Origin of the sequence: Anaerobacterium chartisolvens (genome assembly GCF_003337415.1) — a bacterium.
GTDB classification, from domain to species: Bacteria; Bacillota; Clostridia; order Acetivibrionales; family DSM-27016; genus Anaerobacterium; species Anaerobacterium chartisolvens.
In genome coordinates this window covers 1-41459 of record NZ_QPJT01000033.1, presented here as the reverse complement: position 1 = coordinate 41459, position 41459 = coordinate 1, and the positions used below count along the sequence as shown (strand labels likewise).

At 43.2% G+C, this 41459-nt stretch carries 35 protein-coding genes and 1 rRNA gene; 17 read left to right on the top strand and 19 right to left on the bottom strand.

All coding sequences use genetic code 11. The features are described from left to right. The 5 genes from DFR58_RS19260 to addB form a co-directional block, all read right to left on the bottom strand. Positions 1–370, bottom strand: a 16S ribosomal RNA gene (locus DFR58_RS19260); the annotation flags it as partial. 402 nt (positions 371–772) lie between these two features. Next, the gene (locus DFR58_RS19255) at positions 773–4420 is read right to left on the bottom strand and encodes an AAA family ATPase (RefSeq protein ID WP_114299726.1); all 3648 of its coding nucleotides are present in this window, start codon (positions 4418–4420) and stop codon (positions 773–775) included. Further along, on the bottom strand, positions 4362–5624 hold the full coding sequence (locus tag DFR58_RS19250; protein WP_114299724.1) for an exonuclease SbcCD subunit D: 1263 nt from the start codon (positions 5622–5624) through the stop codon (positions 4362–4364). The genes DFR58_RS19255 and DFR58_RS19250 overlap by 59 nt, the downstream gene beginning before the upstream one ends. Positions 5625–5655: 31 nt before the next feature. After that, entirely contained in the window at positions 5656–9528 is a 3873-nt protein-coding gene (gene addA, locus DFR58_RS19245; protein ID WP_242987734.1) for a helicase-exonuclease AddAB subunit AddA, read from the bottom strand. Continuing rightward, positions 9500–12961: a helicase-exonuclease AddAB subunit AddB gene (addB, locus tag DFR58_RS19240; protein WP_114299720.1), complete on the bottom strand. Its 3462-nt coding sequence runs from the start codon at positions 12959–12961 to the stop codon at positions 9500–9502. The genes addA and addB overlap by 29 nt, the downstream gene beginning before the upstream one ends. Before the next feature lie 219 nt (positions 12962–13180). Between addB and DFR58_RS19235 the strand changes: the two genes are divergently transcribed. Next, the gene (locus tag DFR58_RS19235; RefSeq protein ID WP_114299718.1) at positions 13181–13393 is read left to right on the top strand and encodes a hypothetical protein; all 213 of its coding nucleotides are present in this window, start codon (positions 13181–13183) and stop codon (positions 13391–13393) included. A gap of 16 nt (positions 13394–13409) precedes the next feature. Here DFR58_RS19235 and rfbC read toward each other — a convergent pair whose 3' ends face one another. The 6 genes from rfbC to DFR58_RS19200 form a co-directional block, all read right to left on the bottom strand. After that, a complete protein-coding gene (gene rfbC / locus DFR58_RS19230) occupies positions 13410–13949 on the bottom strand; it encodes a dTDP-4-dehydrorhamnose 3,5-epimerase (protein ID WP_114299716.1) in 540 nt (179 codons plus the stop codon). 325 nt (positions 13950–14274) lie between these two features. Next, entirely contained in the window at positions 14275–14601 is a 327-nt protein-coding gene (locus tag DFR58_RS19225) for a transposase (protein WP_114299714.1), read from the bottom strand. A gap of 25 nt (positions 14602–14626) precedes the next feature. Further along, positions 14627–14959: a transposase gene (locus DFR58_RS22260; protein ID WP_114299713.1), complete on the bottom strand. Its 333-nt coding sequence runs from the start codon at positions 14957–14959 to the stop codon at positions 14627–14629. Positions 14960–15311: 352 nt separating this feature from the next. After that, a complete protein-coding gene (locus DFR58_RS22255; protein WP_114299711.1) occupies positions 15312–15638 on the bottom strand; it encodes a transposase in 327 nt (108 codons plus the stop codon). A 25-nt stretch (positions 15639–15663) separates the two neighbouring features. Beyond that, positions 15664–16251 carry a transposase gene (locus DFR58_RS19205; protein ID WP_114299710.1) on the bottom strand — a complete coding sequence of 196 codons (588 nt, stop codon included), beginning with the start codon at positions 16249–16251 and terminating at the stop codon, positions 15664–15666. A gap of 35 nt (positions 16252–16286) precedes the next feature. Then, positions 16287–17327, bottom strand: coding sequence for a fibronectin type III domain-containing protein (locus tag DFR58_RS19200; RefSeq protein WP_114299709.1), 1041 nt, complete (start codon positions 17325–17327; stop codon positions 16287–16289). A gap of 248 nt (positions 17328–17575) precedes the next feature. Between DFR58_RS19200 and DFR58_RS19195 the strand changes: the two genes are divergently transcribed. Continuing rightward, a complete protein-coding gene (locus tag DFR58_RS19195; protein WP_114299708.1) occupies positions 17576–18994 on the top strand; it encodes an FkbM family methyltransferase in 1419 nt (472 codons plus the stop codon). An 82-nt stretch (positions 18995–19076) separates the two neighbouring features. On the opposite strand, the gene DFR58_RS19190 is transcribed toward DFR58_RS19195, so the two are convergent. Beyond that, entirely contained in the window at positions 19077–19661 is a 585-nt protein-coding gene (locus DFR58_RS19190) for a transposase (protein ID WP_114299707.1), read from the bottom strand. Between the two features lie 35 nt (positions 19662–19696). Continuing rightward, positions 19697–20743: a fibronectin type III domain-containing protein gene (locus DFR58_RS19185; RefSeq protein ID WP_114299706.1), complete on the bottom strand. Its 1047-nt coding sequence runs from the start codon at positions 20741–20743 to the stop codon at positions 19697–19699. Between the two features lie 246 nt (positions 20744–20989). On the opposite strand from DFR58_RS19185, the gene rfbF reads away from it, so the two are divergent. The 14 genes from rfbF to DFR58_RS19115 all read left to right on the top strand — a co-directional run bounded on the left by rfbF (position 20990) and on the right by DFR58_RS19115 (position 35404). Next, positions 20990–21772 carry a glucose-1-phosphate cytidylyltransferase gene (rfbF, locus tag DFR58_RS19180; protein WP_114299705.1) on the top strand — a complete coding sequence of 261 codons (783 nt, stop codon included), beginning with the start codon at positions 20990–20992 and terminating at the stop codon, positions 21770–21772. Positions 21773–21833: 61 nt separating this feature from the next. Next, on the top strand, positions 21834–22787 hold the full coding sequence (locus tag DFR58_RS19175) for a glycosyltransferase family 2 protein (RefSeq protein ID WP_242987733.1): 954 nt from the start codon (positions 21834–21836) through the stop codon (positions 22785–22787). Beyond that, positions 22780–23400 (top strand): acyltransferase, encoded by a 621-nt coding sequence (locus tag DFR58_RS19170; protein WP_114299704.1) that lies wholly within the window; start codon positions 22780–22782, stop codon positions 23398–23400. The genes DFR58_RS19175 and DFR58_RS19170 overlap by 8 nt, the downstream gene beginning before the upstream one ends. Then, entirely contained in the window at positions 23384–24508 is a 1125-nt protein-coding gene (locus DFR58_RS19165) for a Coenzyme F420 hydrogenase/dehydrogenase, beta subunit C-terminal domain (RefSeq protein ID WP_114299703.1), read from the top strand. Before DFR58_RS19170 ends, DFR58_RS19165 begins: the two co-directional genes overlap by 17 nt. A 2-nt stretch (positions 24509–24510) precedes the next feature. Then, positions 24511–24813: a hypothetical protein gene (locus DFR58_RS19160; protein WP_114299702.1), complete on the top strand. Its 303-nt coding sequence runs from the start codon at positions 24511–24513 to the stop codon at positions 24811–24813. Further along, the gene (locus DFR58_RS19155; RefSeq protein WP_114299701.1) at positions 24786–25586 is read left to right on the top strand and encodes a GTP 3',8-cyclase MoaA family protein; all 801 of its coding nucleotides are present in this window, start codon (positions 24786–24788) and stop codon (positions 25584–25586) included. Before DFR58_RS19160 ends, DFR58_RS19155 begins: the two co-directional genes overlap by 28 nt. Positions 25587–25602: 16 nt before the next feature. Then, complete coding sequence (locus tag DFR58_RS19150) at positions 25603–27165, top strand: glycosyltransferase family 2 protein (RefSeq protein ID WP_114299700.1); 1563 nt, start codon at positions 25603–25605, stop codon at positions 27163–27165. After that, the gene (locus tag DFR58_RS19145; RefSeq protein WP_114299699.1) at positions 27158–28285 is read left to right on the top strand and encodes a polysaccharide pyruvyl transferase family protein; all 1128 of its coding nucleotides are present in this window, start codon (positions 27158–27160) and stop codon (positions 28283–28285) included. The genes DFR58_RS19150 and DFR58_RS19145 overlap by 8 nt, the downstream gene beginning before the upstream one ends. A gap of 327 nt (positions 28286–28612) precedes the next feature. Next, a complete protein-coding gene (locus DFR58_RS19140; protein ID WP_114299698.1) occupies positions 28613–29545 on the top strand; it encodes a DMT family transporter in 933 nt (310 codons plus the stop codon). Between the two features lie 40 nt (positions 29546–29585). Then, positions 29586–31319, top strand: coding sequence for an ABC transporter ATP-binding protein (locus tag DFR58_RS19135; RefSeq protein ID WP_114299697.1), 1734 nt, complete (start codon positions 29586–29588; stop codon positions 31317–31319). Between the two features lie 15 nt (positions 31320–31334). Continuing rightward, complete coding sequence (locus tag DFR58_RS19130; protein ID WP_114299696.1) at positions 31335–33119, top strand: ABC transporter ATP-binding protein; 1785 nt, start codon at positions 31335–31337, stop codon at positions 33117–33119. A gap of 219 nt (positions 33120–33338) precedes the next feature. After that, complete coding sequence (locus tag DFR58_RS19125; RefSeq protein ID WP_242987732.1) at positions 33339–34124, top strand: CsxC family protein; 786 nt, start codon at positions 33339–33341, stop codon at positions 34122–34124. A gap of 176 nt (positions 34125–34300) precedes the next feature. Next, the gene (locus DFR58_RS19120) at positions 34301–34624 is read left to right on the top strand and encodes a hypothetical protein (protein ID WP_114299695.1); all 324 of its coding nucleotides are present in this window, start codon (positions 34301–34303) and stop codon (positions 34622–34624) included. Positions 34625–34960: 336 nt separating this feature from the next. Continuing rightward, positions 34961–35404 (top strand): GreA/GreB family elongation factor, encoded by a 444-nt coding sequence (locus tag DFR58_RS19115; RefSeq protein ID WP_114299694.1) that lies wholly within the window; start codon positions 34961–34963, stop codon positions 35402–35404. Positions 35405–35500: 96 nt separating this feature from the next. On the opposite strand, the gene DFR58_RS19110 is transcribed toward DFR58_RS19115, so the two are convergent. Together DFR58_RS19110 and DFR58_RS19105 are read right to left on the bottom strand one after the other, a co-directional pair. Then, the gene (locus DFR58_RS19110; RefSeq protein WP_114299693.1) at positions 35501–36460 is read right to left on the bottom strand and encodes a sugar phosphate isomerase/epimerase family protein; all 960 of its coding nucleotides are present in this window, start codon (positions 36458–36460) and stop codon (positions 35501–35503) included. 126 nt (positions 36461–36586) lie between these two features. Then, a complete protein-coding gene (locus tag DFR58_RS19105) occupies positions 36587–37018 on the bottom strand; it encodes a C-glycoside deglycosidase beta subunit domain-containing protein (protein WP_114299692.1) in 432 nt (143 codons plus the stop codon). A 350-nt stretch (positions 37019–37368) separates the two neighbouring features. Here DFR58_RS19105 and DFR58_RS19100 point away from each other — a divergent pair, with 350 nt between their 5' ends. After that, positions 37369–38214 (top strand): AraC family transcriptional regulator, encoded by an 846-nt coding sequence (locus DFR58_RS19100; protein WP_207659286.1) that lies wholly within the window; start codon positions 37369–37371, stop codon positions 38212–38214. Between the two features lie 127 nt (positions 38215–38341). Here the strand turns inward: DFR58_RS19100 and DFR58_RS19095 are convergent, their stop codons facing one another. The 4 genes from DFR58_RS19095 to DFR58_RS19080 form a co-directional block, all read right to left on the bottom strand. Then, positions 38342–39376 carry an aldo/keto reductase gene (locus DFR58_RS19095; RefSeq protein WP_114299690.1) on the bottom strand — a complete coding sequence of 345 codons (1035 nt, stop codon included), beginning with the start codon at positions 39374–39376 and terminating at the stop codon, positions 38342–38344. A 30-nt stretch (positions 39377–39406) separates the two neighbouring features. Further along, the gene (locus DFR58_RS19090) at positions 39407–39913 is read right to left on the bottom strand and encodes a VOC family protein (protein ID WP_114299689.1); all 507 of its coding nucleotides are present in this window, start codon (positions 39911–39913) and stop codon (positions 39407–39409) included. 426 nt (positions 39914–40339) lie between these two features. Continuing rightward, a complete protein-coding gene (locus tag DFR58_RS19085) occupies positions 40340–40987 on the bottom strand; it encodes an Mpv17/PMP22 family protein (RefSeq protein ID WP_114299688.1) in 648 nt (215 codons plus the stop codon). Between the two features lie 34 nt (positions 40988–41021). Beyond that, positions 41022–41459 (bottom strand): beta-keto acid cleavage family enzyme (locus DFR58_RS19080; RefSeq protein ID WP_147273216.1); only part of this gene is annotated, 438 nt, incomplete at its 5' end.

The following is a 41459-nucleotide window of genomic DNA, read 5'->3' as shown; positions in this document are numbered from 1 at the left end:
CACTGCTGCCTCCCGTAGGAGTCTGGGCCGTGTCTCAGTCCCAATGTGGCCGTTCGACCTCTCAGTCCGGCTACCGATCGTCGCCTTGGTGGTCCATTACACCTCCAACTAGCTAATCGGACGCGGGTCCATCTTATACCGGATTTGACTCCTTTGATTACTCTGCCATGTGACAAAATAATATTATGCGGTATTAGCACAAGTTTCCCTGTGTTATCCCCCTGTATAAGGCAGGTTACCCACGCGTTACTCACCCGTCCGCCACTAAAATACACCTTCCGATAAATCTTCCGGCATATCTCCGTTCGACTTGCATGTGTTAGGCACGCCGCCAGCGTTCGTCCTGAGCCAGGATCAAACTCTCAATTTAAAAGAAAACTTTTATTTGAAAGCCTTTTGGCTCAAATTACTTTTTTTAAAAAGTATCAAACTATCACTAGCTTGCTAAGTTCGTTTATTAAGCGAACTTAGGTACTCAAATTATTTTAACGAGTTCCATGATTATCTTGCTTTTACACTGTTTAATTTTCAAAGTCCATTAGCAATCTCTTATCTTAAAGAAATTACTCGGGAAATATTTTCGTACTCCCCGCTTGCTTCTTGCCTGCCGTGTTAACGGCGCTTAAACAATATAACATCATTTCCCGGACAAGACAACACAATAATACCTCGTTTATCGGACAATATGTCAATTTATATGTTATTTCCTCGCTTTAGCTCTTGTATACGCTAGTTATTAACTAAGTTTCAAAAACAGTTTATATCATATATACTATGCTTTTTCTATCTTAACCTTACTTCCGTTTCCCTCCATATTGGGCGGCTCTATAATCAATCTCCTTGTTATCCTGTTTTTTAGCTCGGGTACATGGCTTATAAGTCCGATTACCCTGTCTTTATTGCTTAGCCTCTCAAGGGAATCTATCACTGTGTCCAGTAAGCTCCCGTCAAGCGTGCCAAAGCCCTCGTCAAGAAAGAAGAATTCCAGAGGGCTTTTCCCTTTAAGCTGTACCTGCTTTGACAGTGCAAGTGCAAGTGAAAGGGCAGTAAGGAATATCTCTCCCCCCGACAATGAGGATACGGGCCTGTAAAACCCTCCATTAAAATTATCCCTTATTACAAAGCCGCTTTCGCTGTCAAGCTCTATGGCATACCTGTATCTTGTCAGAAGCCCAAGCGTCTCCGTCGCTTCCGCTGCTATATACTTTAGTCTCTCTTCTGCTATAAAATCTATAAAGCTGTTGCCTTTAAGCAGCTTTTGAATATGCTCCAGCAGCTCATATCTCTTATTGAATTCCTTAAGCTCTTTATCCAGAGTTACCCATTTTGTAAAGTTTTCTTTTACTACATTGTATATATTTTTCGCCCTTTCATATAAAGAAATGCTTTTTTCCTTTTCCTCAATGCACAAACCGTAAAGTGAATTAATCTCTTCCCACTCCTCACGGCTTATGCTTCTTCCCTTAAGCTTCTCCGTCAATATCGCTTTTTGTGCCCGTACATTTCTTTCTGTCTTTTCGTAATCATCCAGCTCCGCTCTCAATGCTTGCTGTTTTTCCTTTGGAAGCAAAGCCTTTTCAGCCTCCCCGGAACTTGCAAAACCCTTTTGCTCAAGCATATTTTCAAGCCTTGCAGCCTCTTCTGTCACTGCCTGCGAGTAAATTTCCTTCTGGTTAGACAGCATGTTTTTATGGGTCTTTATATCATTGAATTTCTGTTCAATATCTTTAAGGCTTTTGAATATGCTGCTTTCCTTATTCTCTATGTCCTTTATGCTTTCCTCTGCTTCACGGATCAGCTCATTTATATTCCTGTCTCCCGTAATCAGTCTTATTTTTGACTCTCTTTCATCCCTCTGGTGCTTTAACGCATCGCCCTGAATTCTTGTTTCTTCAAGATCCTTAACAAGCTCTCTTTCTTCTCTGTCCATGTCCTCCATCTGCTGTGCCAGCTCTTTTTTATCTTGCTGTATGCCCCGCTCCATTTTTTGAAGCCTTTCGGATCTGCGCTCGTTCTCTTCAATGCGCTTAAGCTCAGATGCTATACCTGAAATTTTGCACTCCTTTATAAAATTCTCAAGCTCCTTCAGCCTGTCATTATAAGCTTGCGCCCATTCCTCAAATGTTTTTTTTGCCTGCTGCTCATCCTCCTGATATATGCTTAATTCAGCCTTCTTAGCCTTTTCCTCAGCTTTCTTCTCTGACAACATCTCACTTATTTTTATGCCCTCACCTTTTAATATCTCCAACCGTTCTTCCCATTTCCCAATTTTTTCAAGTTTATCCTTACTGATTTCGTTTATTTCCTCCAGCCTCTCTCTTATTTGATAAGGATTCAAATTCTCAAGCTCAGGGGGCAAGGATTTTGCAACGCTTAAGAATTCACTTTCCTTGCCACGCAGCTCAATTGCTATCTCAGCAGCCTGTGCCTCCATGCTGCTAAGTGCCTCGGAAAGCCTGATGCACCTGCCCTCTGCCTCCCTGTGCCGCCTGTCTGCACCAAGCTGCTTCTCCTGCATTTCCTTAAGCCTTGACTCCGCTTCCCTGATTCCCTCATCACTCCCGTTAATTGCGGGCTGAGGGTGAACAAGTGATCCGCATACAGGGCATGGTTCATTATCATTCAGCCCTTTTGCCAGCATATGCGCCGTATTCATTTCATAGAGTCTTTTGAAGTGCTCCAGCTCCCTGTTAAGCTCGTCCAGCTCCCTCTCCTTTTCCTCCTTCTCCTTTAGAGCCTTGGCGCAGTCTTTTTTCTTTGCGGCAATATCTGCGTTTATTTTCTCAAGCTTGACTTTAACCCCATTTATATATTCATGACTGCTTTTAAGCCTTTCGTATATATTTTTAATTTCATGGTAAACGCTTATTTCCTTCATTACAGAGTCCCTGTCATATGGCTTTCGGGCTTCATGCCCGGCTTTCTCTTTCTCCAGCTCTTCAAATAAGGCCTGCAGCTTCTGTCTTTGCTCAGTGAGCTCTCCGCTTTTTTCATGATTTTCCTGAAGCTTTGCTGTCAAGGACTGATACTTCAGCCGTGCGGCCTCCGCGTTATGCTTAACAGCCCTCACCTCATTTTCAAGGCTTATTCCTGATTGTACACGCGCCTTATGATCTATATCTACTTTCAATTCTTCAATTTCAGTTCTGTACTCATTTGCTTTTTTGTCCATGGCCTCCATTTGCAGCCGCACAGCTTCCATTGCCTTACTCTTTACGGATATACTGCTTTTTATTACGGTGTACCTGTCTCTTAAGCCCTTTAGCTGCTCTTCTGTCTCAGCTATTCCCTTAAGCTCCTCCATTGCATGATTCAGCTTTGCTTTGCGCTCTATAAGCACAGGTTTTTCGAGCCGGGCCTTTTTTATGATCTCTTCATAAAGCCTTTGAGCCTCGCTTTGCTGCTTTTCCACAGCATCAAAGCTTTTATCGGCATCCTCAAGTCTTCGGCACGTTTCTTCAAATATTTCGCAGGCACTTCTATATTTTTTTATAGTGTATGCAAGGCCATCAGCATTTATTGAGGCTTCATATATTTGCCTTTTTAAAGCTGTTTCTTCTTTACAAATAAGAAGCTCTTCCTCTCTTTTTATGTACTGGTTGAGCTCTTCTGTAATAATCCACAATTCCTTTGCCTCATTAAGCTTAAGCTCTGTAAGCTTCAATTTATTATCCGCCTTCTCTTTATCAAGCCTTGCAGCCTCCAAACGGCTCTCAGCCTCAATCAGCGTCTTGTCTGAGGCATCGCCCAAAGATGATATAGCTCCTTGAATATTGGACAGCCTGTACCTGATCTCTGATATTTTTCTCGAAACCTTTTCGGTTAGCTGCCTTCCATACTCTTCAAGATAGAATATCCTCTCAAGCATTTCTCTTTTTTTTGCCTTCTCCAGCATCAAAAATTCCTGAAATTTGTTTTGCGGAAGAACTGCGGAACGTGTAAAATCCTCCGGCCTTAAGCCTATGAGTTCCTCTATTTTTTCATTGACCTCGCCCTGCTTATCCGCTATGGGGATATCTCCCGATAGTGTAATTTCAATAAGCCTTACAATTTTAGCCTCACATGAGTTTTGCGTCCCCTTTTTCCTTTTATAAACCCTCTCAATTTTGTATGTCCTTCGGATATTGTTTTTAAGCAGGTCAAATATAAACGAAACCCTGAGGTTGGGGCAGTCTGTGTTAATAATACCCTGAGTCCCTCTTGCCGCTCTGTTTACCTCTCCGAACAGTGCAAGGGTTATGGCATCGAGAACAGTAGATTTCCCGCTTCCAGTCGGTCCGAAGATGCCGAACAGGCCCGTTTCACTCAGGCAGTCAAAATCAATTTTCTGAGTTTGTCTAAAGCTCTGCAGCCCTTCTATCTCAAGATATTTTGGTCTCAAGCCTCTCACCTCCCCCGCCCTCATCATCCTGCTCGTCATTTATAACCTCCAGAAAGGCTGCCGCAAGCTCCTCCGATATTTCCATCCCGGTTTTAAACCTGCAATAATCCGCAAAGAGCTCGTCTATCTTTTTACCCTCTCTGTTTTCAAGGCTCTGTACCTCTAATTCCTTGGTTTTTATTACCGGCCTGATATTTATAATTCCGGGGTTCAGCTCCCTTAACCTCTTTTGCTCTTCTGTGGCCAGCACCCTGTCGGTGTATATGTCCACATCAATCCATGCGTTGGCATCTCTGCCTTCCTCACACCAGGCCAGAGCCTGTTCTATTCCATTCCTCGCTTCCCACTTTTTCAAGGGCTTGCCGCAGGAAAGAAGCACCTCCTTTATATCAGCCTGCCTCCCGGGTACCGCGTCCACAACATAGACAACCTTGCTGTAGCCCGCTTCTGAAAAGCTATAGGCTAAAGGCGAGCCCGAATAGAACGCAGGACACGGCGCATCCTTTATTCTCTGCGGCCTGTGCAGGTGTCCCATCGCGGCAAAGTGAGCCTTTGGAGGGAGCACCGCGGGATCTACAGTAAGGGCTCCTCCTATCTGAAGCGTTCTTTCAGATTCCGACTCTTTTCCTCCCCTTAAAAACATATGCCCCATAACCACATTTACCGTATCCTCCCTGAAATTTTTACTCAGAAGTGAAATCAACCCTCCTATCCTGTCGGAGTACGCCTTTTGAAGCCTCGATTCATTGGCTTCATCCGACAGCACCTGATCCAGCCTTGATTCAGAGGGGTAGGCAAGGGCGATAATAACGGCATCTTCATCGCAGCCGTCTATGGAAACCTGAAGCCACCCAGGGCCTGATCGCACTACCCTTATGCCTCCCCCATCCCATTTATATATTCCTGCGTCACTTGCGGGATATCCCAGCAGTATAATTCCGTTTTTATATGCCATAGGAGCCGCGGCACACAATCTTTCGGGGTTGTCATGATTTCCCGCTATGACAACCACCGCCCTCCTGCCCCCCGCACTGAGCCTGTCCACAGTGCGGTAGAAAAGCTCCTCGGCTGCCGCCGAAGGGTTGTATGTGTCGTAAATGTCCCCTGCCACAAGCACAAGATCTATGCTCTCCTTTTCCGCAATGTCGCAGAGGCAGTCTGAAAACTCTCTCTGTTCCTGTATGCGGCTGATGTTATCCAACATCTTTCCCAAATGCCAGTCGGATGTATGAAGTATGCGCATGGTCCACCTCCTGTTAAATTAATGCAAAGTTCTAATACTCTATTACCTCTCCCGTACTGAACAGATAAATATATTTCTCCTTCACTTCCCTCCCCGTCAGCTTTTCCAATGCTGCGGTATAATAATTAATTTGCGTTCTGTACCTCTCCTTAATCAGTTCTATGCCTCCCTCGGGTACATAATCGGTTTTATAATCGAGCAGCACCATTCCTTCGTCCTCCTCAAACCAGCAGTCTATTACCCCCTGAAGGAGTATTGTTTCATCTCCGCACAATTGCTCCGAAAGCTCCTTATATACCTGCCTGCAGCTTATCTCTATATTAAACGGCACCTCTCTGTTAATCTGCGCGCTTTTCCTCATTCTCATTCCCAGAGGAGAATTCAGGAAGCTGTATATCTTTGTCACATTTACCGTCTTTGCCTGCTCAGGCGTAAGCAAATCGCGCTCCTCCATTTGCCTTATCTGTGCCTTTATATCCTCCGCGCCTGATATCCTCAGAAGGTCTATATGCTGCATTACAAAATGGAGCACCGTCCCCTTTTCGGCAGACGTAAGCCCCTTGCGCTCCTCCAGAAATCTTGGCGTCTTTACAAGCGGGGGAGTATAACTCCACAAGGCTCCGTACTCCTCCGACAGCTCGGTGTCAAAGCGCCTTTTAAGCTCTGTTACCGATACCTTTGTAGGCAGCCTTGACGCCTGATTATATGCGTATTGCCATTCCAGCCGCCTCGCTATTTCCTCCGAAAACTCGCTGCCAAAGCCGTTGTCGCCCTGCCATTCGGAGAATAGCTCCATGCCCCTCTTGGGCTGCTCTTCGCTGCTGCTCCCCATAGCAGCGTCTGTCTTGCTCCATACCCTGATCTTCCATCTTGAGCTGTCCTCAATAGCATAAGCCGTACCGTCGTTCTCCGCACCCGCCAAAGCTCTTAAGTATACACAGCCTTTATGCCGCATAAGTGAGAACCCTATCCAGTCCATATAATTTTTAGCCTTCAGGATATCATAGCGGGGAAGCTTTATATGCTCCTCCTTCAGAGCCGCACTCCATTTTGATACGGATTTTTTTATGTCCGGCACCGTCCCGGTAATTATGAGCTTCTCTCTCGCCCTTGTAAATGCGACATACAGTATCCTCATTTCCTCGGATAGGCTTTCAAGCCTAGTTTTATATTTCAATGCCTGCTTTGCCATGGTAGGATAGCATATCCTCCTGACACAGTCTATAAGGTCGGGGCCAAAGCCCAGATCCTGATGAAGCAGAAGCTTCCTGTTCAAATCCATCATATTGAAGCCCTTCCCGCAGCCCGCCACAATTACTACGGGAAATTCCAGTCCCTTGCTTTTATGTATACTCATGATTCTTACTACATTCTCATTCTCGCTCAGTGTTTTGGCGCTTCCCATATCTCCGCTGCTGCTCTTGAGCTTGTTTATAAAGCTTATGAAATTGAAAAGGCCCTTATAGCTGGTTTGTTCATACTGTCTGGCTCTCTCGAACAGTACCCTTAAATTTGCCTGACGCTGGGCTCCTCCCGGCATTGCGCCGGCAAAGCTGTAATAGCCTGTATCGGTATAGAGATACCATATAAGCTCATCAGTGGGCATATACTGGGCTCTGTCCCTCCACCTGTCGAGATTCTCTATAAAGCTTACGGCCTTTTGGGCCGTCTTGCCGGTTTCATTCTCAACCAGCTTTTTCATTGCGTCATACAGAGGCATTTCTCTGTCGGCCAAGCGTATGTCTATAAGCTCCTCGGAGGCAAACCCCGCTATGGGAGAACGCAGAACCGAAAGCAGCGGTATATCCTGCAAAGGATTGTCTATTATTTGCAGGAGCGAAATTACCACCTGTACCTCCACAGTCTTAAAATACCCCATCCCCGAATCTGTATACGCCGGTATTCCCTGTGCCGTCAGCTCCTCCGCAAATATGTCCGCCCAATTTCTCGTCGCGCGAAGCAGTATAACAATGTCTCTGTATTCCAGCTTCCTGTACCCGCCCGTCTTGCTGTCCATAACCTTGAATACTCTCTCTCCATGTGCAGGGCTCATCAATTCCTTAATCCTCGCCGCTATAATTCTTGCCTCACACTGTATATTATCGGGCTGCTCCTCCTCGGGAACGTTTTGATTTGTTCCTTCCTCTTCCTCCTCAGGGGTTTCATCCCCCAAAGCCCCTGTGTCCTGCCTGTCCTCCCAGCCTCCGCCGGTATCTATAATATGCAGCTCCGCTTCTCCTCCCGTTGCCGCAAGCTCATCTTGGTTCTCCGGAAAGCTTGCCCCGGGGTTTAACGCCTCGGCGTCATTATAATCCAGCTCGCCTATGTCCTTAGACATTATCTGCTTGAATATATAATTTACTCCGTCAACTACCTCCCTCCTGCTCCTGAAGTTTTTATACAGCATTATCTTTCTTTTTGCCGCCCCTTCGGAAGCAGAATAGGAGTCGTACTTTTCAAGAAACAGCTCGGGCTTTGCCTGCCTGAACCTGTATATGCTCTGCTTTACATCCCCTACCATAAATACGTTTGGAGTGTCACTGCCAGACCTTGACACCATGCCTATTATGACCTCCTGAACCATGTTGCTGTCCTGATATTCGTCCACCAGTATTTCCTCAAAGCGCTCCCTGTAAATCTCGGCAATGCCTGACGGCTTTATCGGGAAGCCCATAAAGTCGGTTTGCCCATTCTCCGGCTCACCCGCCTCGAGCGGCTGGGTCAATATCTCAAGGCAGAAATGCTCCAGATCGTTAAAATCAAGAAGCGCCTTCTCTCTCTTTTTTTCAGAGTACCTTCGTCCGAATTCAAGTACAAGGGCCGAAAGCCTTTTAAGCAGAGGATACATGTGGTTTAAATCCTTAATTATATCCTGCGAGCTTTCTGCAAATATGTCCCCGGCCAGCTTCTTAAGCCTCTTTTTAACCTCATCCCTTATCTGCCTTACCTTCTCCTGCATTGCAGCATCCGCATCTTTTCCGCACCTTGGCAGCCTTCCAAACTCAACAGAGGCAAAGGCCTCCGGCAGCCCGTCCCACGGCACAGAGACATCCCCGCTTCCCGCCGCGGACAATTTTTTAATCAGGCAGTCAAGCTGTGATGCTTCTTCCGCAAAATTTTTAAGGTAAGGAGACAACCCCTGCGAGTCCTGTATTATATCCACGGCGTCCCTCATACCCGCATAAAGTCCCCTTAGCTCTATCTCGGCGCTTTTAACCAGAATTTCCGCCCACACTGTTGCCCCGAAATCACAGCCGCTGCTTATATTAAATGCCTCCACATTCTTTTCAAGCCATATTCGGGGCCATGGGCAGCTTCCTGTGAATTCGTGCAGCATCATGACCATGTTCTGAAGCTGCACGTCGTCCCTTCCTCCCCCGTAGCATTCAACAAGCTCAAGAAACTCCTCGTCCGGGGCTTCGGAGGAATACATGTCCTCAAAAAGCTCCTCCATGACCTCAAGCTTCATAAGCACCGCTTCCGTCTCATCGGATATTCTGAAATCTGGGTCTAGCTTTATGTACTGAAAATTGTTTTTTATTACCTCCATGCAAAACGAGTGTATGGTAGTAATACTGGCTCTGCTAAGAAGGGCAAGCTGCCTTTGAAGCTGTCTTTGCCCATCCTCGCCTCCGTCGCCCCTCTCTATAGCCCCGGAAATTGCGGCGGCTATCCTCTCCCTCATCTCCGTTGCCGCCGCGTTTGTAAAGGTAACAATCAACAGCCTGTCTATATCCACAGGCTTTACGGAGTCAGTAATCTTTCTTATTATCCTTTCCACAAGGACTGCCGTTTTACCGGCCCCCGCCGCCGCCGCCACAAGAAGGCTGCAATCCTTTTGGGTTATGGCGGCAAGCTGCTCCGCCGTCCACCTGCTATCCATTGCCGTCACCCGCTTCCGCATTTGAGCCGACCTCTTTAAGCAGGTGCCATACCTCATCATCATTTATGTCCCGCAGCATTCTATAATTGTTATCCTTAAGTCCGGGGTCAAACTGGCATACCGGCCCATATCCGCAATACGCACACGACGTCATCCTTCTTTTCCTGTACGGCTTAATGGACACCTCTCCTCTCAGCATTTCCTCTCCTATTTTTGCCAGGAGCCTTTTAATAAAGCCCCTGAGAACTTCAAACTGCTCGCCGGTAGCCGCCGACGACCTTCCTAAAACATCGCCTTTGTTTATTCTCGCGGGTATTATAAGGGAATCTCCGTCTATTTGCCTGTCCATTTCCCTTACAAGCCTCACATCCGCCAGCAGAAGGCCCTTCATCTTAAGCTGCTTCATAATGGCCGCCTCTATCTCATCTTCACTTAAGCCCTTTCCGTTTGCCACAACGGGGTCATCTATCTTAAAATACAGCATCCCCCCCGGCAGCACCGGCTCGGACGACGACTTAAAGCCTGTTTCCCATACCGCATCCATATACGCAAGAAGCTGTATCTGCAATCCGTAATATATGTCCGAAAGCTTAAACGCTTTGCTCCCCGACTTATAATCTATTATTCTGAAGTACGTGCCCTCCTCCGACTCCATGGCGTCTATACGGTCTATCCTTCCCGTAAGCATTATTGCCTCGCCCGATGGAAGCTCAATTTTGATGGACGGGAAATCCTTTCCGTCGCCAAACTCCATTTCATATCCCACGGGCTCAAAGCCGCTTCTTTTAAAATGCTCGGCTATGAGCCATATCGCCCGTACAAGCACGCGCTTAAGCCTCTCCGTAAGGTGCATGTGCCTGCGGGAGCTGCTCATTACAGAGCCCGGCATACTCTTTAGCAGCTCATCAACCGTTTGTGAAACCATGCTCTCGCACGCCTCCCTGCCCAACTCTCTCCATGCCATTCCTTCCTTGTCCATGCGCTTTGAAAAGCTGTCTAAAACAGAGTGCATAAAGCTTCCTATATCCGGCGCGCCCATTTTAAATATTTTTCTTTCCTTTGCCCGCAGCCCGTACTGCAAATAGTATGCAAAGGGACACGAAACAAAGCTTTCCATTCTGGATACGCTTGAGTACACAGGGCTGCCGTATAATTTCCTCACCTTATCCCCGCTTATGGGACTCTCCTGATTTGTATACAAAAGCCCCTCCATAGCCCTCTCAATCCTGTCCCTCCAATTGTCATGGGAGGTATACCACCTGTAAACGTCCCCCCAGACAGCGTCAACCCTCTCACCCTCAAAATGCCTGCGCATAGCTTCTATGAGATGGTTGAAGGAAGGCTGCTTTGACGCCACAAGGGCAATTCCTTCCTCGCCCGAGGCTGTAATATTGCTATATTCGGCTATCCCCGGAAATACCCTCTTCAGCCGGGAAATTATTCCCGAGGGCCTCATTGTCCTGCCTTCGTGGTCGGCAACAGGGCAGCTCAGCCTTAAATACTTCCCGGCCCTTGTCAATGCCGTGTAAATGATATAATTCTCCTCAAACGCTCTGCTCCTGGTATCGGGAGCAAGCTCCAGCCCTTTGGCTCTCAAGCTCTCCCTGTCGCTGTCGGACAAAATACCCTCCTGATCGGGTGATGACGGGAATATGCCGTCGTTCACCCCAAGTATATACAGCGCCTTTATTTCATGGCTCTTAGACCTCTCAATGCTTCCAACCAGAACCTGATCAAGCGCCGGAGGTATCAAGCCCATTTTATACTCGCCAAAGCCTATTTCCAGAACCCTATAAAAGCTTTCAATTCCCGTCGGCTCATTTCCCATTACCTCTACAATCTGGTCAAATACCTCCATGACCATATTCCATACCTGACTGTACTGGCCTGCAAGGTAAAAGTCTCCCGAAGCCTTCAGCATATCCACCTTTTTTTCTATCTGCTCAGGCACGCCTATGCCACACAAAAAATCAAACATTGCACCGCAGATTTCCCAAGCCTTTTTTCTCCCTCCCGTTCTTGTCCTGAAACGGACAAGCGGCTTTACTATCATATCCCTTATCTCATTAACCCTTTTTAAAATACCCAGCTGGTATTCGGACGGCTGCTGCCCCGGCTGGCTTAAGCCCGGTATATATTCCCACGGCTTGTCCTCGGCCCACCTGCCGCCCTTTATTCCGCAAGCCAGCACATAATTTTCGAGCATGTCCACATCTTCCTTGCATATACCGGCAAAGCCTGTTTTAAGATACTGAAAAACCGATTGGTAGGACCAGCTTTTTATAAATATTTCAAACACGGCATTTATAAGCCGGATAAGGGGCTGGCTTCCTATATCCCTCTTTGTGTCTATGAAGCAGGGTATTCCATGATGGGCAAATATTGCCGCGACCAGCTTTTCATAGCCTGAGAGGTTTCCCGTCACAACGGCAATATCTCTGTAGCGAAGGCCCCCATCCCTGCACAGCATTATAATATCCCTTGCGGTGTCCTCCACCTCCGAATACAGGTTTGCCGACAAAAATATTTTTATGTCATTAGTCGGTCCATTATAGACTTTACGGGGAAGAGAAAAAAAATTCCCCTCCAAATGCATAAGCTCCTCACTTCCGCTGAACCTGTAAAACGGCCTTTGCGAAAGCTGTGACGGGGCTTCTATTTCAACACCGTTTTCCCGGGCAATTCTTTCAAGCTTCTTTACTGTATTCTTTACAGGCCAGAACACATCGGTCTCATCTGCTCCGTCGTCAGTCATACAATCGGTACACAGGCATATATTAACCCTTACGGCCTTTTTTAAAAGCCGCCCTATAACGCCGTACTCCTGCGGCGTAAAGCCGGAAAATTCGTCTATCCATATCTCTGCGTTATCAAACCACTTAGAGTCCTCCAGCTTGGCGGCAAGTATCGTAAGGTCATCATCCGAGTCCATATATTTTTCATGAAGCACCTTTTCAAACTCCGCATACACCAGACCGATTTCCTTAAGCTTGTCCTTGAGCGGCCCTTCGCGTTCAATACCCTTTGCCGCAAGCTCCAGCATCTGAGGAGTAATATTGTACCTCTTAAACTCGGATATTGAGCTACATACGGTATTTACAAACCCCTTACGGTCAACCACACCCGAAAACATATCCAGCCTGTCCTTCATGCTGTTAATAATGCGGTATACCAGCATACACCTCCCCGCAGGGCTTATATGCCTGCGCGTTATGCCCCCCACCTCATTAAACACCTTATAGGCCATACGCCTGAAGCTCAAAACCTCCGCCCTCATAATACCGCCTATTCCGGCGGCAGCTATGAGGTTTCTCTCGGCCTGAAGCGAAAACTGCTCCGGCACCAGAAGCACCAGGTTTCTGCCCTCACTGCTATTTAATTTTGTCCTCAAGTCGTTGAGGCAAAAATGGCTCTTGCCGCTGCCCGCACGCCCGTATATAAATTTCAAGCCCATATAAAGCCACCGTCCCGGATATATACCCTTTAAATTCTATTATATATAATACCATATATGGAACGGTATTTATAAGCTTATTCCCCACGGGGACAGTTTTTTTATATACTATATAATGCAGCGATAAAGATTTTAAGATTATGAGTATTGTTTGAATATGTTTTCACAAAAGCACATACCCTAATACTAAAAGCCGGTTACGGCGAAGGAAGGGTATATATGCTTATAAGCGTCCCAGACAGCTTCCATTACAGCAGCCTGACTGAAGGAGATCTCATTGCGCTTAAAAGAAACGACAGCTTTATAGGGTATGCCGTCGTCTACAGCAAAATCAGCGGCGATATTATTTTAGATGTGGATAAGAAGATATGGAGGGCCTTTAATGAGCTTCTGGGTGAAAGCATACCCTTCACCTTTGACATTGAGGTTTAAAGGGGTTGTGTCCTTTTTAAAATACATTCACAAAATCCTTGAAGTCTGGCAGGCTCAAATCCTTTTCACTTATGATCGGATTATCGAGCGGCCATGCAATACCCAGAGAATTGTAAAGTATCCCCCCTTCATTTTCAGGAGAATAAACGGAGGACATCTTATAAAAAACTGTCGTATCCTCTTCAAGCACCTGATACCCATGAGCAAGCCCGGCAGGTATATAGGCAATATTATGCTTTATGCAGTCAATATGAAAATATACAAAGCTTCCATATGTGGGCGAATTCTTTCTTATATCCACCGCAACATCAAAAATGCTTCCCCTAACACACCATATCAGCTTAGCCTGTGCATACGGCGGCCTCTGGAAATGGAGGCCTCTTAGAACGCCCTTGCGGGAGGTCACCATTAAATCCTCCGCAAAACCATGCCCAACCCCCATTGATTTTAGGATATCTACATTATAGGGCTTTATTGAAACGCCCCTGTTATCCGTGAAAATCCCGGGAGTAAATTCAAAGCAGCCCTCAATGGGCGTTTTATTTATGCTATACACCTGCTACCACATCCTGTTTAATCTATCTTTTCTAATATATTAAAATTGCCCGATGGAATATTCATGATTTGTTACAGATGATATGTTCGTGGTAATTACACTGTCATATCCGTTTGTCGAATGGGGGCAATATGTTTTGTTTTACCATTTTTATGTATTCGTTTGTCGTCATTGTTTTGAACCATTGTATGATTTGTTGTAGGGGCAGACCTGCGTGTCTGCCCTGGGTTTCTGCGGGTTCCGCGTGTTCTGCGTTTCCGGGCAATTCAGGGCAGACACATAGGTCTGCCCCTACAGCGATCGCCCCTGCGGCGTTGTCTGTCCCTTACCTGCGATTATACCTATCATTTTCCCATAACATTGGATTGTTTTTAATGTATTCGGCAATTCTATAATATTCATCTTCGTTACGGATAATATGTTCATGGTAATTGCGCTGCCATATCCGTTTGTCGAATGGAGGCAATATGTTTTGTTTTGCCATTTTTATATATTCGTTTGTCGTCATTGTTTTGAACCATTGTATGATTTGTTGTAGGGGCAGACCTGCGTGTCTGCCCTCGGGTTCCGCGGGTTCCGTGTGTTCTGCGGGTTCGGGCAATTCAGGGCAGACACATAGGTCTGCCCCTACAGCGATGTCTGCCCCTGCCATGTCTGCCCTACCACGATGTCTGCCCCTACCCGCGATTATACCGATCATTTTCCCATAACGTTGGATTATTTTGAATATATTCGGCAATTCTATAATATTCATCTTCGTTACGGATGATATGTTCATGATAATTGCGCTGCCATACCCGTTTGTCGAATGCGGGCAACATGTTTTGTTTTACCATTTTTATGTATATGTTTGTCGTCATTGTTTTAAACCATTGTATGATCTGTTGTAGGGGCAGACCTGCGTGTCTGCCCTGGGGTTCGGCGTGTTCCGCGTGTTCTGCGTTTTTGGACAGTTCAGGGCAGACACATAGGTCTGCCCCTACAGCGATTGCCCCTACAGCAATCGCCATCCCCGCGGTGATGTCTGCCCCTACCCGCAATTATACCGATCATTTTCCCATAACGTTGGATTATTTTGAATGTATTCGGCAATTCTATAATATTCATCTTCGTTACGGATGATATGTTCATGGTAATTGCGCTGCCATATCCGTTTGTCGAATGGGGGCAACATGTTTTGTTTTACCATTTTTATGTATTCGTTTGTCGTCATTGTTTTGAACCATTGTATGATTTGTTGTAGGGGCAGACCTGCGTGTCTGCCCTGGTTTCCTGCGGGTTCCGCGTGTTCTGCGTTTTTGGGCAATTCAGGGCAGACACATAGGTCTGCCCCTACAGCGATTGCCCCTACAGCGATTGCCCCTACCCGCGATTATACCGATCATTTTCCCATAATGTTGGATTATTTTGAATGTATTCGGCAATTCTATAATATTCATCTTCGTTACGGATAATATGTTCGTGGTAATTACGCTGCCATATCCGTTTGTCGAATGGGGGTAATATGTTTTGTTTTACCATTTTTATGTATTCGTTTGTCGTCATTGTTTTGAACCATTGTATGATTTGTTGTAGGGGCAGACCTGCGTGTCTGCCCTCGGGTTCCGCGGTTTCCGTGTGTTCTGCGGGTTCGGGCAATTCAGGGCAGACACATAGGTCTGCCCCTACAGCGATGTCTGCCCCTGCCATGTCTGCCCTACCACGATGTCTGCCCCTACCCGCGATTATACCGATCATTTTCCCATAACGTTGGATTATTTTGAATGTATTCGGCAATTCTATAATATTCATCTTCGTTACGGATAATATGTTCGTGGTAATTACGCTGCCATATCCGTTTGTCGAATGGGGGTAATATGTTTTGTTTTACCATTTTTATATATTCGTTTGTCGTCATTGTTTTGAACCATTGTATGATTTGTTGTAGGGGCAGACCTGCGTGTCTGCCCTCGGGTTCCGCGGTTTCCGTGTGTTCTGCGGGTTCGGGCAATTCAGGGCAGACACATAGGTCTGCCCCTACAGCGATGTCTGCCCCTGCGATTTCTATAATACAATGAAAATGATTTGGCATGATGATATTAACACCACATCGTAAATTTGAATATTTATTTTTCAATTCTAAATACCATCGTCCCACCATTTTCCCTGCTGTATTTAAAATCATTTTGTCATTCACAATTTCTCCAAATAAATTTTCTCTGTTTTCTGTACAAATTGTTATAAAATATATTCCTTCCTTGGAATAATCATATCCTTTTAATCGAATTGACCGCCGGTGATGTGTGTTGGGGTCATATCTCACTTGGGTTACCCTCCATGTCGTTTATATTGCTCATGCTATTTTTCGTATTCCTTCACCTCAAAGCTCACTATCTTATCAAAAGCAAGGTATTCCTTCCTGCTTAAGAACGGGACTATATTGTTCTTCTTGGTAAATATGTAGTATGCCTTGTCCGCGCCTGATGAGCTGCCATCATACCAGCTTAAGAAATCCTGCAGCTCTGCGGCCGTTACATCATACTCCTTTATCGCGCCGGTAGTCACAGTTATTTCAAGTATGGCACTATTTCCGATTGCCGGGGGAGCTTCCGGCGTGGCTGAGGCTTCATTGGAATTTGCGCTTTGCCCTGAGGCTGTTACGGCAGACACAACATAGTAGTAGGTGATGCCGTTTGTTACCGTTGCATCGGTATAGGCTGTATCGGTCACGCCGGTCGCTATGGTTGCGTATGGGCCGCCTGCGGTGGCGGAGCGTTTTATGTTGTAGCTTACTGCGTCCTCAACAGCATCCCATGAAAGGGCTACAGCGGCATTGCCGGGTGTGGCTGTTAGGTTGGCTGGCTGGTTATAGTCCATCATATATCCAGTATCGTCAATATCTATAGCATCTAAAGAAAAATAACTTCCATTACTGCTATCCTCGTTAAAAATAATTTCTACTCTGTGGGCTGATAATGGTAAATCTAACTTTTCATATACAATGTATTGACGTTTAATTATAGAAGTTTGCTCATATATATTATAAAATTCTGGCTCACCATCTATTCTAATTGTACACCCATTTTTGAGCCTATTAGAATAAATTGTATCTATAATCCTTAATTTTGTACCATAAAATTTAAATTTAATAAATTTCCCGGTTGTAGGAGATGTGCTGTAATGATGACCTCTATTGTATAAAACATCATTTGTATCAAGTTTAAAGCCATCACTATATATTATACTGCTATCTTTATCGTCAATCCTCTTCCATCCCTCTTCTGGGCTTGTCAATTGCTCACCCACCGTTGCCGCAAACGCATTAACACATAATACAGACATTACCATAATCATAGCCAGCAGCCCTACAAAAATTTTAGCTGTGCCTCTTTTCCTCATATCTTTCTACCTCCTAAATTATATTTTATAGAACAATTGTATATTATGGTCATATTATGTAAAAGACTGATAATTTTATTTTTTAAGGTGTATAATTAGTAGTTTATGGAACTATTAACCCGCCAGGTATATTTCCCATACCCCTTCAATATATTCCCATGCCTCAAATTTAAGCAATTCTATAAATCTTTTATTAAAAAATTACGATATAGATCATACAAAATATACTTAGGGGATGAACCGTGCTAATGGATAAACATATCGACATTGAAAAGCTTTTTATTTTTGAAAATTTGTATAAAATTATTAATACCAGCACTTTGGATGAGCTGCTTATGCTCTCACTTTCTTATAAAGTCCAAATAAATAAATTACAAAATGTAAGGATAAATGTGGATGCAGCAAGGGTTCATGTACATTCCACTTATGTTAATCTGTTTAAAAATAAGCTTGCAGGGTCTGCCGTACTTTTTGACACTATCTTGGACTTGAAGGAAAACATAGAGCAATATAAATGGCTGTACAATATATTAGAGGATAAAAACTCGAAGACAACATTAACATGTATTATGCTGTACAGAATGTTTGGTGATTTAAATTTTATTGGGGCATGTTATGACAAAAGGAAACATTATTTTGACGTTGACATTTTGCCTAAGGTTGAAAATGAAGTTTTTATTGATGCCGGAAGCTGTGATGGGAAGGATAGTATTTCATTTATAGATATATATGGAGACGACTATAAAAAAATATATACATATGAGCCATCCTTGGATAATTACAAAAACATAGTCCATAATCTGGCTAAATATCCCAGAATCGAACATTGCATGAGAGGAATATCAGACAAAAAAGGGGAGATGTTCTTTACCTCATATATGCCTGCATCGGCAAACAGGCTGCACTCGGAATGGGGTGATATAAAGGTTGATATTTCAACGATTGATTTTGATATTATTGAGCCGGTCACTTTTATTAAAATGGACATTGAGGGTGCCGAACAGGCTGCTTTATATGGCTCGAAAAGACATATCAGTGAGGATACGCCTAAGATGGCAATTTGCCTGTATCACACAGTAGATGACATATGGAAAATACCAAGAATAATTTATTCCTTCAATCCCAACTATAAGTTCTATATGAGACAGCATGAGCTTAACACTCCGTGGGAGCTGGTTTTGTACACCGCGCCAAAATTTCTTTTTCACAGTGCCGATCTGCCTGCCTGTAAAATGGAGGTCACTTCGTCAAATGAAGCCATTCGTAGCAGCAAAAGCTCACAAAATAATCAGGCTGAGAGTTCGGAAAACGAGAAATATTATGAAATAATAAATTATATATTTCCATTGTTAAGTACAATGCAGGAAGCGATATTATACATTGCAGGTAAGCTGCCGGAAACAGAATGTACGGAATCAGTTACTGTCCTTGGGGATGTATTGGGAGCAATATCCGGCATAGAAAATGCCATGAGCAGCGTCCCCCTTAGAGCTGAAGACAATAGCAGAGAAGTATTATCAGGTACATTAAAAGAAAATATAGGCAGATTAATAATCAGTTATGAACAAAACAAGGATATTGACCTGAGGCCCGAATTATCAGAAGAAATTTTTACCGCTTTTATGGGCTGGATGAATGAGATACAAAAAGAACTGAAATCCGAATAGGGTAAGGGCAGACACATAGGTCTGCCCTTACAGAGATGTCTGCTCCTGCCCACGATGTCTGTCCCTGCGGTGATGTCTGCCCCTACCCGCGATTATACCGATCATTTTCCCATAACGTTGGATTATTTTGAATGTATTCGGCAATTCTATAATATTCATCTTCGTTACGGATAATATGTTCGTGGTAATTGCGCTGCCATATCCGTTTGTCGAATGGGGGCAATATGTTTTGTTTTGCCATTTTTATGTATTCGTTTGTCGTCATTGTTTTGAACCATTGTATGATTTGTTGTAGGGGCAGACCTGCGTGTCTGCCCTGGGTTTCTGCGGGTTCCGCGTGTTCTGCTTTTCCGGGCAATTCAGGGCAGACACATAGGTCTGCCCCTACAGCGATCGCCCCTGCGATTTCTATAATACAATGAAAATGATTTGGCATGATGATACTGACATCACATCGTAAATCTGAATATTTATTTTTTAATTCTAAATACCATCGTCCCACCATTTTCCCTGCGGTATTTAAAATCATTTTGTTATTCACAATTTCTCCGAATAAATTTTCTCTGTTTTCAGTACAAATTGTTATAAAATACATTCCTTCCTTGGAATAATCATATCCTTTTAATCGAATTGACCGCCGGTGATGTGTGTTGGGGTCATATCTCACTTGGTTTAACCTCCATGTTGTTCCTATTGCCCTTGCTAATCCTCGTATTCCTTCACCTCAAAGCTCACTATCTTATCAAAGGCAAGGTATTCCTTCCTGCTTAAGAACGGGGCTATATTGTTCTTCTTGGTAAATATGTAGTATGCCTTGTCCGCGCCTGATGAGCTTCCGTCATACCAGCTTAAGAAATCCTGCAGCTCTGCGGCCGTTACATCATACTCCTTTATCACGCCGGTAGTCACGGTTATTTCAAGTATGGCACTGTTTCCGATTGCCGGAGGAGCTTCGGGCGTGGCCGAGGCTTCGTTGGAATTTGCGCTTTGCCCCGAGGCTGTTACAGCAGACACAACATAGTAGTAGGTGGTGCCGTTTGTTACCGTTGCATCGGTATAGGCTGTACCGGTCACGCCGGTCGCTATGGTTGCATATGGGCCATCTGGGGTGGTAGAGCGTTTTATGTTGTAGCTTACTGCGTCCTCAACAGCATCCCACGAAAGGGCTACAGCGGCATTACCGGGTGCGGCTGTCAGGTTTGATACCTCATAGTACAGAAGCAATTCCCCCGTATCATCTATGTCTATGGCATCTAAACCATAGCGAATTCCGTCTATTGAATATATCTCCACTGTATGAACGTCAAAAGGCAAGTCAGTTATTTCAAATAAAATCACCTGATCTGTTCCTGTAGTTGATGTAGAATAGCTGCTATAACTATATACAGAAGATTTATCTATTTTAATCCCCACTTCTTTACTTCGCGTATTAATTTCCCCATCAAGTATTCTTAATTTGCTTCCTTTAAATCTAAACTTAATACTACTTGCTCTAACCTCATCAGAGGATGCTGATGCCGGAATATATATGCTAGCTCCTTGATATTTATCTGATTCTAAAACTTCCCGCCAGCTATTCCCTAAATATAATATTTTGTTCTCTCTATGATCATATCTCTGCCATCCCTCTTCCGGGCTTGTCAATTGCTCCCCTACCGTTGCTGCAAATGCATTAACACATAATACAGACAGTACCATAATCATAGCCAGTAACCCTACAAAAATTTTAGCTGTGCCTCTTTTTCTCATATCTTTCTACCTCCTAAATTATATTTCATAGGATAATTGTATATTATGGTCATATTATGTAAAAGACTGATAATTTTATTTTTTAAGGTGTATAATTAGTAGTTTATGGAACTATTAACCCGCCGGGTATATTTTCCATGACCCTTCAATATATTTTCATGCCTCAAAATTTAAGCAATTCTATAAACCTTTTATTAAAAAGTTACGATATATAGTTTATACAAAAGATACTTAGGGGATGAACAGATGAAGGTAGTTATTCTGGCGGGAGGCCTGGGGACGCGCATTAGTGAGGAAAGCCACTTAAAGCCCAAGCCTATGATAGAGATAGGCAATTCTCCCATACTGTGGCACATCATGAAGTCATATTCCTATTACGGCTATAATGAGTTCATTATATGCTGCGGCTACAAGGGATACCTTATAAAGGAGTATTTTGCGGATTATTACCTGCACCGCTCCGACATCACCTTTGATTTTTCCAACAATAATGATATTATTATACATAATAATATTGCAGAGCCCTGGAAGGTCACTGTAATAGACACTGGCCTCAATACCCAGACGGGAGGGCGCGTAAAGCGCATACAAAGGTTTATAGGCAATGAGCCCTTTATGCTGACCTATGGCGACGGGGTATCGGATATTGATATTAAAAAGCTGGCGGAGTTTCACAGGTCAAGCGGCAAAACCGCCACAATAACGGCGATACAGCCCGGCGGCAGGTTTGGGGTGCTTGAAATAGATGATTCTCAGTCCGTTACCGATTTTGCCGAGAAGAGCAAGGAGGATGGCGGCTGGATTAACGCGGGCTTTATGGTGTTTGAGCCTGAAATCTTCGACTATCTGGAGGACGATATGACGATTCTGGAGCGGGCACCGCTGGAAACTCTGGCGAAAAGAGGTCGGCTCACGGCATACAAGCATGACGGCTTCTGGCAGTGCATGGACACCATGAGGGACAAGGTAAGGCTGGACAAGCTCATTGAATCAGGGGAGGCTCCATGGATAAGGTGGCAGGAGGATTGACACCTTTTTTATATAATATTTATTCAGGCAATGTGTACAAAAGGGATTGGAGGGGGTTCTTTTGCAAATTAAAATAAGCGTGATTATGCTCACCTACAATCGGGAAAGTCTTGTTGCGTCTGCAATTAAGTCAATTCTTTCCCAGACCTTCCGGGACTTTGAGTTTATTATAGTGGACAACGGCTCAACGGATAAAAGCGGCGTAATAGCGGAAGAATTTGCGAAGCAGGACAGCAGAATAAAGGTTGTACATATACAAAAAAGCAATATAGGCACCGGTAGAAATACCGGCCTTGATGTGGCAGAGGGTGAATATATTACCTTCATAGATGACGACGACATAGCAGAGCCTGATATGCTGGAATTCCTGTACCGACTTGCGGAGGACAATAGCGCCGATATTTCCATATGCGGATCAAGCAAGGAGGTGGGGGGCAAGATCCTTCCCAATTATGTTTTTGATGATTACATGGTAATGACTGCTTCACAGGCCGTTGTTGAGATGTTAAAGCGTAAAAAGTATAATGTAGCAATGCCAACAAAGCTATTAAGAAAATCCATGTTCAATAAAATAAGGTTTTTTAGCATAGGAAACTATGATGATATTACCGTAGGATATAGATTCCTTGCAAACGCAAGCAAGGTTGTTGCATACGGCTTACCTAAATACTGTTTTTGCAGGCATTTGGGAAACAACTCCTCCTTCACTACAAACGATAATTTGCTGAATCCGGTACAGCTTGACGAATACTTTGAGGCCTTCCGGGAAAGAACGGAATATCTGTCGGAGGTTTTGCCGGATATCGGAGACTATGCAAGGTATAGCGAGTGGTCCTATATGATTTCAATGTGCAACAAGATTTCCAAAAACAATCTCATAAGCTGTCAAAGGCAGCTTGAGTTTGTTAGGAAGGAGCTGGAGGGGCATTATGAGGAGTTTTATAACTGCCCCTATATTGAGGAGTTTGAGAGGGAGTTTATGAGAAAATATATAAGGAAGCCCCAGTATGTTTGAGAGGGATATAATAAGAGAATTGTACTACAACCGTTTATGCAAAAGCATATGCCGCCGGAACGGGAATCTGGTTATTTATAGAAACGCAGTAATTGATATGCATAAAACTGCAAAAATTAGTCTTAACGGTAACTTTCATATTAACTCAGATCGGTTTAAGGGTTCTAGGGCCGAGGGCTATTTAAAAATGCGTGAAAGTTCAACGCTGAATATAGAAGGGGATTTTAAGCTTTTTTACGGTGCAACAATCCAGTTGTTTAAAAATGCAAGTCTTACATTAGGAAAGGGGTATATAAACTCAAATTCGGTTATAGCCTGCAGCAGCAGTATAACAATAGGAGCCGGTGCCGCAATTGCAAGGGGTGTTTACATTTATGACGGCGATCACCATTCAATTTTGGATGACAACGGCGAAGTTTTAAATAAGCCTATGCCTGTGAATATAGGTAGACATGTTTGGATTGGTGTAAATGCAACAGTTTTAAAAGGGGTTACTATTGGTGACGGTTCAATTATAGCAGCAGGTGCAGTGGTTACTCATGATGTGCCCGCACGGTGTATAGCCGGTGGTATTCCCGCAAGGGTAATAAAAAAAGATGTTGATTGGAAATGAGTCCATGATAAACTTAAGCAAGGAGAAATGTACAGGCTGCGGGGCATGTAATAATGTTTGTCCCAATGACAGCATAAAAATGGTTGCCGATAAGGAAGGCTTCCTATATCCTTTAGTTAATGCAGAAAGCTGCTCCCTGTGCGGCCTCTGCCAAACGTCTTGTCCTGTACTCAACAGGGAGGGCTATAAAAGAGATGTGGCTCCAAAGGCATATGCCTCATGGTCTTTAAATGATGAAGTAAGGCTTTCCAGTACCTCGGGAGGGATATTTACCGAGCTTGCCAGATCGGTTATATTGCAGGGGGGCTATGTTGCAGGTGCCCGGTATAATAAGGCACATCTGGCAGAGCACTATATTATTGGTAGCGAAGATGATATTGCACTTTTAAGGCAATCCAAATATGTTCAAAGTGCAATTGGCGTTGTTTTTAAAGATATAAAAAAGCTTCTTGATAAAGGCGCTCCTGTAATGTTTGTTGGTTCGCCGTGTGAATGCGGAGGATTGTTAAGCTTTTTGGGCAGACCCTATGACAGCCTGTTATTATGTGATTTTATATGCAGGGGAGCGAACTCCCCAAAGGCTTATCTGAAATATCTGGAAAGCCTGAAGCTTCAATATGGATCGGATATAAAAAGGGTGTGGTTCAAAAATAAAATAAACGGATGGAATAAATTCTGCACAAAAATTGAGTTTGAAAACGGCAGTGAATATTATGCCGACAGGTATAAGGATTTATTTATGCGGGGGTATTTAAAGTACAACCTTTACATGCGCTCTTCCTGCTACCGATGCAGCTTTAAAGGCTTTCCCCGCCAATCCGACATAACTCTGGCGGATTTTTGGGGAGTTGAGCTAAAGGACAAAAGCGTTGATACCGACAAAGGAACATCACTTGTCATTATTAATTCTGAAAAAGGGCAGAGGCACTTTGATGAATTAGGGGACAGAGTTTTTAAGGAAGAAAACAGTCTTGAGGCTGCTCTGCCATTTAATCAATGCGCGGTTAGCTCTGTTGGCATCGGTGAAAAAAGGGAGTACTTTTTTAGTGAGATTGATAGAACAGATTTTGAAGTGCTAATAAGTAAAATAAAGGAAACGGAGAAATGAAAATGTCTTTTGAAAAAATGAATAGTTCTCTTATCCAAAATGGGGAGATACATCGTTGCGGTCGTGCATTTAGACGTATGGAATTAGGTATTATCCCTAAAAATAAATACGAATATATTAACTCATTTAATGATGCTATTTCAAATACAGAAAAAAGAATAACTATCATAAAACTGTTTAATGCAAAAAGCACTACATATTACGCCTTTTGTAACGGACTATGTAAAGATTTTGAACGTTTCCCGCCGGCAGAACAAATAAGAAGGGGGAATTTAAAATGTACAATGAAAAAGGGTTACGTATAATTAGCTTAAAAAGAACCGCTATTACTATAACATTTAGATGCACTCTTAAATGTAAGTTATGTGGGGTAGAAATACCATTTTATAATGTGCCTCCTCATTTAAGCTATAATGATTTTGAAAGAATAATAGATAGATATTTTCAAATCGTAGATTATATTGATGAATTTGAAATTTCTGGCGGTGAGGCCTTGATGCATGAGGATCTGTCTAAAATCATAGAGAAATCTATGCAATATAAACATAAATTTAATCAGCTTTTAATATTTACAAATGGTACGATAATTCCTAAGACAAACGTATGGGACACCTTAAAAAAGCATAGAAGTAAATGTCATTTTTTTATAAGCGACTATGGACATATTTCCTCAAAAGTTGAGGAATTAGCACATCTATTGGCTGAGAACGGTATAACATATAGAGTAAAAAAATATTATGGCAGTGATCTGCATTGTGGAGGTTGGGTTGATTTTGGCAATTTTAGCCCAACTACATATGATTATAAAAAATGTTATTATTTAAGCTCAGATTACTGTATTCAAATTCGCAGCGGTGAAATACATATGTGCGGCCGATCATACAGGGCAATGGAAATAGGTGCTATTGAAAAAAACAAAAACGAATATATAGATTTGCTTAATGATACATCGAATATTTTAGATCTTAAAAAGAAATTGATAAGCATGATTAATTTAAAGGAATTGTCTGTATGTAAGCTGTGCAATGGGCTTTGCAAAGATTCACCGCGTTTTACGCCAGCAGAACAATTAGAATAATGTGGAGGTATTTTCATTGTACAAAATTACATTTTATACACACGCATATAATACTGAAAAGTATATGGAGCAATGTATTAAAAGTGTTCTAACTCAATCTGTTAAAGATATTGAATATATAATAGTTGATAATGGTTCAACAGACGGCACTAAAAATATAATTGCAGAGTATGCTAAAAAAGACAGCAGAATAAAAGCAATCCGATTTGAAGAAAATCGCAAGGGCTTCTGGCCTAAGCTCATTAAGGATTTGGCCCAGGGAGAATATTTTTCAATGCTTGATTCCGATGACTGGTACGAGCCTGAATTTGCCGAGACACTGCTTGGGCTTGCTGAAAATGAAGCTCTTGATATAGCTGTCGCAGGCTCCTGCTTTCATTTCCTTTCTGAAAACAGTCAAGGCTACAGAAAATCCGAGTCTAAGCTAATTGTAAGCAGAGAAGCCTTTCCCTCACAGTTTGAACCCATGTATAAATTCTTTCGACCTGTATGGGGAAAGCTTTTTAAAATGTCGATGATAAAAAATATGGATTTTTCAGACTATTATGCTATATTAAACTATGCTTATGGTGCTGATACTGTAGTTTGCCTCAAATCCCTTTCTATCGCCAATAGAATAGGCATTTCCGATAAGGTACTTCACAATTACAGGGTACACCCCCAATCCGTTTCATACGTATATAACCCCAACCGCTTTTACTCCGATACCTTTCTCTTCCGCAAGGCCGAAAGCTTCCTTTCATGCTTTGGAAAAATCAGCGGGGAGAATTATCATTTTCTATATGTAGTTTATATCAATGCAGCACTTGACACCATAGATATAATTTTAAAAGAGAACCTTGAGATATACCAAAAGCTCCTTGAGATTGGAAAGATATTAAAGGAGCCATTGACGCAGCAGGCTATATCTGCTGCAAATATCGAAAACGACAGGCTTAAAGCGTATAGGCAGCTCCTTATTGATCTGTTTGTAAATACCGTAAAAGTTAATTCCGGCAATAAGGACATTGTGGATTTGGCCTGCTCAAATATCCTTCTGCTTAATAAAGAGTTGTCCCTATATGTCAATAGAGACAATCTTTCACAGCATTTTAAAAGCGGCTGCTTCCTGCTGTCTGCCGTTAACTTAAATAGTGATGAAATGCTTAAAAAGGCCATTTTATCACTGGACAGCAAATCGCTTTCTGAAAGCATGTGGAATATCCTTACAGACATGTTTAAGAGCAACATACTTCTAAGCTGGATAGACAACCCCGACTTTGCTCTCCATTATTACTATATAATTGCAGAGGTATTTAATCTCAGGGCTTCGTCAGCGTTAAATATGATAATCGAAATTCTGAACAACGGAAAGGAAATTCCTTTCGAGGAGGAGCTGCTGCTTCTATGCCTGAATGTCTCGGCAGCAGCCGAGGACGGCGAGGTTTTCGTGTTTGTCAAAAAGCTTCAGACACAATTGTTTATCAGGCAGAAAAGATTTGATGAGGCTTGGCAGGCTCTGAATGATTTATTGGAGATGTGCCCTGAAGATGGGGATGTTGTTACATTAAAGAAATGGCTGGAGGAAGAAAATGAGTAAAAGCTTTTTGCTCTACGGTCACGGCGGCGCGTATAACCACGGCGCGGAGGCCATTGTAAAATGTACCGCCGCGCTTATTAAGGATATCTTCCCCACAAGCACAATAGCTCTTTCAACTCACTTCAAGGAGCAGGATTTGCAGTTTGCTATGCCGGTTGATGATTATTGCACACGTGATATGAATTACGTTGAGGCAGACAGGGCTTCAACGCAAAAGGGCTTATATGACGCTATGATTTACAAATCAACTCTTGACAAAATTACCCCCAATTCAGTTTGCCTTTCGGTTGGCGGAGATAACTACTGCTATGACAATTGGCGCAAATGGAAGACCATCCACGAAAGGGCCCTTGGGTCAGGTGCAAAAAGCATACTGTGGAGCTGTTCCGTTGAACCGTCAATGATAACAGTGGAAATGCTTGATACCCTGAAAGCACATCACCTGATTACGGCAAGAGAGAGCCTTACATACAACGCATTGCGCCAAAGCGGGCTTGACAATGTCGTTCTTTGCTCCGATGTGGCATTCTTGCTGGAGCCTGAAAAGGCTGCTCTTCCCCAAGGCTTTGTGAAAGGAAATGCCGTTGCCGTAAATGTCAGCCCGCTTGTGGTCCGCAGAGAAATAAAAAAAGGAATTACGGTGGAAAACATTAAAAATCTGATTAGATTTATAATAAGAGAAACTACAATGAATGTTGCTCTTGTTCCCCATGTGGTAATGCCTATGGATAATGATTATCTTCTGCTCCGTGAAATATATGAGGAGCTTGAGCCGAATGACCGGATCTGCTTAATTTCAGATAAATTGAGTGCCGCACAATATAAATATATAATTTCAAAATGCCGTTTAGGTATTTTTGCAAGAACCCATGCGTCAATCGCAGCTTATTCCTCATGTGTCCCTGCAATAGCAATCGGTTATTCGGTAAAAGCAAAGGGTATTGCCGCCGACTTAAGGCTTGATGATTATGTTTTGCCGTTAGACAGCTTTTCAGACGGATACAGCCTATTGACAATGTTCAAGGACTTGCTGCAAAATGAGAACAAATTGAGTCATATGCTTAAAGAAAAAATGCCCGCATATAAAGAAAATGCAAGGAAGAATCCCGCCTGCCGATGAATTGTAATCCCCCCCTCCCTCCCACCTTACAATTTATGCCATTCCATATTCCCCTGTATATGCTGTATAATATACTTGCTTATTAAATCTATGTCGGACACGATAAAGATTTTACAAACATAGAGGATATAATTGCTTACAGAAATTTTTAATAGCAACGAAAAGACGCCTTGCGGGGAAATGTCTCACGGGTATGTCATCAGGCGCTTTTCTTAGATGTATTCCTTACGGGTGAAAAAAATTTCTTCCATCAAGTTATATCCTCCATGTAAAATCTTTATCGCTACATATATACATAGCTTAAATTAGGAAAGGTCGGAATATTTTATGAACACGAGGAAAGTGTTGTTATCAAACCTCATTCTTTTGCTTGCGGCAATTATATGGGGCTTTGCCTTTGTCGCACAAAGGGTGAGCATCAAATACGTGGGGCCGTTCACTTATAACGGTGTAAGATTTGCTCTGGGAAGCCTTTCGCTGCTTCCTGTCATGCTGCTTATGAAAAATAAATCCGTCGCGGAGGCGCAGAATAAAGTCCAAAGCAAAGATCTTTTGCACGCCAGCATTATAGCAGGAATATTTCTCTTCACGGCAGCGTCTTTTCAGCAGATAGGCCTGATATATACGTCGGCCGGCAAGGCCGCCTTTGTAACCAGCCTGTACATTGTTTTTGTGCCTATATTGGGAATATTCCTGAGGCAGCGCATATCCTCCGGCATCTGGCTGGGGGCTTTAATGGCTTTGGCAGGCCTGTACCTGCTGTGCGTCACAGAGAGCCTTACAGTGTCCAAAGGAGACTGGCTGGAGCTTGCAGGTGCTTTTTTCTGGGCTTTCCACATCCTGATTATAGGATATTTCGGCAAGCGGGTGAACGTGGTTAAGCTGTCATGCATTCAATTTGCCATATGCTCCGTTTTGAGTCTGGCCGCCGCATTAATCTTTGAGAAAATAGAGCTTGGCACACTGATGCAAGCAGCAATGCCAATCCTTTACGGCGGTATCTTCTCGGTCGGCGTCGCCTATACCCTTCAGGCAATCGGCCAAAAAAATGCCAATCCCTCCCATGCCGCAATTATACTCAGCATGGAAGCACTTTTTGCCACAGTCGGGGGCGCATTGTTCCTTAAGGAAGCTCTGGTCGCGCGTGAAATTACAGGATGCGTGCTTATGCTGTCGGGAATGCTTCTGTCCCAGCTTCAAGGCTTTCGCGGGCAGGGCACTGCATCAAACACTTTAGAAAGCAAAAATCAGGTGGTATAATATAAGCAGCCATACAAATCATATACATTATGGGGGAAGTATGCATACATTGCGTTATATAAGAGATTTTTTATCAGCTCATAAATACAGATATGCCCTTGGCATAGTGTTTCTGCTGTGCGTCGATACATTGCAGCTTATACTGCCAAGGGTGCTCGGTGATGTGACCGATTCTCTTGAAAGCGGGGATCTCACCCGGGAGACTCTCATACGGTATGCAGTTATACTGGCACTGATTGCCGTCGGCGTGGCGGTTTTCAGATTCCTTTTCAGATATACTCTTGTAAAAGCCTCCAGATCAATTGAGCTGTCCTTCAGAAACCGCTTTTATGCACATTTGCAGAAGCTTTCCATGAACTATTTCAATACCCATAAGACGGGCGATTTGATGGCTCACGCCACCAACGACATAAATAATATTACCATGGCCTCAGGTCAGGGAGTCATATTTGCAATAGACAGCCTGCTGATACCCATAGCCGCATCAATAATGATGCTTGGAAGCGGAGGCTTAAAGTTTACTGCATTATGCTTCGCCCCTCTGCTTGTGCTGTGTATTTCCATAGTGTTCTTTATGAGGGTGATGCAAGCCCGGGTTCAAGAGCAGCAGGAGGCGTTCTCCAACCTTACGGAGGCCGCGCGTGAAAGCTTCTCAGGAATCAGAGTTATAAAGGCATTTGCGCAGGAGCAAAAGGAAATTTTAAGATTTGAAAGAATAAACGCCTTGAACAGGGACGCCAATCTTAAATTTGTCCGGCTTATGAGTATGATGTTTCCTGCTGTTATGTCTATTTCCGCACTATCCTTCGTAATAGCCCTCTGGTATGGGGGTATACTGGTTATTCAAGGCTCGTTGACTCTCGGAGACTTTGTAGCCTTCAACAGCTACCTTGGAATGCTGATATGGCCCATAACGGCTATAGGCTGGGTGGCAAACATGTTCCAGAGAGGCCTTGTATCTCTCGATCGGATAAATGCCATAATGGACGAAGCCCCCGAAATCTCCGATAATAAGACTGTAGGTAAAGCCTCGATAGAGGGCTCCATAGAATTCAGGAGGCTTACCTTTGCATACCCCGGCTCAAAAAAACCCGTGCTTGAGGATATAAGCATCTCCCTTGAGACAGGCAAAACCCTCGCAGTGGTGGGGCGTACCGGCAGCGGAAAGACTACTCTTGTGAACCTCATTTCAAGGCTCCTTGACGTACCCCAAGGCACACTTTTTATAGACGGTATTGATATTAACAGAATACCTCTGTCTATTCTAAGGAGCAATATAGCAAGAGTACCCCAGGATACCTTTTTATTTTCCACTTCTGTAAACGAAAACATTGATTTCTTCAGAAGCCTCAGCCCAGAAGAAATAGAAGCCGCCGCAAAAACCGCCAGAGTGTACGACAGCATTAATGAATTTCCCCAAAAATTTCACACGGTGGTGGGAGAACGCGGCGTGACGCTGTCAGGCGGACAAAAGCAGCGCATAGCAATCGCCCGTGCCATACTGGGCACCCCTCCCATATTGATACTTGACGACTGTCTCTCGGCAGTGGATGCAGGTACAGAAGAAGAAATTCTTAAAGGCCTGAAAAAAATTATGAAGCAGCACACCAGCATTATTGTATCCCATAGAATATCCGCGGTAAAGGACGCCGATGAAATTATCGTGCTTGAGGATGGAAAAATAGCCGAGAGGGGAACCCATATCGCGCTGCTTGAGCAAAAGGGCACATATTACGCCATGCACAACAGACAACTGCTGATTAACCAGCTTTAAGGAGGCTTAATTTAAATGGATTACGAAAATGACAACCTTCCCGAGGAGGGGCTTGATAATAAGGGCTATGATTCAAGGCTTATGCGGAGGCTTTTGGGCTTTGCCGGCAAATACTGGCACCTTTTTGCGCTGGCGGTAGTATTTCTGTTTGCCTCAACTGTTGTGGACCTCGCAAGGCCCATCCTGACCGGCATGGCAATTGACGATTTTATTAAAAAGGGTGATATACCTTCTCTCAACAAGATGGCTCTCTATTTTGTAATACTCATTGCGGCAGGCTTTCTGTTCAATTTGCTTCAGGTGTATCTGCTGAGCTATGCCGGGCAGTTTATAATTTATAATATCCGCCAGCTTGTGTTTTCTCATCTTCAAAGGCTGCCTCTGTCCTATTTTGATAAAAACCCCATAGGCAGGCTCGTTACACGCATAACAAACGATACCGAAACTCTTAATGACATGTACACCAATGTGCTTGTTACTCTGCTGAAGGATTTCTCAATACTTCTGGGCGCAATTATTATAATGCTTCGCCTGAATGTACGCCTCACCCTTATCGTACTGGCTGTAATGCCCTTTGTAGCGGTGGTTACATCTATCTTCAGAATAAAAATAAGAAAGGTGTACAGGGATATACGCGTTGCACTGGCAAGGGTAAACTCTTCTATATCTGAAAACATCTCAGGGATGCATATAATTCAGCTTTTTAATAAGGAGCGTTCAAACTTTGCCCAGTTTAATGAAACCGGCAGGCAGTATTACAAGGCCACTATGAATGAGGTGACAACCGTCAGCCTTTTCCGGCCCTTGATTGAGATGCTGTCGTCTCTGGCAATCGCGCTGCTTATATGGTTCGGCGGCTCGGATGTGGTAGGCGGCACACTGGGATTTGGCGTGCTGTATGCCTTTATAAACTATGTGGCGCTGCTCTTTCAGCCTATAAATGATCTGGCTGAAAAATACAACATACTTCAATCGTCAATGGCCGCGTCAGAAAGGATATTTATGATATTGGATACCCCTGCCGAAAAGGATGAGGGAAGCTTCTCTGACGATAACAGCCCTATTTGCGGTGATATAGAATTCAAAAATGTATGCTTTGCGTATAATGAAGGGGACTGGGTTTTAAAGGATGTCAGCTTTAAGGTGCCCAAGGGGAAGACGGTAGCCATAGTGGGCCATACCGGGGCAGGCAAGACCTCTCTGATAAACCTTTTAAGCAGATTTTATGAGATACAGGGCGGAGAAATACTTATTAACGGCATTAATATAAAGGATATCCGCAAGGACAGCCTCCGGAAATCCATAGGAGTGGTGCTTCAGGATGTTTTCCTTTTCAGCGGAAGGCTTATGGATAATATCCGGCTTAACGAGAAAAGCATAACCGATGAGAAAATCAAGGAGGTCTCCAGATACGTAAACGCAGACATATTTATAAGCAGGCTTCCAAACGGCTATCAGGAGGATGTAATGGAGCGCGGCTCAACCCTTTCCTCTGGCCAGAGGCAGCTTCTTGCTTTTGCCCGGGCATTGGCCTTCGACCCTGCTATTCTTGTTCTGGATGAAGCCACCTCAAACATTGATACCGAGACAGAGCTGCTTATACAGGATGCTCTTGCCAAGCTCACTCATGGCCGCACCACTGTAATTATTGCCCACAGGCTTTCTACCATACAGCATGCCGACAGCATTATAGTGCTTCATAAGGGGAGAGTACACGAAATGGGAACCCATCAGGAGCTGCTTGCCGCAAAGGGAATGTACTACTCGCTCTATCAGCTTCAATACCAGCCCGACGCTTAATGCCAAAATAAAACGACAGTACAGCGGAGGAATCTTGGGGACGGATTCTTATGCTTCCGTAGCGCAGCGTAGGACTGAAAGGAAAGCAGAAGAACCGTACCCCATGATGCCGCATTAACATAAATTGTTTACGTAACAATCACAAACAGCTCTTTCATGCATAATATGAAATAGATGCATTATTTCTACACATCAAAACAAGGAAGGAGCTTATGTAAAATGGATAACATAAATAATAACGGGATTGATAAAAAAGTCTGTGATGCCTGTGAAGCAAAGGTCATTGATTCAAAAACACTGCCCGAATGCTCCAATGAGAGCTGCGAGCCTATAGGCAAAAGCGGTCCTTTGGTTGCTAAAATACCTGTTGTAATTGCAGAACCCAAGATACAAATAGATGTAAAGGCAGAAATCAAGCTTGATGAGCCTGCTTTTGAGATAAAGCGCATTAAGAAAAACCTCTTCCTTACCCAGTGCAAACTGTTGTCCGTCTGGGATGACAAGCACGAGAAATGCAAGCAGGGCAAGCTGTTTATAGGCGGATTTGTAAGGAAGAATATAGAATATGCCACTGTAGACTCCAAGTGCGCCGACAAGGGATGCATAAGCGGAGATATCCGTCACACCACCTGCAACATTCCCTTTGAATGCGTCACACTGGTAGACTTTATAAATCCTCCCGAGATTCGCAAAAGCGGTGCCACATCTGAGGTTGAAGTATTCACTGCAAAGTTCAATGCATGTGACCCCTGCTCTGAGGGCATAATAGGCAGCGATCCTTGTCAGCAGAACTTTAATCATTTTGAAGCTTTTACCGAAAAGGTTTTCTGCGAGCTGGAATTTGCAAAAATAATTGAGGCAGACATTCATAAAAACCCGAAGCCCTTGGTATATAGCAACCCCAACGAGCATATTTTTGAAATTCTCGAGGAAAAAATGGTGATATATGTTAAGCTTAAGCTTCTGCAAAACCAGCAAATAAAAATTCCCTCCTGCAAAGACTAAGGATATTGAACCAGCAAAATTCCAAAGAACAGGGCATTAGAGGTATTAAAAAAGGCTGCTCTGCCGCAAGGCACCAGCCTTGAGTTTTTTATATGCTTTTGTTTATAAATGTAACCTGTATAGAGTACACATCATATACTATTAACATAAGACTATAAATTAAGAGGTATCAAGCTATGAGAATGAACATAATAAAGTGGGATGACTCGATATATCATAGGTATATACACAGGTTTCCATGTATTGTACATAAAAAAGGCTCTTCTTCTCAGGCCGGCAAGCATAAAGAAGCACCAACCGCCTCCCCGGATGATGCCTGCACGGATATTAAAACCGCCAAAAGCATCTCATGCGGTCAGACAGATGGCACTGACAGCAGCACTGCTTTGAAGACAGTGCCCGGCGCGTATGAAGTGTGTGAATCGGATAATATTACCGGCATTGGAGTAGGCCAGATTATTGAATGTGATATAATATACGGGTGCATATCGGACTTATAGAAGCCCCCGCCACCCCCCTACCCTGTCCTCAAGGCTGCATTTCATCCAAAATCAGCTTTATTATTTCTACAGCATCCCTCTTTTGTGGTCAAACCCCCTCTATCATATAGGACACGATAAAGATTTTACAAACATAGAGGATATAATTGCTTACATCAAGTTATATCCTCCATGTAAAATCTTTATCGCTACATATATAGAATTGAGCAACAATTTTGACATAGCACAACAAATGCGGTATGATATTATATATGGTGCTTTGCCTGCGGGCAAGGTGCCATATGTTTTTATCGGGGTAAAATACCATTTAATTACTTAAGGAATGGAGGAGGTTTTGTGTCAAAAAAAACATCACTGACAATGCCGGTTTACGAGAATTTGCTGGCTCATTTAGTAGATTTTGAAGAGAGGAGAAGCAGTATTGTTAACTTTTACTTCCCGGAATTCGATAAGAAAAGGGAAGAATTTGAACAGCTTATCGACGGTTATATAAGCGCTCTCGATGCTGTTGTTAAAAGCATATTACTTTCCGACAAAGCAAGCAACAGCTTTCCCTTTGTATGCTTAAACAGTGAAGTAGAGGTTGAGGACATCGAAGAGGCCGAAACGTATAATTATAAGATAATTATTCCGGAAAGCAACTGCAGCGAGGACAACTGTATAACTATTTTATCTCCTATGGGAAGAGCTTTGTTATGTAAAAAGGAAGGCGATGTTGTTTCTGTTAATACACCTTCCGGGGTATACCGCTATAGAATTAAATCAATAAAGCTGCGGTAGGCCGAATGAAAAAGACCCTTTAACAGCCATATATTTGTTGTTAAGGGGCCTTTTTTATTATTTTTCCAAAGCTCAACCGCCTATCAGCACATCCCATTAAATGTACTTGCTGCAAATAGAGACATATCTTCTTAACTGCCCCGGAACATCAATATCCATGTTGAAGTGATGCCCCTCATATTCCGCCGCTATATATCCTTCATATCCCAGCCTCTTAATTTCAGGTAAAATCCTGTCATACGGGATACACTCGTCAGCCTCTCCATTTTCAAGATAATAGAATTTGCCGTGGATATAAGGCGTGACGGGTATCAGTGTTGACAGCTCTTCTATGGGAGTGGGGTTGAATTTTTCATAAATTGATTCGGTAAACTCCTTTTCCAGAGCGTTTAGATCAAGCTTTAATGTCTCATTTAAGGGCACTTTGTTTTCGTGTAGCTCCAATACCCTGTCAAGCTGCTCCTTGCGGAAGCCCGCCTTCAGCAGCCTCTCTACCAGCAGCTTGTGCGGACGCACCTGAAAAATGCTGAAATCAGGCACTACTCCAAGGTAGCCCTTACCCTTGGTATGCATAAGCTCAATATATTTTTCCCATACATCCACGCGCGGGTGATGAGGGTGGTGCATTTCTATTGCCAGCTTAATATCCAGCCTTTCGCAATGCGGGATCATCTTTTCATATATTGCGGGAGAAATTGAGTGCTGGGTTCTGACCAGAGGAAAGCCCGCTTTTTTTGCATATATCATATCATTTAACGTGAATTGGATAATTTCCTCTTCCGTCAAATCCCGGTCGGAGCGAATTCCATAGTCTATATATGCACTGTAGCAAATGGGCTTAAGCTCATACTTATCAAGCAATTCCTTAAATTCTCCCAGCCACTTATCCGACGGGTTTGGATATTCCGGAACCATTTGAGCCGCAACTATTTCTATTCCCTTAAATCCGTAATCGCGTATTTCCCTAAGGCAGTCCTCAAGGCTGAAGATTTCCTTGATATAGTAGCTGCTTAAGCTGTAAAGCGACGCGCTTAGCTGAATCCTTTCCTTGTCCATTTGATATCTCCACCTTTCATTATTTCGCAATACTATATAGTTTAGGTTTTTGCATATCGGATAACGGAGGATGTAAAATAATATCCTCCAGAAATTATTTTACATCCTTTTTAGATAGTTTGCATCCTAATTTATATAGTTTCTGCAGCACAGAGTTTTGGTATTTACACTGTCTAAAACCAGGTATTGGCCGAAGTAGCCTGTATAGGGTATACGGTGAACCATTCTTACACTGATCTCATGGTTGCCTTCAGTTAACCCGTTATCCCGCAGCACAACAATATTTGCAGTATCTAAAACAAACCAATGCTCCTTTGACAGCTCTCCAAGCTGCGATACCAAAAATTCCTTACCGTTTAGAACAAAGCGCATATCACTTTCAGGAATGCTTTTGCCATCCACCTGTAATTCAAGCTTTTCTATACAGCTTACAAAGGTTCCTCTGTAGGACGGATATCGTATCTGTATTGCATAGCCGTAGCAAACATCTCCGGCTCTCTTGTTTATAATATTTCTGTAAGGCAACAGCAGCTCGTCATATTGAAAATCTAAAACCATATTTTTATATCCTCCTATTCATTTTTTACTGTTTAGCTTTTTCAAATGTGAATGTAACTAATTTTAGCTGAGTTTATCAGTATCATATAAAAACGATTATAATGTTTTAAGTTAAAAAGAAAACGATTACTATGCCTGCATTATATCATTTTGATTGAAATATTGCAAGCTCCATTTTAAAACGATTACAATTTTATAAAATGTAAGTATTTATGTAGCGATAAAGATTTTACATGGAGGATATAACTTGATATAAGCAATTATATCCTCCATGTTTGTAAAATCTTTATCGCGTCCTATATAGAAGTTTCTTGCGATTTGTTATATAATTATGTAATCAAGCTTTGGAGGTGTTGATTATATTATTCCATAAAAATAAAGGGTATTCTTCAGGCTTTCCTATTGATTCAAAAATATATAATAACATCAGCTCCCTTCCCCACTGGCACCCCGAATTGGAGTTAATGCTTGTTTATGAGGGAAGTGTTGTCATGGGTAAAAATTCGGAATGCAGAGAGCTGAAAAAGGGCGATATAGCCTTTTGCTCAGGAGGAGACATTCATTATTACGACAGCAAGGGCAAGCATTCCACTATTTTGACTATCGTGTTCCGTCCCGAATTAATCAGCAATATAGTCAATTTGTCAAAAGATGAGCAGGCCACTATTACCTTTCTGGACAATTTGGCTGTCGAAGCCATAAAGCTGGACAATTCCATTGTCAATCAAATGAGGACCTGCCTGGATTCAATTTATAAGGAGATGAGCGGACACAAGCAGGATTATGATATTTTTGTAAAGGCGGATCTCATTAAGCTTTTTGCCTTGTTTTCAAGGCATATACCCCGGTCGGCATTTGAGCTGGATGGCGATATGGCAAGCCCTAGAAGTGTAAAGCTCATACAAGGGGCCATGAAGTATATTGAATCCAATTATTCACATGATATATCTCTTAATGATATTTCCCAGCACCTCAAGATCAGCCCTTTCTATTTTTCAAGGATTTTCAGCAATGTAACCGGTTTAACCTATAAGAGCTACCTGAACAAAATTAGAATAGAAAAGGCTCATAATTTTATTGAAACAACATCAATACCCATTACAGACATTGCCTATGAATGCGGCTATAACAGCCTCCGCACCTTTAACCGCGCATTCAAAGAGCTAAAAGGCTACACTCCCTCCAGCCTGAGGTAGGCAGCAGGGCTTTGTTTTAACAAAGCTCCTGAATAATAAAAAAGAAACCATGCTTCAAATTTATTAAAGTCACAGTTTCCTATCAAAACAAGGGGTCTTGTTTTTTCTAAAAGATGTTCATTGCCAACTACCTGTTATCAATTTTCAAATCAAGCCATGCAAGCTCTTTATCGGTAAGCTCTATGTTAACGGCGTCAATGGTCGATTGAAGCTCCGCACGGTTTGCAACTCCCGAAACCGGGAACACATTCATTTTGCTGTTGACTATAAAGGCCAGAGCAATCTGTGCTATGGTGCGGCCCTTTTCTTCAGCCAGAATTTTAACCCTGTCCAGTCTTTTAAAGTTAGGCTCAACGCAATACGCCTTTGCACATATAGGGTCAATGGTTTCGCCGCGCCCTGTAAGCTGATCCTTTGTTGCATTGCCAGAGAACAGAACACCGGGGCTCATTATGCGATCCTTTTCAGCCTCCCAGCGTTCCCTCGTTACCATGCCTGAGAAGAAGCCTCTGGCAAGGCTTGAGTATGCAAATACAGGCATTTGGTTAGCCGCATACCACTCTCTTGCCGCTTCCCCCGCAGGCCCGCTTATAGTCACTGTTCCCGGAGCCCAAGGCTCGGCGGCCTGCTCGGCAAGGAAGTAACTAGGACTGCTAGCTCTGAAAGGCTCCAATCCATGAGCCTTGGCATAATCGTTTGCCTCCTGAATTCTTTTATGAGTCCAGTTAGATCCTCCGAAGGACTTGATCCTGCCTGCCGCAAAATGCTCGTTTAAAGCCTCTACAATAGGGCCTACAGGCAAATCCAAATCGTCTCTGTGAAGGAGGTATATATCTATATAGTCGGTATCCAGCCTTTCTAACGATCTGTTTAAATCCTCGGCAAGATCCTTTGCGTTTACACGCTTGCCATTGGGCCCCGGATGGCAGCCCTTGGTGATAACAACAACATCCTTTCTGTTGCTGCGCGCTTTCATCCATTTCCCTATAGAGATTTCGCTTCCTCCGTAGCCTATAGCTGTGTCCAATAAATTTACACCCATTTCCACAGCCATGTCCAGATGCTCCATATGCTCATTAACGTCACCTGAAAATAACGTCATTGTTCCTAAAATAACACCGCTGACTTCCTTGTTTAAAAAATCAAGCTTTTTTGTTTTCATAATCTTCCTCCTAAAATAGTGCTGATACTATTAAAATGAATGCCCACCAATATTGCCTTCATGGTGCTTTTCAACATGCTCAGGATAAACCTCTACAAACAGGCCAAGCTGCTTGGTCAAATCAAGATAGGCAAACTCAAGGTTTCTGCCCTCGGGAGCGCCGGTATCCTTAGCCCATACCCATGGATCCTTGCCCGTAAGCTCCTTGTTCTTTGCAATTACATCCTTAAACGAATCCTTTGTCATAACAGCAATGTGGTGAATTCCAGGGCCATGCTCCTTAAGCCACTTGGAATAAGCGCTTTCAGAAACAGGCTGTATCAGCTCAATCTCCAAGCCGAAGCAGTGGCAAAATGCCATTTTAAATTCCAAATCTCCCGGCTTGCCGTCGACATACAGTTTAGGCATAGTGTCGGGGCCAAGGCGGCCGGTTTTCCACGGGCCTATTCCGAAATTTTCTTCGTATTGCTTGATCGCGGCTTCGATATCCTCAACTATGACACCGATTTGTAAAAGTTTTTTAAATTGGCTTTCCATTGTTTTACCTCCTAGAATTTTGTTTTTTTAATATGAATTACTTAAAACTCATGACAGGGACAGTTTATCTGTCACGCTCTACTATATATGTAGCGATAAAGATTTTACATGGAGGATATGCCTTGATGGAAGAAATTTTTTTGACCCGTAAGGAATACATCTAAGAAAAGTGCCTGATGACAGACCCGTGAGACATTTCCCCGCAAGGCATCTTTTCGTTGCTATTAAAAATTTCTGTAAGCAATTATATCCTCTATGTTTGTAAAATCTTTATCGCCTCCTATATACATAGATAGTAATTGTCAAATTGAGACGGAATAATGTTTTCAAAATTGTCTGCTTGTGATATTTATATATTAGCATAGGTATAGCCGTTTAGCTTGCCACTACATTACATCCACCAGACATTATTTGCGTTTTTTATATCTATGCCTTTCTCCTTCCATAAGAGAGAATAATTCCAAGCGCAATAGAAAGATATGCCGCCCATAATACTCTATACTGCGGAGGCAGCAGGAAGGTTATTGTGTGTGCCGGAATCCAGAAATACGGCACCGTTTTGCCTATTATGAAATTGATGAATCCAACCCAGTCTGTTTTAGCTATAGCATCGGAAAGCCTTGCCTTTTTATCCCCGGCCTTCATATCTATATAAGTGTCCGAAATTCTGTGAGCCGCCATGAACATAGGGCCAAAGGTAAAATTGATAATAAGGCTTATATATATTGCATTTAAAACTGTGCCCAGCATTCCTTCAGCCTTAAATAACAGTCCGGCCTTTACCGCTCCTGCAACACCGTTTGCAAACACATTGAACATAAGCACAATCAACAAGCCCACGATGCCCCATACAGCGGCTCTGTACAACAGACCGTTGGGTTTTTTGTAGCTTCCTGAAATTATTCTGATGGCAAGCAGCTCCCCCATAGTCGCCATGATTGCGAACTTAATAAATCCCATTAAGTATGGATGTGCGTTTGTAGCACCTACAAAAGCTTCATGTGTCACCGGTATTATGAGCAGAGCGGAAATGCCTAAGAATACTGCCGCCCATAAAATATCTCCCTTTTTCATTTTGCTCCCCCAATATTTATATAATCATTTTTGGTTACAGGCTTTTTAACCCAAGAATTTCTCTTGCCTCATCCGGTGTGGCTATTTCCTTGTTAAGCTCCCTTACTATCCTCTTTGTTCTTTCTACAAACTCGACATTTGATTTTGCCAGTACTCCCTTTGCATAAAGGATATTGTCCTCCATTCCCACCCTTACATGTCCTCCAAGCGCTAACGCAGCGTACATGATGGGCAGATGCCCTTTTCCTATTCCAAGCGCTCCCCAGGTCGATCCGGCAGGTATCAGGCTCTTAAGGAACACAAGATTTTCTACCGTTGCATCCATTCCGCCTGCGGCGCCCAGCACAAATTGGAAATGAAGCGGCGCTTTTAGTATCCCTTTTTTCAAATAATACAAAGCGTTATAAACCATGCCGGCATCAAATATTTCTATCTCAGGCTTTATTCCGTTCTCCTGCATTACCATGCCCAG

Excerpts from the sequence above, each read along its gene's own strand:
- addA (WP_242987734.1), bottom strand. The coding sequence starts at position 9,528 with ATGCGGAAGCGGGTGACGGCAATGGATAGCAGGTGGACGGCGGAGCAG.
- DFR58_RS19140 (WP_114299698.1), top strand. The coding sequence starts at position 28,613 with ATGAACACGAGGAAAGTGTTGTTATCAAACCTCATTCTTTTGCTTGCG.
- DFR58_RS19145 (WP_114299699.1), top strand. The coding sequence starts at position 27,158 with ATGAGTAAAAGCTTTTTGCTCTACGGTCACGGCGGCGCGTATAACCAC.
- DFR58_RS19090 (WP_114299689.1), bottom strand. The coding sequence starts at position 39,913 with ATGGAAAGCCAATTTAAAAAACTTTTACAAATCGGTGTCATAGTTGAG.
- DFR58_RS19135 (WP_114299697.1), top strand. The coding sequence starts at position 29,586 with ATGCATACATTGCGTTATATAAGAGATTTTTTATCAGCTCATAAATAC.
- DFR58_RS19165 (WP_114299703.1), top strand. The coding sequence starts at position 23,384 with ATGTTGATTGGAAATGAGTCCATGATAAACTTAAGCAAGGAGAAATGT.
- DFR58_RS19225 (WP_114299714.1), bottom strand. The coding sequence starts at position 14,601 with ATGGCAGGGGCAGACATCGCTGTAGGGGCAGACCTATGTGTCTGCCCT.
- addB (WP_114299720.1), bottom strand. The coding sequence starts at position 12,961 with ATGGGCTTGAAATTTATATACGGGCGTGCGGGCAGCGGCAAGAGCCAT.
- DFR58_RS19250 (WP_114299724.1), bottom strand. The coding sequence starts at position 5,624 with ATGCGCATACTTCATACATCCGACTGGCATTTGGGAAAGATGTTGGAT.
- DFR58_RS19125 (WP_242987732.1), top strand. The coding sequence starts at position 33,339 with ATGGATAACATAAATAATAACGGGATTGATAAAAAAGTCTGTGATGCC.
- DFR58_RS19170 (WP_114299704.1), top strand. The coding sequence starts at position 22,780 with ATGTTTGAGAGGGATATAATAAGAGAATTGTACTACAACCGTTTATGC.
- DFR58_RS19200 (WP_114299709.1), bottom strand. The coding sequence starts at position 17,327 with ATGAGGAAAAGAGGCACAGCTAAAATTTTTGTAGGGCTGCTGGCTATG.
- DFR58_RS19195 (WP_114299708.1), top strand. The coding sequence starts at position 17,576 with ATGGATAAACATATCGACATTGAAAAGCTTTTTATTTTTGAAAATTTG.
- DFR58_RS19155 (WP_114299701.1), top strand. The coding sequence starts at position 24,786 with ATGTACAATGAAAAAGGGTTACGTATAATTAGCTTAAAAAGAACCGCT.
- DFR58_RS19120 (WP_114299695.1), top strand. The coding sequence starts at position 34,301 with ATGAGAATGAACATAATAAAGTGGGATGACTCGATATATCATAGGTAT.
- DFR58_RS19235 (WP_114299718.1), top strand. The coding sequence starts at position 13,181 with ATGCTTATAAGCGTCCCAGACAGCTTCCATTACAGCAGCCTGACTGAA.
- DFR58_RS19095 (WP_114299690.1), bottom strand. The coding sequence starts at position 39,376 with ATGAAAACAAAAAAGCTTGATTTTTTAAACAAGGAAGTCAGCGGTGTT.
- DFR58_RS22260 (WP_114299713.1), bottom strand. The coding sequence starts at position 14,959 with ATGGCGATTGCTGTAGGGGCAATCGCTGTAGGGGCAGACCTATGTGTC.
- rfbF (WP_114299705.1), top strand. The coding sequence starts at position 20,990 with ATGAAGGTAGTTATTCTGGCGGGAGGCCTGGGGACGCGCATTAGTGAG.
- DFR58_RS19085 (WP_114299688.1), bottom strand. The coding sequence starts at position 40,987 with ATGAAAAAGGGAGATATTTTATGGGCGGCAGTATTCTTAGGCATTTCC.
- DFR58_RS22255 (WP_114299711.1), bottom strand. The coding sequence starts at position 15,638 with ATGGCAGGGGCAGACATCGCTGTAGGGGCAGACCTATGTGTCTGCCCT.
- DFR58_RS19185 (WP_114299706.1), bottom strand. The coding sequence starts at position 20,743 with ATGAGAAAAAGAGGCACAGCTAAAATTTTTGTAGGGTTACTGGCTATG.
- DFR58_RS19255 (WP_114299726.1), bottom strand. The coding sequence starts at position 4,420 with ATGACGAGCAGGATGATGAGGGCGGGGGAGGTGAGAGGCTTGAGACCA.
- DFR58_RS19160 (WP_114299702.1), top strand. The coding sequence starts at position 24,511 with ATGTCTTTTGAAAAAATGAATAGTTCTCTTATCCAAAATGGGGAGATA.
- DFR58_RS19130 (WP_114299696.1), top strand. The coding sequence starts at position 31,335 with ATGGATTACGAAAATGACAACCTTCCCGAGGAGGGGCTTGATAATAAG.
- DFR58_RS19110 (WP_114299693.1), bottom strand. The coding sequence starts at position 36,460 with ATGGACAAGGAAAGGATTCAGCTAAGCGCGTCGCTTTACAGCTTAAGC.
- DFR58_RS19105 (WP_114299692.1), bottom strand. The coding sequence starts at position 37,018 with ATGGTTTTAGATTTTCAATATGACGAGCTGCTGTTGCCTTACAGAAAT.